The organism is Actinacidiphila polyblastidii (genome assembly GCF_036353415.1).
Taxonomy (GTDB): domain Bacteria; phylum Actinomycetota; class Actinomycetes; order Streptomycetales; family Streptomycetaceae; genus Actinacidiphila; species Actinacidiphila polyblastidii.
In genome coordinates this window covers 1-57,671 of sequence record NZ_JAZEWV010000035.1, presented here as the reverse complement: position 1 = coordinate 57,671, position 57,671 = coordinate 1, and the positions used below count along the sequence as shown (strand labels likewise).

Annotated in this window: 45 protein-coding genes (1 of these 45 running past the window's edge); 11 read left to right on the top strand and 34 right to left on the bottom strand. The window is 71.8% G+C overall.

Going from position 1 to position 57,671, the window contains the following annotated elements:
• Together V2S66_RS28365 and V2S66_RS28360 are read right to left on the bottom strand one after the other, a co-directional pair.
• A protein-coding gene (locus V2S66_RS28365; RefSeq protein ID WP_330799574.1) for a glycoside hydrolase family 27 protein crosses the window boundary here: on the bottom strand, positions 1 to 350 show its beginning. The gene continues 1,402 nt to the left of window position 1, outside the view; 350 of the gene's 1,752 nt are visible here — the first part of the coding sequence; it begins with the start codon at positions 348 to 350; its stop codon lies off the left edge, out of view.
• A 55-nt stretch (positions 351 to 405) separates the two neighbouring features.
• The gene (locus tag V2S66_RS28360) at positions 406 to 2,178 is read right to left on the bottom strand and encodes a glycoside hydrolase family 27 protein (protein WP_330799573.1); all 1,773 of its coding nucleotides are present in this window, start codon (positions 2,176 to 2,178) and stop codon (positions 406 to 408) included.
• A 738-nt stretch (positions 2,179 to 2,916) separates the two neighbouring features.
• Here V2S66_RS28360 and V2S66_RS28355 point away from each other — a divergent pair.
• The 4 genes from V2S66_RS28355 to V2S66_RS28340 all read left to right on the top strand — a co-directional run bounded on the left by V2S66_RS28355 (position 2,917) and on the right by V2S66_RS28340 (position 10,229).
• Entirely contained in the window at positions 2,917 to 5,040 is a 2,124-nt protein-coding gene (locus V2S66_RS28355) for a glycoside hydrolase family 2 protein (protein ID WP_330799572.1), read from the top strand.
• Positions 5,041 to 5,086: 46 nt separating this feature from the next.
• Complete coding sequence (locus tag V2S66_RS28350) at positions 5,087 to 6,553, top strand: glycoside hydrolase family 76 protein (protein ID WP_330799571.1); 1,467 nt, start codon at positions 5,087 to 5,089, stop codon at positions 6,551 to 6,553.
• Between the two features lie 153 nt (positions 6,554 to 6,706).
• Positions 6,707 to 7,087: a hypothetical protein gene (locus tag V2S66_RS28345; RefSeq protein WP_330799570.1), complete on the top strand. Its 381-nt coding sequence runs from the start codon at positions 6,707 to 6,709 to the stop codon at positions 7,085 to 7,087.
• A 109-nt stretch (positions 7,088 to 7,196) separates the two neighbouring features.
• Positions 7,197 to 10,229, top strand: coding sequence for a TIM-barrel domain-containing protein (locus V2S66_RS28340; protein ID WP_330799569.1), 3,033 nt, complete (start codon positions 7,197 to 7,199; stop codon positions 10,227 to 10,229).
• Between the two features lie 92 nt (positions 10,230 to 10,321).
• On the opposite strand, the gene V2S66_RS28335 is transcribed toward V2S66_RS28340, so the two are convergent.
• From V2S66_RS28335 to V2S66_RS28210, 26 genes are all read right to left on the bottom strand, one after another.
• The gene (locus tag V2S66_RS28335) at positions 10,322 to 11,086 is read right to left on the bottom strand and encodes a dienelactone hydrolase family protein (protein WP_330799568.1); all 765 of its coding nucleotides are present in this window, start codon (positions 11,084 to 11,086) and stop codon (positions 10,322 to 10,324) included.
• Between the two features lie 171 nt (positions 11,087 to 11,257).
• Entirely contained in the window at positions 11,258 to 12,604 is a 1,347-nt protein-coding gene (locus V2S66_RS28330) for a sulfate adenylyltransferase subunit 1 (RefSeq protein ID WP_330799567.1), read from the bottom strand.
• Position 12,605: 1 nt separating this feature from the next.
• On the bottom strand, positions 12,606 to 13,586 hold the full coding sequence (gene cysD, locus V2S66_RS28325; RefSeq protein WP_330799566.1) for a sulfate adenylyltransferase subunit CysD: 981 nt from the start codon (positions 13,584 to 13,586) through the stop codon (positions 12,606 to 12,608).
• A complete protein-coding gene (cysC, locus tag V2S66_RS28320) occupies positions 13,583 to 14,134 on the bottom strand; it encodes an adenylyl-sulfate kinase (protein ID WP_330799586.1) in 552 nt (183 codons plus the stop codon). Before cysC ends, cysD begins: the two co-directional genes overlap by 4 nt.
• A 122-nt stretch (positions 14,135 to 14,256) precedes the next feature.
• The gene (locus V2S66_RS28315; protein ID WP_330799565.1) at positions 14,257 to 15,567 is read right to left on the bottom strand and encodes a condensation domain-containing protein; all 1,311 of its coding nucleotides are present in this window, start codon (positions 15,565 to 15,567) and stop codon (positions 14,257 to 14,259) included.
• Positions 15,567 to 17,093, bottom strand: a complete 1,527-nt coding sequence (locus V2S66_RS28310) for an amino acid adenylation domain-containing protein (protein ID WP_330799564.1) — start codon at positions 17,091 to 17,093, stop codon at positions 15,567 to 15,569. The genes V2S66_RS28315 and V2S66_RS28310 overlap by 1 nt, the downstream gene beginning before the upstream one ends.
• Positions 17,090 to 17,365 carry a phosphopantetheine-binding protein gene (locus V2S66_RS28305; RefSeq protein WP_330799563.1) on the bottom strand — a complete coding sequence of 92 codons (276 nt, stop codon included), beginning with the start codon at positions 17,363 to 17,365 and terminating at the stop codon, positions 17,090 to 17,092. Before V2S66_RS28305 ends, V2S66_RS28310 begins: the two co-directional genes overlap by 4 nt.
• 14 nt (positions 17,366 to 17,379) lie before the next feature.
• Positions 17,380 to 17,778: a VOC family protein gene (locus V2S66_RS28300; RefSeq protein WP_330799562.1), complete on the bottom strand. Its 399-nt coding sequence runs from the start codon at positions 17,776 to 17,778 to the stop codon at positions 17,380 to 17,382.
• An 82-nt stretch (positions 17,779 to 17,860) separates the two neighbouring features.
• Entirely contained in the window at positions 17,861 to 19,120 is a 1,260-nt protein-coding gene (locus V2S66_RS28295) for an MFS transporter (protein WP_330799561.1), read from the bottom strand.
• A complete protein-coding gene (locus V2S66_RS28290; protein WP_330799560.1) occupies positions 19,117 to 19,851 on the bottom strand; it encodes a sulfotransferase-like domain-containing protein in 735 nt (244 codons plus the stop codon). The genes V2S66_RS28295 and V2S66_RS28290 overlap by 4 nt, the downstream gene beginning before the upstream one ends.
• Positions 19,848 to 20,900: a M20/M25/M40 family metallo-hydrolase gene (locus V2S66_RS28285; RefSeq protein ID WP_330799559.1), complete on the bottom strand. Its 1,053-nt coding sequence runs from the start codon at positions 20,898 to 20,900 to the stop codon at positions 19,848 to 19,850. Before V2S66_RS28285 ends, V2S66_RS28290 begins: the two co-directional genes overlap by 4 nt.
• Positions 20,901 to 20,932: 32 nt before the next feature.
• Entirely contained in the window at positions 20,933 to 21,757 is an 825-nt protein-coding gene (locus V2S66_RS28280) for a [LysW]-aminoadipate kinase (RefSeq protein WP_330799558.1), read from the bottom strand.
• Between the two features lie 2 nt (positions 21,758 to 21,759).
• Positions 21,760 to 22,770: an N-acetyl-gamma-glutamyl-phosphate reductase gene (gene argC / locus V2S66_RS28275; RefSeq protein WP_330799557.1), complete on the bottom strand. Its 1,011-nt coding sequence runs from the start codon at positions 22,768 to 22,770 to the stop codon at positions 21,760 to 21,762.
• A complete protein-coding gene (locus V2S66_RS28270; protein ID WP_330799556.1) occupies positions 22,767 to 23,651 on the bottom strand; it encodes an ATP-grasp domain-containing protein in 885 nt (294 codons plus the stop codon). Before V2S66_RS28270 ends, argC begins: the two co-directional genes overlap by 4 nt.
• Positions 23,644 to 23,811 carry a lysine biosynthesis protein LysW gene (locus tag V2S66_RS28265; RefSeq protein WP_330799555.1) on the bottom strand — a complete coding sequence of 56 codons (168 nt, stop codon included), beginning with the start codon at positions 23,809 to 23,811 and terminating at the stop codon, positions 23,644 to 23,646. The genes V2S66_RS28270 and V2S66_RS28265 overlap by 8 nt, the downstream gene beginning before the upstream one ends.
• Before the next feature lie 19 nt (positions 23,812 to 23,830).
• Complete coding sequence (locus V2S66_RS28260; protein ID WP_330799554.1) at positions 23,831 to 24,760, bottom strand: transketolase family protein; 930 nt, start codon at positions 24,758 to 24,760, stop codon at positions 23,831 to 23,833.
• The gene (locus V2S66_RS28255) at positions 24,753 to 25,592 is read right to left on the bottom strand and encodes a transketolase (protein ID WP_330799585.1); all 840 of its coding nucleotides are present in this window, start codon (positions 25,590 to 25,592) and stop codon (positions 24,753 to 24,755) included. The genes V2S66_RS28260 and V2S66_RS28255 overlap by 8 nt, the downstream gene beginning before the upstream one ends.
• A gap of 32 nt (positions 25,593 to 25,624) precedes the next feature.
• Entirely contained in the window at positions 25,625 to 26,890 is a 1,266-nt protein-coding gene (locus V2S66_RS28250; RefSeq protein WP_330799553.1) for a DegT/DnrJ/EryC1/StrS family aminotransferase, read from the bottom strand.
• Positions 26,890 to 27,963, bottom strand: coding sequence for a BtrH N-terminal domain-containing protein (locus V2S66_RS28245; protein ID WP_330799552.1), 1,074 nt, complete (start codon positions 27,961 to 27,963; stop codon positions 26,890 to 26,892). Before V2S66_RS28245 ends, V2S66_RS28250 begins: the two co-directional genes overlap by 1 nt.
• Positions 27,950 to 28,555 carry a hypothetical protein gene (locus V2S66_RS28240; RefSeq protein ID WP_330799551.1) on the bottom strand — a complete coding sequence of 202 codons (606 nt, stop codon included), beginning with the start codon at positions 28,553 to 28,555 and terminating at the stop codon, positions 27,950 to 27,952. The genes V2S66_RS28245 and V2S66_RS28240 overlap by 14 nt, the downstream gene beginning before the upstream one ends.
• Positions 28,552 to 29,022 (bottom strand): GNAT family N-acetyltransferase, encoded by a 471-nt coding sequence (locus tag V2S66_RS28235; RefSeq protein WP_330799550.1) that lies wholly within the window; start codon positions 29,020 to 29,022, stop codon positions 28,552 to 28,554. The genes V2S66_RS28240 and V2S66_RS28235 overlap by 4 nt, the downstream gene beginning before the upstream one ends.
• 158 nt (positions 29,023 to 29,180) lie before the next feature.
• Positions 29,181 to 30,407 (bottom strand): cytochrome P450, encoded by a 1,227-nt coding sequence (locus V2S66_RS28230; RefSeq protein ID WP_330799549.1) that lies wholly within the window; start codon positions 30,405 to 30,407, stop codon positions 29,181 to 29,183.
• Between the two features lie 107 nt (positions 30,408 to 30,514).
• Complete coding sequence (locus V2S66_RS28225) at positions 30,515 to 33,070, bottom strand: acyl-CoA dehydrogenase family protein (RefSeq protein WP_330799548.1); 2,556 nt, start codon at positions 33,068 to 33,070, stop codon at positions 30,515 to 30,517.
• 145 nt (positions 33,071 to 33,215) lie between these two features.
• Positions 33,216 to 36,419 (bottom strand): non-ribosomal peptide synthetase, encoded by a 3,204-nt coding sequence (locus V2S66_RS28220; RefSeq protein WP_330799547.1) that lies wholly within the window; start codon positions 36,417 to 36,419, stop codon positions 33,216 to 33,218.
• 732 nt (positions 36,420 to 37,151) lie between these two features.
• Positions 37,152 to 37,643: an SRPBCC family protein gene (locus tag V2S66_RS28215; RefSeq protein ID WP_330799546.1), complete on the bottom strand. Its 492-nt coding sequence runs from the start codon at positions 37,641 to 37,643 to the stop codon at positions 37,152 to 37,154.
• Positions 37,644 to 37,788: 145 nt separating this feature from the next.
• Positions 37,789 to 40,578, bottom strand: a complete 2,790-nt coding sequence (locus tag V2S66_RS28210) for a helix-turn-helix transcriptional regulator (protein ID WP_330799545.1) — start codon at positions 40,576 to 40,578, stop codon at positions 37,789 to 37,791.
• Between the two features lie 298 nt (positions 40,579 to 40,876).
• Between V2S66_RS28210 and V2S66_RS28205 the strand changes: the two genes are divergently transcribed.
• The 4 genes from V2S66_RS28205 to V2S66_RS28190 all read left to right on the top strand — a co-directional run bounded on the left by V2S66_RS28205 (position 40,877) and on the right by V2S66_RS28190 (position 47,080).
• Positions 40,877 to 41,953 (top strand): alpha/beta fold hydrolase, encoded by a 1,077-nt coding sequence (locus tag V2S66_RS28205; RefSeq protein ID WP_330799544.1) that lies wholly within the window; start codon positions 40,877 to 40,879, stop codon positions 41,951 to 41,953.
• Between the two features lie 82 nt (positions 41,954 to 42,035).
• Positions 42,036 to 42,827 carry a creatininase family protein gene (locus V2S66_RS28200; protein WP_330799543.1) on the top strand — a complete coding sequence of 264 codons (792 nt, stop codon included), beginning with the start codon at positions 42,036 to 42,038 and terminating at the stop codon, positions 42,825 to 42,827.
• A gap of 237 nt (positions 42,828 to 43,064) precedes the next feature.
• On the top strand, positions 43,065 to 43,931 hold the full coding sequence (locus V2S66_RS28195) for an alpha/beta fold hydrolase (RefSeq protein WP_330799542.1): 867 nt from the start codon (positions 43,065 to 43,067) through the stop codon (positions 43,929 to 43,931).
• A 245-nt stretch (positions 43,932 to 44,176) separates the two neighbouring features.
• Positions 44,177 to 47,080, top strand: coding sequence for a helix-turn-helix transcriptional regulator (locus V2S66_RS28190; protein WP_330799541.1), 2,904 nt, complete (start codon positions 44,177 to 44,179; stop codon positions 47,078 to 47,080).
• Here V2S66_RS28190 and V2S66_RS28185 read toward each other — a convergent pair.
• Together V2S66_RS28185 and V2S66_RS28180 are read right to left on the bottom strand one after the other, a co-directional pair.
• A complete protein-coding gene (locus V2S66_RS28185) occupies positions 47,043 to 47,531 on the bottom strand; it encodes a nuclear transport factor 2 family protein (RefSeq protein WP_330799540.1) in 489 nt (162 codons plus the stop codon). The two genes, V2S66_RS28190 and V2S66_RS28185, sit on opposite strands and share 38 nt — an antisense overlap.
• 16 nt (positions 47,532 to 47,547) lie before the next feature.
• Entirely contained in the window at positions 47,548 to 48,474 is a 927-nt protein-coding gene (locus V2S66_RS28180; RefSeq protein ID WP_330799539.1) for an alpha/beta hydrolase, read from the bottom strand.
• A gap of 202 nt (positions 48,475 to 48,676) precedes the next feature.
• On the opposite strand from V2S66_RS28180, the gene V2S66_RS28175 reads away from it, so the two are divergent.
• Positions 48,677 to 49,087: a DUF2255 family protein gene (locus tag V2S66_RS28175; RefSeq protein ID WP_330799538.1), complete on the top strand. Its 411-nt coding sequence runs from the start codon at positions 48,677 to 48,679 to the stop codon at positions 49,085 to 49,087.
• Positions 49,088 to 49,220: 133 nt separating this feature from the next.
• Here the strand turns inward: V2S66_RS28175 and V2S66_RS28170 are convergent, their stop codons facing one another.
• The 3 genes from V2S66_RS28170 to V2S66_RS28160 form a co-directional block, all read right to left on the bottom strand.
• Positions 49,221 to 49,829, bottom strand: coding sequence for a DUF308 domain-containing protein (locus V2S66_RS28170; protein WP_330799537.1), 609 nt, complete (start codon positions 49,827 to 49,829; stop codon positions 49,221 to 49,223).
• 44 nt (positions 49,830 to 49,873) lie between these two features.
• A complete protein-coding gene (locus V2S66_RS28165) occupies positions 49,874 to 51,502 on the bottom strand; it encodes a tannase/feruloyl esterase family alpha/beta hydrolase (protein ID WP_330799536.1) in 1,629 nt (542 codons plus the stop codon).
• A 388-nt stretch (positions 51,503 to 51,890) separates the two neighbouring features.
• The gene (locus V2S66_RS28160) at positions 51,891 to 52,904 is read right to left on the bottom strand and encodes a class I SAM-dependent methyltransferase (protein WP_330799535.1); all 1,014 of its coding nucleotides are present in this window, start codon (positions 52,902 to 52,904) and stop codon (positions 51,891 to 51,893) included.
• 345 nt (positions 52,905 to 53,249) lie between these two features.
• Here V2S66_RS28160 and V2S66_RS28155 point away from each other — a divergent pair, with 345 nt between their 5' ends.
• Positions 53,250 to 55,991, top strand: a complete 2,742-nt coding sequence (locus V2S66_RS28155; RefSeq protein ID WP_413966506.1) for an AAA family ATPase — start codon at positions 53,250 to 53,252, stop codon at positions 55,989 to 55,991.
• A gap of 57 nt (positions 55,992 to 56,048) precedes the next feature.
• Here the strand turns inward: V2S66_RS28155 and V2S66_RS28150 are convergent, their stop codons facing one another.
• The gene (locus V2S66_RS28150) at positions 56,049 to 56,855 is read right to left on the bottom strand and encodes an alpha/beta hydrolase (protein WP_330799533.1); all 807 of its coding nucleotides are present in this window, start codon (positions 56,853 to 56,855) and stop codon (positions 56,049 to 56,051) included.
• Positions 56,856 to 57,135: 280 nt separating this feature from the next.
• Between V2S66_RS28150 and V2S66_RS28145 the strand changes: the two genes are divergently transcribed.
• Entirely contained in the window at positions 57,136 to 57,609 is a 474-nt protein-coding gene (locus tag V2S66_RS28145; protein ID WP_330799532.1) for a Dps family protein, read from the top strand.
• Positions 57,610 to 57,671: the final 62 nt, after the last annotated feature.

Sequence of the window (57,671 nt, the reverse complement as noted above, 5' to 3'; positions counted from 1 at the left end):
CCGTCGGTGGAGCCGCTGTTCGGGAAGAGCGAGGTGTCGGTCACCCAGCGGCCGTACGCGTCCACGTCGGGGCCCTGGCTGCCGGGGCACTTGTACCAGAAGTCGTCCATGTTGGCGTAGACGTAGCCGAGTCCGCTCAGGCCGCTCGACACGAGCGCGTCGACCTGCGCCTTGAACTTGGCCGCCGAGGGGTCACGCTGCAGGAAACCCCAGCCGCTCCAGCCCATCAGCGGGGCGTTGACGGCGATGCCGTTGTCCGACGCCTGGGCCTTCGGCGCCAGCGCCTGCGGCGCCGCCAGTCCGAGGCTGACGGCGGCCGCCGCGGCCAGCACCATCCATCGCGATCTCATCTGTCCTCCAGTCGTGCGCACGCGCTCGTTCTCGTCGTGGGGGTCGGGGTCGGGGTCACTTGAGGGTCCACTGCTGGTTCTGGCCGCCGTTGCAGGTCCACAGCTCCAGGCCGGACCCGTTGGGGTTGGTGGTGCCGGTGACGTCGAGGCACAGGCCCGACTGGACGCCGGTGATCGTGCCGTCGCTGTTCTTGTTCCACTTCTGGTTGTCGCCGCCGTTGCAGTCGTAGATCTCCACGTGCGTGCCGGCGGTGGTCTGGTTGTCGTGGGCGTCGAAGCACTTGCCTTCGAGGCTCAGCGTCTTGGCGGAGGCGCTGTACGCGACGTTCTGGTTGGGGGCGCCGTTGCAGCCCCAGACCTGCAGCTGGACGGCGTTGTACGTGGTGGCCTGCGGCGAGTCGGCGCAGCGGCCGGACAGCTTGCTGACCAACGGCGTCCCGATCGTGCCGTGTCCGGCGGCCGGGGTGACGCGCAGCAGCCGCGAGCCGTGGGTGGAGAGCGAGGCGGTGAAGGCGCCGCTGGAGGTGCCGAGGTCGGTGTGGCTCCACACGTCGCGGACGGTGGCGCTGCCGGTGAAGCCGAGGTCGGACCAGTTCGCGGTGACGTTCGCGGTGGAGCCGGCGAGGTTGAACAGGGCGACGTTGTAGGAGCCGTCGCTGTTGTTGTACGACCACCAGGTCTGCTGCTGCGCGCCCTGCTTCACCGGGTGCGCGGGGTGTCCGCTGCGGTCGACGGCGAGCACCTCGTCGTTGGTGAGCAGCGCCAGATCGCCGGAGTCCATGTGCGTCATGTCGCTGCCCAGCACGAGCGGCGCCGATGCGATGGACCACAGTGTCATCTCGGTGCGGCGCTCGTCGACGGTCAGGCCGTTGGTGGCGCCGTTGCCGATGTCCACGGAGTCGGGGTCGCCCCAGCCGCCGGAGGCGTCGTACTGGACCCAGCCCGGCAGGTCGTTGAAGCGCTTGGAGACGTTGTTCCAGTTGGTCAGCGTGCTGCAGTAGCACTCCACGTCGCCGTCGATGCGCCAGCCGTTGGCGTACTGCTTCCAGAACGCGCCCTGGTTGATGTCGAGGGAGTTCGAGAGCTGGAAGTGGATCGTGCGGCCGGACTGGTTGAGCGCCTGCGACCAGTGCTGGACGTCGGCCTTGTCCGAGGTGCCGACACCGTCCATCTTCAGGTAGTCGGCGCCGTAGGAGGCCAGCAGGTCCGCCCAGGAGTTGACGAACGCCTGCGCCGCGGCCGGGTTCTTGTTCCAGTCGATGAAGTACATCGCCCCGTTGGCGAAGTTGTAGTTCTTCTCGTAGTGCGTGGTGTCCGAGACGATGTCACGGGCGTGGTACGACGTCCCCTCGATCGGCGTGTTCTTGTCGTACGCGCCCACCGGGATGCCCGGCGTGAGGTACATGCCGAACTTCTCGCCCTTGCCGTGGATGTAGTCGCCGACGGCCTTCATGCCGTGCGGGAACTTCGCCGTGTCGATCACCCAACGCCCGTACGTGTCCACGTTCGAGTGCGGGCTCAGATAGTAGAAGTCGTCGATGTTGACGTAGCTGAACCCGTGCTTGACCAGCCCGGTGGAGGCCATCGCGTCGGCCTGCGCCTCGATGTTCGCCTCCGTCGGGTTCTTGCGCACGAAGCTCCAACTGCTCCACCCGGACTGCGGTGTGACGGCTACTCCGTTGGACTCGGCGTGGGCGGCCGGAGCGGCGGAGAACGCGGTCCCGTACAGGACCGAGGCCACCAGTGCGGCCACGGCCGGCAGGGCCCACCAGCCGCGGCGCCGGGGGCTGTGGAGGGGGCGCGGCGGGTGCGGTGTCGATGACGTCATGGACGTTCCTTCACTTCTCCGGGATGCGGGGGGTTGGTTGGTGTCGCGGCCGGCGACACCGGCGCCACCGACGTGCCCCCACCACCGGGACCACTGGGCGCCGAACACGCCGACAACGACGGCGCCGCGACCCCGGCCACGGCAAGCGTCGACAACACCCGACGACGCGAAGGAACAGGAATGCTCGATCTGGTTCCGGGAGAAACGGGCATGACGCGTCGTGTCCTTCGGTGGGTGAGGGTGTTCCGTCGGAGCGGATGGGCCGAGAGGAGCGACGCGCCGCGGTTCGTGGGCCGCGGCACGGGCGCCGTCGCCGCCAGGGTCCTGGCGGTGCTGGTTCGTTGCGGGGAGGTGTCTTCGCCCAGCGAGGGGATGGCGCACAGTGTGCTGTCATGTTTCTTCTTGGGTCAAGACTCAAGACAAAGAAACATTTCTCAACACAGTGGGCGCGAAGAGAAGGTGCAGGCCGGAGCGCCGGACGCCGTCGAACGAAAAAGGTCCGCTCGCATCCGTTCGCGTACATGAACGCCTGTGGCTTCACATCGTCCGTTCGCAGACAACGACGGCCCCGTGCAGAAGGGTTGACCCTTGAGGTCAGCCCGACCTAGCCTCGCCTCTAACCAGGGTTCATATTGCAGATCACTGTTCATACATGTAAACCGCAGCGGCTTCCCCACGGCGCGCAGCCACCGTGCCGTCCGGGGCCGCATCCCTCCCCCGCACGGGAAGGCACCCCCCATGAACGAACTCCCCAGCCGTCGCCTGCTTCTCGGCGCCATGGCCGGTGGCGCCCTCGCCACCTTCGCCGCAGGCGGCGCGGCAGCCGCCGCCGCACCGAACGCCGCCGGCGCCGCGCAGACGTACGCGCCGCCCGCACTGCGCACCTGGCTCAGCCTCAACTCCGGTTGGCGTTTCCACAAGGGCGACGTCTCCGGCGCGCAGGCGCCCGGCTTCGACGACGGGGGGTGGACCTCCCTCAGCGTGCCGCACACCTGGAACGCCCAGGACGGAGCGGACGGCGGCAACAACTACTACCGGGGCATCGGGTGGTACCGCAGGCGGATCACCGTCCCGGCGGAGTTGGCCGGGAAGATGTTCTTCCTGCAGTTCGCCGGCGCCAACCAGGTCGCCGACGTCTGGATCGACGGCGCGCACCTCGGCCAGCACCAGGGCGGCTACTCCCGCTTCCGGTTCGGCGCCACCGCCAACCTCACGCCTGGCAGGGAGAGCGTGCTCGCGGTCAAGGTGACCAACGCGAACAACTCCGACATCGCACCGCTGAGCGCCGACTACACCTTCCAGGGCGGCATCTACCGCAACGTCAGCCTGTACGCCGTCGACAAGCTCGCCGTGCGGATGCTCGACTACGCGGGGCCCGGCGTCTACCTGCGCCAGCGCAGCGTCACCGCCACCTCCGCCACCGTCGACGTGCGGGCGACGGTCTTCAACAACAACACGGCCAGCCGCTCCCTGGTGGTGCGCGCCGTCGTCACCGACGCCGGCGGGACGATCGTCGCCGACAGGAGCAGCGCCGCGCAGACCATCGGCGCGAACTCCGGGCTGGACGTCGTCCAGACGGTCACCATCGCCAACCCGCGCCGGTGGAACGGCCTGGCCGACCCGTACCAGTACAGCGCCACCGTCGAGATCCGGGACGCGGCCGCCGGGACGGTCACGGACGTCGTCACCGAGCCGCTCGGGCTGCGCAGCTTCAGCCTCGACCCCGCCACCGGGTTCTCCCTCAACGGCAGGTCGCTCGGCCTGCACGGGGTCAACCTGCACCAGGACCGCGCGGGCGTCGGCTGGGCCGAGAGCGACGCCGACCACACGCAGGACTTCTCGCTCATCCAGGAGATCGGCGCCACCGCGGTGCGGATGGCGCACTACCAGCACGACCAGAAGGACTACAACCTCGCGGACGCCACCGGCGTGGTGGTGTGGGCGGAGGTCCCGCTGGTGAACGGCACCACGAACTCGGCCGCCTTCCGCGCGAGCACGCAGAACCAGCTGCGCGAGCTGATCCGGCAGAACTACAACCACCCCTCGATCGCCTTCTGGAGCATCGGCAACGAGCAGCGCTCCGACGACACCGCCACCAACGACCTGCTGGCGAGCCTGGCCGCGCTGGTGAGGAGCGAGGACCCGGACCGGATCAGCACCTACGCCAACAACCTCGGCAACGACGCCCAGGTGGCGAGTCACGCGGACACCACCGCGTACAACAAGTACTACGGCTGGTACGGCGGTTCGTACAACGACCTGGGCGGCTGGGCGGACGGCCTGCACAAGGCCGAGCCGAACCGCACCTTCGCGCTGTCCGAGTACGGCGCCGGCGCGAACACCGCCCAGCACGCCCTCAACCCCTCGGGTTACAGCAGCGGTTTCCACCCGGAGGAGTACCAGTCGCTGCTGCACGAGGCGTCCTGGAAGCAGCTCGCCGCCCGGCCCTTCGTCTGGGGCACCTTCGTCTGGAACATGTTCGACTTCGCCTCCGACGGGCGCGACGAGGGCGGCCAGCCCGGCCTCAACGACAAGGGCCTGGTCACCCGCGACCGGGCGACCCGCAAGGACGCCTTCTACTGGTACAAGGCCAACTGGTCGCCCGTGCCCACCCTTTACCTCACCAGCCGCCGCTGGACGCAGCGCACCGACGCCGCAACCGAGGTAAAGGTCTACTCCAACGCCGCGACCGTCACCGCGTCCCTGAACGGCGCCTCGCTGGGCAGCCGGAGCAGCTCCGACCACATCTTCACCTGGACCGGCGTGACTCTTCGCCAGGGGACCAACACCCTCACCGTCACGGCCTCCATCGCCGGCGCCACCCACACCGACACCGTCACCTGGAACCTCGCCGCGTCCTGACGCGGCGCTTCGGCTCCGCACCCCCCACGACATGTTGAGGAAGCCCATGAGGCATCACACGACGAAACGAAGGCGCATCGCGAAGATCATCGGTGCGGCCGTGACGGGCGCCGCCCTCGGCGTGTCGGCGCTGGTCGCCCTGCCCGCCACCTCGTCCGCGGCCTCACCGGTCGCCACCGGCGCCGCGGCGCTGATGAAGTCCTACGATTCCGGCACCGGCCAGATCGGGACCGGCTGGTGGAACTCCGCGGTGGCCCTGAGCACGATCGAGACCTACCAGCAGACCACCGGCGACTCCCAGTACGCGTACGCGGTGTCCGGGGCCTTCGACAAGCACAAGGCGTCGAACTTCGAGAACGACTACATGGACGACACCGGCTGGTGGGGCCTGGCCTGGGTCCAGGCGTACGACATCACCGGGAACCCCGCCTATCTGCAGATGGCCCGCACCGACGCGAACTACGTGCACGGCTACTGGGACGACACCTGCGGCGGCGGCGTCTGGTGGAGCAAGGCCAAGGGGTACAAGAACGCCATCCCCAACGAGCTGTTCCTCCAGCTGACGGCCGCCCTGCACAACCGCGTCGCGGGTGACACCACCTACCTGAACTGGGCCCGGCAGGAGTGGAGCTGGTTCAAGGGCAGCGGGATGATCAACAGCTCACACCTGGTCAACGACGGCCTCACCAGCTCCTGCAAGAACAACGGGCAGCAGACCTGGTCGTACAACCAGGGCGTGGTGCTCGCCGGGCTGTCGGAGCTGTCCCAGGCCACCGGGGACACCGGGCTGATCACCACCGCCCGGCAGATCGCCGACGCGGCGACCTCCAAGCTGTCCAGGAACGGCGTCCTCACCGAGTCGTGCGAGTCCTCCGGGTGCGGCGCGGACGCGGCGTCGTTCAAGGGCATATTCGTCCGCGGCCTGCGGCAGCTGGCCACCGCGGCCAGGACCACCGCCTACGACACGTGGCTCAACGCCCAGGCGGCGTCGGTCACCGCCCACGACACCAACAGCGGCGGCTTCGGCGTGTCCTGGGCCGGACCGATGAGGGAGGAGTCGTCCAGCAGCACGGCGAGCGCCGAGGACGCGCTCGTCGCGGCCGTCCGGGGATCGGCCACCCCGCCCGGCTCCACCGGCGCGGTGGCGTCAGGGATCTCCGGCAAGTGCCTCGACGACTACAAGGCGTCGTCCACGCCGGGAGCCAAGGCCCAGATCTGGGACTGCAACGGCGGCCCGTCCCAGCAGTGGACGGCCGACGGGCAGACGCTGCGGGCGAACGGCCTCTGCCTCGACGTCACCGGCGCCGGCACCGCCAACGGCACCCTGGTGGAGCTGTGGACCTGCAACGGCGGCGCCAACCAGCAGTGGAGGGCCGCCGGCGGCGCGCTGACCAACCCCGCGTCCGGCAGGTGCCTGGACGATCCGCACTCGGGCACGACGAACGGCACCCAGCTCCAGATCTGGGACTGCAACGGCGGCGCCAACCAGAAGTGGACGGTACCCGGCTCATGACTCCGAGCGCGCGCGGCATGCTCCGGCGGACCGTGGCAGGGCTGCCGTTCCCGGCCGCGGCCGTCCTGGGACCGCTGCCCGCCGCCCACGCGGCGACGTTGAGCACGTTCACCCCGGTGCGGCCTGGAAGGACCAGAACGGCGCCCGCTGCAGATGCACGGGCTGGGCATCGTGAAGTCGGGCGGCACCTGGTACGCCTTCGGCGAGGACAAGACCGGCGAGAACTCCCCGGACACCTCCTTCCGCTCGATCCCCTGCTGCTCCTCGACCGACCTGCACACCTGGACGTACCGGAGCAGCGCGCTGTCCCGGCAGGCGAGCGGCGACCTGGGCCCGAAGCGCGTCGTCGCCACGATCGTCCAGTGGCCCGCGACCGGCGGCGCCAACCAGACCTGGAGCCTGCGCCGGGCCTACGGCAACGTCTACAGCCTGGTCATGGTCCTCGACGTGCCGAAGAAGTCGACCACCGCGGGCACGGCGCTGGACCAGTGGACGAGCAACGGGGGCTCGAACCAGGTCTGGCGCGTCTCCTGAGCAACGCGGCGGCCGGAGCCCTGTGCGGCGCCGCCGCGGACCCACGAACATCACCGCCCCGCAACCCTCACACCCTCACCCCCCTCGCGGCCGGACGTATGGAGTCACCATGGAACCCGAACAGATCAAGCGCAGGACCCTGCTCACCACGGCGGTCGGCGTCCTGGCGGCGGGCGCCGTCACCTCGATGCCCGGCCGTGCGGCCGCCGCGGCGGCGCAGGAGACCCTCGCCGACTACTCCAAGCACACCTCCGACGCCCGCAGTGTCACCGTCACCAGCACGACCGGCCAGCAGCTGCGGCTGACCGCGTACGGGGACCAGATCGTCAGGGTGCACGCGACCCGCGCCGGGGAGACCTTCTTCGCCGACACCCGCTACGAGATGGTGGTCCCGGGCAACCACACCTCCATGGGCGGCACCCTGAGCGTCACGGCCACCTCGGACACCCTCGAACTGCACACCGCGGCGGCCGACGGCCTGCGCGTCGTCCTGCACAAGAAGCCGCTGCGGCTGGAGTTCTACGCCCGCGACACCGGCGCCCTGCTGGCCAAGGAGGACTCCGCCCACGGCGTCTCGTGGAGCGGCACGAACTCCACCATCGCCGCGCAGGCGTTCGCCGCCCCGCCCTCCGACGAGCGCTTCCTCAAGGCCGGCCACGGCATCCTCGGCCGCACGCCCAAGATCGACCGCACTGGCGACACGGTCTCCCACAACTACGCGGACGCGGCGCAGGCCGCCGACAACCCCAACGACCAGGCGCCGGCGATCGTGCCGTTCTACCTTTCCAGCAAGGGGTACGGGGTGTTCTTCAACACCACGTTCGACACGACCTTCACCTTCGGCGGCACCAACGGCTACGGGTTCTCCGCCGACGGGCACAACGCTGGTGGCGCGCAACCCCAGTTGGACTACTTCCTGATCAACGGCCCCCGGTTCGCGCAGCTCCTGGACCGCTACACGCAGCTCACCGGCCGCCCCCGGCTGCCCCAGCAGTCCATCTTCGGGCTCCACATGAGCGACCACAGCTTCCCCGACGTGAGCGACCAGAACTGGTGGCAGTCGAAGATCACCCAGCACCGCTCGGCCGGCTTCCCCTTCGACCACCAGGTCAACGACAACCGCTGGCGCAACGGCACCGGCGGCTGGTCCGGTTCGTGGTTCGAGTTCAGCCCCGACCGCTGGCCGGATCCGGCCGGCTACGAGAAGTGGGCCGTCGCCAACGGCGTCACCGTGACGCTGGACTACAACCGCAACAACACCAACCTGATGGAGAACTGGAAGGGCGGTCCGCCGCCCGGCGGTTACAGCCTCGCGGCGTCCGACCTCACGAACGTCGCGAACAACAAGTCCGTCCCCGACTGGACCAACCCCGCGACCCGCGCCTGGGTGTGGAAGGTCTTCTGGGACAAGGCGCTCAACCCGAGCCTCGCGTACCCGTGCGACGGGCTGTGGATCGACGAGACCGACGACGTCGGCGCGATCCCGTACACGGCGAAGATGGCCGACGGCCGCACCTGGGCCGAGAACCGCAACGCCTACATCCTGAACCTGCACAAGGGCGTCGGGCAGGAGGGCTGGGACCCGTCCGGGAGCGGGCACATCGGGGCGGCGAAGCGCCCCTGGACCTGGAGCCGGGGCGCCACCGCGGGCCAGCAGCGCTACGGCCACTACTGGACCGGTGACATCAGCTCGACCTACGACGAGATGAAGAACCAGATCCGCGGCATGCAGACGGCGGGCCTCGGCGGCTTCCCCTTCGCCAACATCGACGGCGGCGGCTACGGCAACGGCAACGCGGACTCCGACGCCTTCTACCGCAACTGGCCGGTCGCTTGGTCCAGCCTCGCGCCGATCTGGCGCCCGCACACCTCCGCCACCGTCCCGTCCAAGGGCAAGAAGGCGTCGCGCTGGCCGCTGGACCAGAGCGCGCAGGCACAGGCCGACTTCGCGAAGTACGGGCAGCTGCGGTACAGCCTGATGCCGTACGTCTACACGCTCGCCCACCAGGCCGGCGCCAGCGGCCTGCCGATGGCCAGGGCGATGGTGATCGACTACCAGAACCGGCCGCAGGCGTACACCCACGACCTGCAGTACATGTGGGGGCCTTCGCTCCTCGTCGCGCCTCTCCTCTCCGACGGCGGCGCCGTCCAGCAGGTCTGGCTGCCGGCCGGAACCACCTGGTACAACTTCTGGGCGGACATCAAGCACGCCGGCACCGACTCCGGCGACTTCGCCTACACCACGCGGACCGGCGAGACCCCGCTGTTCGTCAAGGCGGGGGCTATCCTGCCCAAGTACCCGTACGCCCAGAGCACCGCCTACTTCAACAAGCGGCAGCTCGAACTGGAGGTGTACGCGGGGGCCGACGGCGCCTTCGACCTCGTCGAGGACGACTCGGTGACCGAGGCGTACCGGAGCGGCAGGACCAGCGTCACCCACCTCGCCTACACCGACGCCGCCACCCGCGTCGTCGTCTCCCACCCGCAGGGGACCTACGACGGCGCGCCCGACAGACGCCGTTACGTCGTCCGCTTCCACGGCCTGGCCGCGGCCGTCGGGATGCGCGTCAACGGCGGCGCCACCCTCCCGGCCTTCACCAGCGAGGCCGCGGTCATCGCCAACGGGAGCGGAGCCGGCTGCGTCTGGGACGCGCAGGCCAAGGTGCTCAGCGTCGTCACCGCGGAGATCGCTGTGGGCTCCAACGGGACCGCCGCGACGATCGAGCCCAGCGGCGCGGCCTTCCCGGCCGTCAGCGCCGGCACCGTCTACCAGGCCGAGACCGCCCGCCTCGACGACACCTTCGTCATCGACACCCTGCACCCCGGCTACACCGGCACCGGCTACGCCGACTTCAACGGAACGTCCGCCGGCGCCACCCTCGCCTGGACGGTCACCACCGCCACGGCCGGCCAGAAGCAGCTGCGCATCCGCTACGCCAACGGCAGCGGCGACGACCGCCCCGTGACCATCGACGTCAACGGCACGAAGGGCGCCACCCTCGCCCTGTCCCCCACCGGCAGCTGGGACACCTGGGCGACGGCCACCTGCACCGCGACCCTCCCCCAGGGCGCGAACATCACCGTCCGCGCCACCCTCACCAAGTCCACCGGCGCGAACATCGACAGCCTGAGCGTGCTCTAGCCCGCGCGGGCCGGGCCGCGGCGGGGACGACGTGGTGAACGTCGTCCCCGCCGCGGCGCCGGCCTGCCCGGCCGGGTTCCGCGACCGCCGCGTCAGGCCGGCCGGTCGGCCGCCGCGGTCAGGTGCCGGGTGAAGAACCGGGCCGCGCTGTCCGCCTCGAACCTGGGCAGCTCCTTGTGCCGGCCCGCGTTCACGTGCAACGACTTCTCCTGCGAGGCGAAGGCGTCGAAGAGCGCGAGTCCCTCCTCGCGCGAGATGTGCTCGTCGTCCCACTGCAGGTCGAACTCGATCGGGACGGTGATCCGCTGCGCCTGCGCGGCGAGCACGTCGGGCCAGTGCTGGCCGAAGACCGCGGCGGTGATCCTGGGCTCGTCCGCGACGAACGGCACGCCGATCGCGGTGCCCATGTTGAGGCCCCAGAAGCCGACAGGGCCGGCGGCGCCGATCTCCGGCAGGTCCTGGAGGGCGTCCAGGGTCGCCCGGTACTCGGGCACCGCGAGCTCCGCCAGGTGGGCGTTGTAGCGCACGACGACCGGGCCTTCCGGCTCGCCCGCCGCCCGCGCCCGGAACAGCTCGGCGATCTCCGCCTCGTCGTGCGCCGAACGCGGCCGGTCGCCGTGACCGGGCGCGTCGATGACGGCGGCGTGGAAGCCGCAGCCGGTCACCAGGAGACGGGCCCGGCCCGTCATCGCCGGGTGCTTCTTGTGGTTGCCGCCACCGTGGGCCAGCAGGACCAGCGGCGCACGATCGGCGCCCGAGGCGGGCGACCAGAGAACGCCGGGGACCCCGCCCACGGTGAAGTCGCGTGCGAGCACGCCGTTCGCCGACGACTCGGCGGTGAACTGAAGAGAGTGCAAAGTGGTGCCTTTCGGGAGTGCCTGCGGATCGGGCGCTCCCGGCGACACCTACGTCATGCGCCGGCCGTGATGCGGAAGGGGGAGCACCCACGTCGATACAGCGTTCATGGGTCTCACCTCCTCGGGCGGTGTCACGGTCGACCGGACACTACCAGCCCGACGATCACTCCTTCACTCCCTTTTCCTCTCCGCTTCCGGCGCCGCCGCGGGGATCGCGGGCGCGAAGGCGTCGCCCGCCATCGCGGCGGCCAGGGTGGCGCCGTCCGCCGGATCGATCAGGAGGAACGATCCGGTGCGCCGGGAGTCGGCGTAGGAGTCCAGGGCCAGCGGCTCGGCGGTGCGGACCCTGACCCGGCCGATGTCGTTCGCGACGAGCCGGCCCGGCTGCGGGTGCGGGGAGAGGTCGTCGAGGGTGAGCCGGGACGGGATGTCCTCGACGATCGCCTTCACCGTGCGGGTGGTGTGCTTGAGCAGCACCCGCTGGCCGACGGTGAGCGGCGCGTCGGCGACGTGGCACACGGTCGCCTCGATCTCCTGGACGATCCGAGGCGGCCGCGGCCCCGCGGTGAGCATGTCGCCGCGCCCGATGTCGATCTCGTCGGAGAGCCGGACGCTGAGGGAGGAGCCGGCCGGCACGACGTCCGCCGGCTGCCCGAGGACGTCGAGGGAGGTGATGGTGGTGGTCCGGCCGGACGGCTGCACCGTCACCGTCTCGCCGACCCGCAGCCGGCCGGTGAGCAACTGGCCGGCGTAGTAGCGCTCTCCGCCGTGCCGGATGACCATCTGGACGGGGAAGCGGGAGCCCTCGTCCGGCGTCCTGGCGGCCGGGTCCACCGTCTCCAGGTGGTCCAGGACGGTCGGGCCGCCGTACCAGTCCATCCGGGTGGACGGCTCCACCACGTTGTCCCCGGCGAGCGCCGAGATCGGGATGGCGGTGACATCGCGGACGCCGAGGGAGGCCGCGTAGGCGGTGAACTCCTCGGCTGTCGCCGCGAAGACCGGCTCGGCGTAGTCCACCAGGTCCATCTTGTTGACCGCGAGCACCACGTGCGGGATGCGCAGCAGCCCGGCGATGGCGGCGTGGCGGCGGGTCTGCTCGACCACGCCGTTGCGGGCGTCGACGAGCACCACGGCGAGGTCGGCGGTGGAGGCGCCGGTGACCATGTTGCGGGTGTACTGCACGTGCCCCGGGGTGTCGGCGAGGATGAACCGGCGCCGGGCGGTGGCGAAGTAGCGGTAGGCCACGTCGATGGTGATGCCCTGCTCGCGCTCGGCCCGCAGGCCGTCGGTGAGCAGCGCCAGGTCGGGTCCGTCGGCGCCGCGCGAGCGCGAGGCGTGCTCCACGGCCTCCAGCTGGTCGGTGAGCACCGACTTGGAGTCGTGCAGCAGGCGCCCGACGAGCGTGGACTTGCCGTCGTCCACGGAACCGGCGGTGGCGAAGCGCAGCAGGGTGGTCGCCGGCGGGGCGGCCGGTGCCTCGGCAAGGGCGCTGCGGTTGCCGCTCAGGTGGTTGCTCATCCTAGAAGTACCCTTCACGCTTGCGGTCTTCCATCGCCGCTTCGGAGAGTTTGTCGTCGGCGCGGGTGGCGCCCCGCTCGGTGAGGCGGGACGCGGCGATCTCGGCGATGACCATCTCGATGGTCGTCGCGTCGGAGTCGACCGCGCCGGTGCAGGACATGTCGCCCACGGTCCGGTACCGGATCATGCGCACTTCGACGGTCTCGTCGCCGCCCGGTCCGCCCCAGTCGCCGGCGGTCAGCCACATGCCGGCGCGCCGGAAGACGGGCCGCTCGTGTGCGTAGTAGATCCCGGGGAGTTCGATCTTCTCGCGGGCGATGTACTGCCACACGTCCAGCTCGGTCCAGTTGGACAGCGGGAAGACGCGCACGTGCTCGCCGGGGGCGTGCCGGCCGTTGTACAGCTGCCACAGCTCGGGGCGCTGGCGGCGCGGGTCCCACTGCGAGAACTCGTCGCGCAGCGAGAACACCCGCTCCTTGGCCCGCGCCTTCTCCTCGTCACGCCGACCGCCGCCGAACACCGCGTCGAAGCGCAGCTCGCGGATCGCGTCGGTGAGCGGCACCGTCTGCAACGGGTTGCGGGTGCCGTCCGGACGCTCACGCAGCCGCCCGTCGTCGATGTAGTCCTGCACCGACGCGATGTGCAGGCGCAGGCCCCCCTCGGCGACGGCGCGGTCGCGGAACTCGATGACTTCGGGGAAGTTGTGCCCGGTGTCGACGTGCAGCAGCGCGAACGGCACCGCGGCGGGCGCGAACGCCTTCATCGCCAGGTGCAGCATCACGATGGAGTCCTTGCCGCCGGAGAAGAGGATCACCGGCCGCTCGAACTCGCCCGCCACCTCCCGGAAGATGTGCACCGACTCGGACTCCAGGACGTCCAGGTGGCTGAGCGCGGAGACGGGGGCCGTGACCGCGCCGGTGTCCGTGCCCGCATGCGTGCCTGTATGCGCGTCCGTGACGGTGTCCGTGGGGCGAGGGCTCATACCAGCCGCCTTTCCACCAGCAGGTCCAGCAGGATCGACGCGGATTCCGCGACCGACTGCTCGTGCGCGGGGATGCTCAGGTCGGGCTGCCGGGGAGGCTCGTACGGATCGTCGACCCCGGTCAGTCCGGTGATCTCCCCCGCGGCCTGCCGTGCGTACAGGCCCTTCACGTCGCGCTGCGCGCAGACGCCCGAAGGGGTGGCGACGTGCACCTCCAGGTAGGCGGTGCGGGACGCCTCGTGGCGCTCCCGCACGGCCGTCCGGCTGTCCGCGTAGGGGGCGATGACCGGGACGATCACCAGCACGCCGTTGCGCGCCAGGACCTCCGCGACCAGCCCGATGCGCTGCACGTTCGCGTGCCGGTCCGCGCGGCTGAAGCCGAGGCCCAGGGAGAGGGTGCGGCGCAGCTCGTCGCCGTCGAGCACCTCCACCCTGCGCCCCTGGTCACGGAGGCGATCGGCCACCGCGTGGGCGATCGTCGTCTTTCCCGAGCTGGGCAGGCCGGTCAGCCATACCGTCGCACCACACTCGCACTCACGCGTTGTCAGACTGGTTCGCAGCTCCGTTTTCACCGGCGGTTCGCTCTCCTTCTCGAGATCCAGCGTCGTCCACCTGCTACTGCTGTGCTCGTCAGAACCGCGGCGGCCGGCCGCGGTGTGTGGCCCGCGCGTCATGCGACCGAGGCCAGCCGCCGCCACACCTCGCGCACCGGCACGTCGGGATCGTCCGCGGCCACCGTGAGCGCGGTCAGCCACTGCCGCAGCACCAGCCCCGCCTCGTCCTCGGTGAAGTAGTCGGTGGCGTAGTCGGCGCGCACGTCCCAGCCGCGGCCGTCCGCGACCACGTACTGGAGCCAGTCGAACTTCGCCGACGCGCCGCCCACGTGCACCCGTTCGCACCGCAGCCCCGGCAGGTCGAGCTGGCTCGGCGACTGGTCGAGGACGAGGCAGATGCGGCTCGTGCGCTCGCCGGACAGCACCCCGCGGGTGCGGGTGACGCCGCCGCCGAGCTGGGCGTAGGGCACGTTCCGGTGCCGCAGCACCTCCAGCGAGGTGCGTTTCGCGGCGGCGCACACCTCGCGGAAGGGGGCCCCGGAGGGGACCAGGTACCGGACCGGCAGGAGGTCGGTCAGGCAGCCGAAGACGCCGTCGAGGTCCGGCGCGCCGCGGCGGGAGACCGGACTGCCGATGACGACGTCCTCACCGTTCACCGCCGCCGCGGTGACCGCCATGCAGGTGCTCATCAGGACGTGCGGCGTGGTGCGCATCGCGCGCGCCGCGGTACGGACGGCGTCCCCCAACCCGGCGGGGACGGTGGCGCGTACGCAGTCGCAGGCGGGACCCCGCCGGGCGCCGAGGGTCCGCCTGCCGCTGGGCCTCGGCGGCAGGTGGGTGAGCGCGGGCGCCCCGGCCAGGAACCCGGCCCAGAAGGCGAGGTCCTCCGGCGCGATCCCGGCCGCCCGCGCCCGCACCGCGTGTTCGCCGAGCGACAGTCCCGGCGGGGCCAGCTCGGCCGGCTCGCCGCCGGCCTCCTCGGCGTACAGCGCGGACAGTTCGTGGTCGAGCAGCACCAGCGAGGCGTCGTCGACGGCGACGTGGTGGATCTGCAACAGCAGCACGTGCTCGCCGGGCGCGTAGTCGTACAGGGTGAGCCGGGCCGGTGCCGCGGTCAGGTCGAGGGGGCGCTGCCCGGCGCGCCGCAGCGTCTCGTGCAGGTCTCCGCCGGGCCACGGCAGGCGCTCCAGCGGCACCGTCCCGTCCGGGTCGACGCACTGCACCGCGCCGCTGTCGCCCAGTACGAACCTGGTGCGGAGCACGGCGTGCCGTGCGACCAGGGCGGCCAGGGCGCGTTCCAGTGCCGGGACGTCGAGCGGTCCGGTGATGTGCTGGGCCCACGTCTCAAGGAACGGCGAGGGGTCCGCGACGAACTGGTCGGCGATCCAGAGCGCCTCTTGCTCGTAGGTCTGCGGGAATTCGCGCATCAGCCGGCGCGCCTCTCCAGAGCCTGCAGGTCGACCTTGCCGTTGTCGCGCCGCGGCAGGTCGTCCAGCTGCTCGAACCTGCCGGGCACGGCGTACGCCGGGAGCCTCGTGGTGAGCCTCCTGCGCAGGTCCCGCGGGGCCAGCTCGGCCCCGTCGACCAGGGTGTAGACCAGCGCGACGTGTGCGACGGTCCCTCCCGCGTCGGTGCGTGCGACGGCGGCGCAGGTGCGGATCTCCGGGATCGCGGACGCGGCGGCCTCCACGTCACCGAGTTCGATCCGGTTCCCGCTGAGCTTGATCTGCCGGTCGCGGCGGCCGTAGTAGTGCAGGACCCCGTCGTCGTCGAGCATGCCCATGTCGCCGGTCCGCAGCACGCGGCGCTGCTCGCCGGCGATCTCCAGGGTCGGGAACCGCTCGCGGGTCTGCGTCTCGTTGTTGAGGTATCCCAGGGCCACGCCGGGGCCGGCCGCGACGATCTCGCCGCGTTCGCCGCGCGGCGCGGGCGTTCCGTCCTCGCGCAGCAGGACCACCGTCGTGCCGGGCACCGGCCGGCCGACCGGGATGCCGACGGGCGCGGCGCTGTCGGCCGGCGCCATCCGGTGAACCGCCGTCAGCATGCAGTTCTCGGCCGGGCCGAAGCCGTTCCAGATCGGCAGGTCGGGGAAGCGTTCGAGGAACCGCGCGACGTGCCGGGGGGACTGCTTCTCGCCGCCCACGTAGAGCGTCCCCAGGCCCTCGAACGCCTCCGGGTCCTCGTCGACGACCAGGTTGAAGAGCGAGGTGGTCAGCCAGATCGTGTCCACGCCCTCGTCCGCGACGAGGGTGCGCAGCCGGCTGGGCATCAGGTGGCTCTCCTCGACCACGACGCAGGCGCCGCCGGTGGTCAGCTGGCCCCACAGCTCGAACGCGTACATGTCCCAGGCCGCGGGCGCGACCTGCGGGGTGATGTGCCCCGGCCCGAACCCGTCGAGTCCGCCCGGCCCGAACATCCGGGTGACCGCGCGGTGCGGTATGAGCACCCCCTTGGGAACGCCCGTGCTGCCGGAGGTGAAGAAGACCATGGCCAGGTCGTCCAGTCCGGCCGGCACGGGGGCGAACAGGCCGGACCCCGCGTCGTCCGCGATCGCGGACAGCGGCGACGGGTCGAGGGTGCGGGTCACGCCCAGCGGCTCGCCGCCGGGCCGGCCGACGACGACCGGGTCGTCGAGCTGGGCCAGGATCGACGCGATGCGGCTCTGCGGCCAGCGCGGGTCGAGGGTGGCGTATCCCGCGCCGCTCATGAGCACGCCGAGCTGGAGCGCGATCAGGTGGGCGCCGCGCGGCACCAGCAGCGGGACGATGTCGCCCGGCCGCACGCCCCAGCCGGTGAGCCGGCCGGCCAGCACCCTCGCCGCCGTGGTGAGCGTGCGGTAGTCGATCCGCTCGTCGCCCTGGACCAGCGCGAGGTCGTGGGGCGCCCGGTCCGCGCACTCGAGCACCGCGGCGTGCACGCTCCGCAGCGGCGGCACGCCCGTCCTGCCGGTCACGCCGCACCGAGCCGGATCTGCTCCGCGAAGTCGGCCAGCTCGTCGTGTTCGAGCAGCCACGCGGGGTCGACGCGGGATCCGAGAAGGCGCTCGATGCGGGCGCAGATGCGGATGGCCGCGAGCGACGTGCCGCCGAAGTCGTAGAAGCTGTCGCGGCGGCCCACCAGGTCGACGTCCAGCACCTCCGCGATGACGGCGGCCACCTGCTCCTCCAGTTCGTCGGCCGGCCGCTCGTAGGCGGCCTTGCACACGACATCACGGTTCTCGGTCACGGGATCTCCTGTTCTCATCTGCTCGGCTTGTCTTGGCTCTGGGGCTCGCTGTCGGCCTTCCGGCCGGCCAGGACGCAGAACTCGTTGCCCTCCGGATCAGCCATGACCACCCAGCCGTTCGACCCGCGGAAGTCGGTGACGACGCGCGCGCCCAGCGCGAGGGCACGCTCGACCTCGGCGTCCTGCGAGCGGCCCGCGGGGCGCATGCAGAAGTGCATGCGGTTCTTCACGGTCTTGCCGTCGGGCACCAGGACGAAGAGCACCGTGTATCCGTGCCCGGTGACGACATAGCATTCGTCGGACCCCGGCCGCACCCCCTCCTTCGGGGTGAACTCGGCCATCTCGCACCACCATTGCGCCTGTGCGTACGGGTCGATCGCGTCGATGGTCGTATGGGACAGTCTCAGGCTCATCAGGGCGCGCTCTTTCTGGACGTTCCGGCTGCACGGCTGTACGGCTGCGCTGCTGCACGGGCATGGCGGTACGGCTGCACCGCTACAGCGCGGTGGGGATCTGCTCCGCGGGCGCGGGCCTGACGGGCATCTCCGCGTCCTTCAGGGCCCGCGTGCTCACCCGCGAGGCGAACACGAGCGCGGCGAGGGTCAGTCCGACGCCGCACACGATGAACGTGGTCCGCGGGCCCAGCCACCGCCCGAGCCCACCGCCGAGGAACGCGCCGACGGGCACGACGCCGAGCACGATCAGGCGGTAGGCCGCGGTGACCCGGCCGAGCAGTTCGTCGGGGACCGACGCCTGGCGCAGCGTGCTCACCACGATCTGGTTCAGGGCGGTGGACACGGCGGCGAGGAACATGGTGATCTCGCAGAGGACGACGCTGCCGCTGAGGCCGAGGACGATCCAGCTGGCGGAGGGCACCAGCGCGGCGAGCCAGGTGACCGGGCCGCCGCCGATGAGCGGGACCACCTTCGCCGCGATCAGCGAGCCGATGACGGCGCCCGCGGCGGGCACCGCGATGAAGACGCCGTACCAGGACTCCGAGACTCCCAGCGGCCCGGTCGCCAGGAGGACCAGGAGGCCGCCGGTGGCGGAGGAGAACATGTTGATCGAGCCGGAGATGAACGCCACCCGCCGCAGCAGCCGGTGGTCCCAGAAGTAGGACCAGCCGGCGCGGATGCTGCGGACGACGTCCCCCGCCGAGTGCGTGGAAGCGCTGGTGTCGCTCGGGGTGGGCAGCATCCGGGGCAGGGTGAGCAGGGCGAGCGAGGCGAGCGCGAAGAGCCCCGCGGTGGTGGAGAACACCAGGATCGCCGTCACCGAGAACAGGGCGGCGCCGACCGTCGGTCCGACGAAGTTGTTGATGGCCGACTGGGTCGCGAACAGGCGCCCGTTGGCGCGCTCCAGGTCGGCGCGTTGGACCAGCCGCGGCGGCACCGTCAGTGCCGCGTTGTCCACCAGCGTCTCGGCGGTGCCGGCGAAGAACACCGCGAGGTAGAGCAGCACGATGCTGTGCAGGTCGGCCACGAGCGTCAGGACGAGCAGGCCGAACCCCACGGCGCGGGTCGAGTTGCCCCACACCATGATCATGCGCCGGTCGATGCGGTCGGCGAGGGCCCCGGCCGGCAGGGTGAAGACGAGCCAGGGCAGGAACTGCGCCACCGTCATCCCCGAGATCAGCAGCGGGTCGCGGGTGATCGTCACGGCGAGGAGCGGTACGGCCGCGATGACCAGGCCGTCCGCGAGGTTCGACAACCCCTGTGACAGCCATAGTTTGGTGAAGCTCGGGCCCAGCGTCATGTCCGCTCCTTTGTCGTCCTCAGTGCTGCCGTGATCCGCTCGTAGTACGGCAGTTGGTCCCGCTCGAATTCCAGGGCGGTCTGCTCCAGGTCCGCCGGCAGCTGCTTCCTGCCGGCCGGGGAGGCGCCCAGGGCGTTCGACTCGCTCGCGCCGGCGTGCCAGCGTTCGGTGGCCTTCCAGCTGGCCGGGGGCTGCTGTGTGAAGGCGAGCGCCTCGGCGAGGAAGGAGATCCCCATGGCGGCGCAGTACCGGCGCATCTCCCCCTCGGCGTCGCCGGCCAGCTCGTCGCCGTCGACGAGGTGCATCGGCAGCCCCTCGGCCGTCACCGCCGACACGATGTCCCACAGGTGCCCGAAGCCCATCGCCGTGGACGTGGCGTCGGCCTGCATCACCAGGTGCGAGCGCACGGTGTCGCGCGGGTTGCGGACCATCGCGGCGTGGCGGCAGCGCCGCAGGAAGGCGGCGTTCGCACCGAGCCGGTCGAGCGGGAAGTCGGTGGTGTCCTTGAAGAAGACCGGCCGGCCGGCCGCGGTGTCGACGAGGGCGGCCATCACCTCCTCCTGGCTCGCGCAGGTGCGGCCGGCGACCTCCGCCTCGCCGAAGTCGCACACCCGTGAGAACGGCTCGTGCACCACGAGGTAGTCGCCGCGTTCGTACATGGCGCGTTCGAAGGCGGTCGAGCGCGATCGGGGCACGCTCCACAGCGCCAGTAGGCTCGGTTGTCCGGTCATGACGCTGCCTCCGGGATGGTCCTGTCCAGTTCGCTCAGCGCGCGCCGCAGGATGCGGATGCCGTCGAGGTACTCCTGGTTCAGGATGTGCTCGTTGTCGGTGTGGTCCTGATGGCAGTCGCCGGGTCCGTAGGTGGCCATCGGCACCTTCCAGGTCCTGCCCAACGTGTTCATGTCGCTCGTGCCGGTCTTGAGCTTGTGGCTGGGCTCGAACCCCTGCGCGACGATGGCGCGGGACAGCGCGCGGACGCACGCGGAGCTGCGCGGCACGATGACGGCGGGTACGTCGTAGACCGCGGCGACCTCGACCGATCCGCCCAGGATCGTCGAGACCTCGTGCAGCAGCGCCGGGGCCGAGGTGTCGGGCGGGGTGCGGAACTCCAGCGCGCACGAGCTCGAGAACGCGTCGAACCGGCCGTCCTTGACGGTCATGCCCACGTCGCTGAAGTTGTCGTGCCCCCGCGTGCCGTAGGCGTCGAAGAGCCTGCCGAGCGCCCGGACCAGGATCTCGCTGGCTTTCGGTCCCGGCGTCGCGGTGTGGGTGCGCGGCACGTCGCAGCGCACCGCGAGCTGGACCATCCCCTTGTAGCCGATGGTCACCGACGAGGCGCCGCTCGGCTCCCCCACGATCACCGCGTCGGGGACCGGCACGGTGGTGCGGACGTGCTCCGCCCCCCGCGACCACAGCGTCTCCTCCTCGACCACCCCCACCCAGTGGATGCGCAGGCCGAGGTCGCGGCTGGTGAGCGCCGCGACGAGCATCGCGGTCAGCGGGCCCTTGGCGTCGACGGCGCCGCGGCCGCGGATGAAGGTGTCGTTGTGCTCGAAGGGGACCTCGCCGCGCACGGTGTCCATGTGGCTGAGCAGCATGACCGTGCGCGTCCCGCTGCCGACCAGGACGTGCACGTTCCCCATGTCGTCGAGGTGGCTGCGCGCGCCGAATCCGAGCGCGAGGTCCCGCAGCCGCTCCGCCAGCTTCTGCTCGCTGCCGGAGACGGACGGGATCGCCACTACCTCGGCGAGCAGCGCGAGCGCGTCAATGTCGGTCAACTCCGCTTCCGGTGAGGCGAGATGATGAGTCGTCACGATGTTTCGTGGCCCCTTCCGATGAGGGTTCCGCTGCCTCGTAGCGCTTCTGCGATGGGCGCGTCCACGCGCCCGTCGCAGACCTGTACGGCCTGTGCTCCGTTGCCGAGCGCCTCCACCGCGGCGGCGACCTTCATCCGCATGCCGCCGCTCAGCTCCGGCACCAGGCTCTTGGCGTCGTCCCGGCTCAGCGCGGCGATGGTGGAGGTGGGATCGTCGCGGTCGGCGAGCACTCCCGGCGTGTCCGTGAAGAGGAGCAGCCGGTCGGCACGCCATGCCGCGGCGATGGCGCAGGCCATCCGGTCCGCGTCGACGTTGGTCGCCTCGCCCTGCGCCGTCATGCCCGGGGGGCACACGACGGGGACCATGCCGCAGGCGTGCAGAGCGTCCAGGACGCTCGTGTCCACGCCGACGACGCGGCCGGCGAAGCTGTCGCGCACCACCCGGACGCTGTCGCCGACCACCGCACGGATGGCGGCCTTGCGTTCGGTGCGGACCAGTCCGCCGTCCATCCCCGACAGCCCCACGGCGGTGACGCCGCGAGCCGCCAGCTCCGAGACGATCCGCGCCTGGGTCCTTCCGCGCATCGCCATCATGAGCGCGCTGAGCGTCGCCGCGTCGGTGTAGCGCGTCACCATGCCGTCCGGCGACCGCAGGGTGCGGCGCGGCACCCCGAGTTCGCGCATCGTGTCGTCGATGTCCCGCGATCCGCCGTGCACCACGACGATGCGGTGGTCACGCCGGAGCGCGGCGATGTCGTCGGCGATCGCCCGGCTGTTCTCCTGGAGGCTGCCGCCCCACTTCACCACGATTCTCGTCATGGTCACACCGGGTGCAGTCCGGGAAAGGTCAGCCCGTACGTCTCCGGCAGACCGAGCATCAGGTTCATGCACTGCACCGCGCCGCCCGCGGCCCCCTTCATGAGGTTGTCCAGGCTCCCGATCACGAGCGCCCTGCCGCGGCCGTCGGCGACGACGCCGACGTCGCAGAAGTTCGAGCCGAGCAGCACCTTCGGGTCCGGATAGCGGTAGGTGCCGCGCGGGCTGTTCACCAGCCGGACGAACGGCTCCGCACCGTAGTCGTCGCGGTACATGGCGAGCAGCTCCCGCTCGCCGACGTCCCCGACCGCCACCTTCGTCAGCGTCTGCACGCCGCGCACCTGCGGCGTCGCGGTGACCGTCATCGACACGTCCACCCGCAGCGCCTCGGCCACCTCGGCCTCGTGACGGTGGTCGAAGGGCGCGAACACCCGCATCACTCCGCTGCGCAGCGCATGGGAGTTGGCGTCGCCCGCGCCGGCGCCGGCGCCGCTGCTGCCGGTCCGCGCGTCGACCTGGACGTCCTTGAGCAGGCCCCGGGACGCCAGCGGCGCGAGGCTCAGGATCGCGCTGGTGGCCATGCAGCCCGGCACCGCGACCCGGTCGGCGTCGGCGATCTGCTTGCGGTGCAGCTCGGGCAGGCCGCGGACGAACGCCTTCGCGTGCTCTCCCTCACGGCTCCAGCCGTAGTAGCGCTCCATGAGCGCGGCGTCGCCGATCCGGAAGTCGGCGGTCAGGTCGACGATCTTCGGCGCGAGCGCCGCCACCTCGTCGACGATCTTCGCCGAGGACCCGTGGACGCCGGCGAGGAACACCAGGTCGACGGGTTCCAGGTCGGCCCGCCGGCTGTACCGCAGACCGCTCCCGCGCAGCGGTGGGTGCGCGGTCTCCACGGCGCGGCCGGCCTGGGTGTCGGAGGTCACGGCAGCGACCTCGACCTCGGGGTGGTGGACGAGCAGGCGGAGCAGCTCACCTCCCACGAACCCCCGTCCGCCCACCACTGCGATGCGCTTCATACCGGTTCCCTCACCTCGATCGTCTCGGCCGTGCACGCGTCGGCTATTCGTGCGGCGACGTCGACACCCGTCGCACGCTCGAACCCCTGGAATTCGACCCGGGAGTTCACTTCGAGCACCGTCCAGCCCCCGTCCGCCCGCTCGACGAGGTCGACGCCGGCGATCGTCGCGCCCACGGCGGCCGCCGCCCGGACGCACAGCCGCCGGACCTCCTCGTTCGGCGGGTACGGCTCGACCGTCGCTCCCCTGGCCACGTTGTTCCGCCAGTCACTGCTCGACCGGACGATGACGCCCAGGCAGACCCCGTCGACCACGATGCCCCGCAGGTCGGGCGAGCCCGGCCGGACGGCCTCCTGGACGATCACCGTCCTGCTGGCCGCCGAGGGCAGTGCGGCGCAGTGCTCCAGGACGGCGTCCGCGGCGTACCTGTCGGTGATCAGGCTGACCCGGTTGCCCCAGGACGAGCTCAGGGGCTTGATGACGGCGGGGTAGCCGATCATGTCGATCGCCTCCAGGCCGGTCTCCGGGGTCGGCGCCAGCAGGGTCGCCGGCGTCGGAATGCCGTACTGCCTCAACCGCAGGTAGGTGGACCACTTGTTGCCGCACAGCCGGGTCGCCGAGGCGTCGTTCACCGGGCGGGCGCCGAACGCCTCCAGGGACTCCGCGGCGAGCGCCGCACGCTGACTGGAGATCTCGCGGTTGAGTACCGTCATCCCGCGCAGCGCCTCGGCGTCCTTCGGCGCGAACGACATGCTGCGCGGGTCCAGCCTGACGGCGGTGACGCCCCGGCGCTCCAGCTCGGACAGGAGGCGCCGTTCCTCGTAGCGGACCGTCGACAGGAGGATCCCGAGGGGTGTCGACGCTCTCGTCGGTTCACTCACCCCAGTCCTCGTCGGGCTCGGGCGCGATCGCCAGCTCCAGCGGGTGGGTCGAGTGGATCTCGAGCTCCGCCGAGCATCCGGGGCAGCTCACGATCTCCCCCTGATAGCTGTCCGCCGGTATCTGCAGTGTGTCGGAGCAGCTGACGCACTGTGTGTCCATCTCATCGGTCCTTTCTCGGTCACTTCGGGTCGCTGACGAACGTCAGCACCTGGCGAAGAACGGAATCAGGGGTGAGCCCACTGGCCTCCAGCAGGGAGGCGTGGCTGCCGGGTGGGAGGAAGCCGGTGACGCCGATCGGCAGCCACCGGATGCCGCGGGCGCCGGCCGCCGACGCGACCTGCGCGCCCATGCCGCCCGACGTCCACGCCTCCTCCAGCGTCACCAGCCAGCGGCACTGCGCGTCGACGGCCCGGCCGACGGCGCCGGCGGACTCCGGGTCGACGGTGTGCGCGTTGATCACCTGCGCGCTGTATCCGGCGCCGGCGAGGCCCTGGGCGACGTCGAGCGCCAGCGCGAGGATCTCCGGGCCGGTCGCGACCAGGGCGACGTCGCGCCCGGGGCGGACCTGCTGCGGGACGCCGAGTTCGGGTTCCGGCAGCCCCTCGAACACCGGCGAGGCCTTCCGTCCGAGCCGCAGGTAGGTCGGACCGTCGTACTGGAGGCACTGCTCCAGCAGGGACACGGCCTGGAGCGCGTCGGCCGGCACGACCACCCGCATGTTCGGCAGCGCGTTCATCAGCGCGAGGTCCTCGGTGGCGTGGTGGGTCGGCCCGAGCCAGCCGCCGCTGGCGCCCGCGTGGGTGCCGACGATGCACACCCGGCGGCGCGGGTAGGCGACGTCGAGCTTGATGAACTCGAACGCCCGGCTGACCGAGAAGGCGGCGAACGTGCAGACCAGCGCGCGCTGGCCGAAGTGCTCGGCGCCGGCGGCGAGTCCGACGGCCGCGTTCTCCGCGATGCCGACGTTGAGGTAGTCCATGCCGGGTGTCGGCTTGATGCTTCCCGTGTCGGTGTCGACCACCAGCACGTTGTGGCGTAAGGCGAGTTCGGGCAGGGCGTCGGCGAAGACCGCCCGGGTGCTCACGCGCTCCGGCTTGATCTCAAGCATCGCCGCCCTCCTCCTTCGTGGTCCCGGGAGGACCGGCAGGGCTCATGCTGGCCCTGACCCGGGCCCGCTTCCGGTCGGTGTCCAAGCGCACGAAGTGGGAGGAGGCGCGGCCCGCGAGGGCGCCCACGCCCCTGGCCTTCACCGTGCGGCAGACCACCGCCGTCGGCCCCGGTGTGCCGGCCGCCTCGTCGAGGACGGAGCACAGGGCCGCCAGGTCGTGCCCGTCCACCTCGACGGTGCGCCAGCCGAAGCCGGCCCAGCGGTCGGCGACCGGCGCGCCGTCGCTCACCTCCCGCACCGACCCCGTCTGCTGGAAGTTGTTGACGTCGACCACCGCCACCAGGTTGGTGGCGCGCAGGGCGCGGCTCACCTGGGCCGCCTCCCAGACCGTCCCCTCCTGCAACTCGCCGTCACCGAGGAGCACGTACGTGTGCGCGGGTGTCTCGCCGGCCTGGCGCTGCGCCCAGGACGTGCCGTTGGCCAGGGCGAGCCCGTGGCCGAGTGAGCCGGTGGCGAACTCGACGCCGGGGACGGCGACGTTGCCGTGCGTGGCGAGCCTGCTGCCTGGCCGGCAGAAGGTGGCGACCTCCTCGCGGCTGATGAACTTCCGTTCGGCGAGGGTGGCGTACAGGGCCATCGCCGCGTGGCCCTTGCTCAGCACGAAGACGTCCCGCTGCTTCCACCCGGGATCGGCGGAGTCGACGCGCATGGTGTGGAAGAAGAGCGCGACCAGGATCTCGACGGCGGACATCGAGCCACCCAGGTGGCCGCCTTCGGGTCCTGAGCACATGTCGACGATGTGCTCACGGATCGTGCGGGCGCAGGCTTGCAGCTGCGCGAGAGTCGGCTGGTGCTCGGTCCCGTTCAGCGGCCCGCACCGTCCGCGAGCTCCTCCAGGACCTTCAGGTGCGCCCAGACCTTCTCCATGACGTCGGCGAAGCTCTGGAGCAACGGCCCCGCGTCGGGGGCGAGATGGCGCTGCTGGAGGGTGAAGCTGCGGTCGATGACCTGCTGCGCGACCGGCCAGGACGCAGGCGTCTGGCGGCACAGGGAGCGCAGCGCGGGCTGCTCGGGCAGCGGCATCATCTGGTACCTGGTCGCCGGCAGTCCCTCGGCGCGCAGCGCCCGCATCAGCACGCCGCGTGCGGTTGCCGTGTCGACGCCGGGGAAGAGCCCGTCGAAGTCGACGACGAAGCGCAGGATGTGCCAGGCGTGCTCGTATCCGTCCGGCTCCGACGGGCAGGTCAGGCCCTCCAGGTGGCCCAGCCGGGACAGGAAGGCCGCGACGTTGGACCGCCGGGCCGCGTGGTAGGCGTCGAACCGCTCCAACTGGCTGGAGGTGTACGCCGCCTGGACGTTGTTGAGCTTCGCGTTGAAGCCGACGCGGTGGCTGACGTAGCGTCGCGGGCGGTCCGCACGGATCGTCTCCCCGAACTGGCGCAGCTGGACGATCCGGTCGGCGACGCGCTCGTCGTCGGTCACGACGAGGCCCCCTTCCCCGCAGGTGGGGAGGTTCTTCGTCATCTGCAGGCTGAAGGTGGCCGTGTTGCCGTACGCACCGGACGGCACCCCCAGGTAGCGCGCGCCCTGGGCCTGCGCGGCGTCCTCGATCACCACGCAGCCGTGGCGCCGTGCGACCTCCATGAGCGCGCCCATGTCGGCGCTGAGCCCGTGCAGGTGGACCGGGATGACGGCCTTGGTCCGCTCGGTGATCTCGGCGGCCAGGCTCTGCGCGGTCATCGTGAACGTGACCGGGTCGACGTCGGCGTACACCGGGGTCGCCCCGACGTGGACGACGGCCATCGCCGTCGCGACGAAGGTCAGCGCGGGAACCACGACCTCGTCGCCGGGGCCCACGCCGTGGGCGAGCAGCGCCAGCTCGATGGCCGTCGTCCCGTTGCTCACCCCGACGCAGCGCCGCACGCCCAGATACCGCGCCCAGGACCCCTCCAGCCGTTCGACCGCGGTCTGCTCGGCCGTCCGGTCGGAGACCAGGACGTTGGAGTCCAGCACGGACAGCACCGCCGCACGGTCCGCGTCGGTCGTCCTCGGCCAGTCCACCGGCGCGAGCGATCCCAGCACGGGCTCGCCCCCGGTGAGCGCCAGTTCGCCCACAGGCCCGCCATTCATCAGAGGTCCGTCCATTCCCTCGACAGGGCGAGCCGCCAGTCGACAGCCAGCTGCTCGTACGCGTGCACCAGGTCGGCGCCGCGACGCACCATGAGCTCCGTGATCCCGGCGGTCCGCGTCGCGTGCGCGCTGAGCAGCCGCACGTTCGACCAGGCCGACACCACCCGGTCCGCCGACGCGGCGACCTCCAGCAGCCAGGGCTGCTTCCAGCGCTGCGCGAACTCCTGGGCGAACCGGCCGTGCAGGAACGCCTGCGCCTGCATCGCCCAGCCGAAGGTGTACGCGCCGCGCAGTTCCTCCGGGTCTCCGCTGCTCGCCTGGAGGCGCTCGACGAAGCGGAGCAGTCCGGCCCGGCCGGTCCACACCCGGTCCGCGGGGCCGGCCGTGCCGGCCGCCCAGCGGTCGAGGTTGCCCTGGAGCGCGAGGGCGGCCAGGCCGGCCGTCAGCTCGTCCGGCTGCGGCAGCACCCGGGTCGTCAGCACCCGGCCGCCGATCTCCCGGCTGGAGAAGAAGACGTCCTGGGTGTCGGAGGGGTTGCCGGAGGTCCAGCTGTTCACCAGGTGCTCGGCGGCCAGCCACCCCTGGAATCCCGGTGGTTGCGCGTCGGAGACGTAGAACTCCAGCCCGCCGTCCGCGGTGCGGCGCCATCCCGGCACCACGACCAGGTGGGCGGCGTGCACGTCGTGGAAGGCCGGGCGGAACGGGAGGTGGTAGTTGTCCACCGCGACGATGACGCTGGAGTGCGTCTCGATCAGCTCGATCAGGTCGCCCGCGTCCGCTCCCGTCGTCCAGGAGGACTCCACGTCGTGGTACGGGCAGAGGTCGGCCGCCACGCCGCGGGTGCTCTGTGCGGGACGGTAGAACTCCTCGCACATGACGTCGTCGGGTGCGAAGGCGAACTCGCAGGCGAGGCCGAGCACGTCGACCGGCCGCAGGCCGTGCTCCATCAGGATGCTGCCCAGGGTGGTCTGAAGGCAGCTCAGCGGGTCCTCGTACCACTGGGGGTAGGTGCCGGTGGCACCGTCCCAGCGCGCGGTGCGCGCTGTCGCGTCGGTCGTACTACCTAAGGTCACGGCCGGCTCCCTGCATCTGCGGTTCGCCTGCGGAGCCGGCGCTGACCTGCTGGCCGACGAGCGTCATGGCGAAGAAGTGGACGGCTGGATTCCTGGGCAGGGTCAGGGCGCCGAGGGCTTTGCGCGTCGTGACCGGCACCCGCTGGCACCACAGGGTGATCCCGATGCGGGGCTGTACGTGGTGCGGGTAGTGGATGACCTCGGTGCGCAGCGCGAGCTCCTCACCGAAGTCCGACCGGCCCTCCCACAGGTCGGAGAGCGCGAAGTGGTCGCGGTCCACGGCTCCGTCGGCCAGGTGCCAGGTGACGACGTCCCTGACCCGCCGCTCACCGCATCCGATGACGTAGAGCCAGTCCCACCGCCGCTCCGGCACCTCGATCCGCTGGCCCGCGCAGAGAACGTTGTCGGGTCCGCGCCCGTCGAGCGGGGCGCTGCGCAGCGGGACGCCGTCCACTTCGAGTGCCAGCGGCGCGGCCTGCGCCGGCAGCGAGTTGCCCCAGACGTTGAGCCGGCCGTCGGTGAGGTTCTCCGGCGTGGTCGCCGCCTGGTTGTTCAGAAAGGGTTCGAGCGCGAGTACCTGGTGAACGGTCACCTGAGATCCTTCCGGACGAGTGCTCTGTGCTGCAACCGGGGCTCGACGACGGTGAATCCGCAGGACTCGAAGGTGCTCACCCTGCCGCGGAAGCTGCCGCGTTCGAAGGGGGTCTCGGGATTCCGGTCGTCCTCGGGGTAGGCCTCGATGAACTCCGCCTTCTCGTCCCGCGCCCACTCCACGGCGCGGTCGATGAGCACCCTCGCGAGGCCCTGGTGCCGGTGGTCGCGGGTCAGGTAGAGGCAGACGACGGACCAGATGCGCTCCGGGTCGTCGCCCTCGATCAGCTTCGCCGCGCGGGACCCGCGCAGCCTCGGGAAGCCCAGCCGGGGGCCGGCCCCGATCCAGCCGACGGGCTTGTCGTCGACGGTGCCGAGGACGCCGACCCGGCCGCCGGTCTCGACCAGCTCGCGGAGCTTCTCCCTGCGTCCCGCGGTGCCGCAGGTGGAGCGTTCCTTCGACGTCATGCGAAAGTAGGTGCACCAGCAGTTCTCCACAAGGCCTTTCGGCTCGAAGAATGCGCCGACCGCCGGCCAGTCATTCGGTCCGACGACAGTGGTCACGAATTCACTCATCTTTATTGCCTTCCGCGTGTGTGCATCGTCGAACTGGGCGCAGCCGTGGGCTACTTCCAGGTCACGGCCAGCGGCAGACACACTACGCCGTTGAGGAAGTTGGAGACGAGGTGCTTCGGATCACCGTCGAGGGACACGGAGCGCACGTTCTTTCGCCAGAGGTCGAAGAATATCCTCATGCCGAGTGCGGCGACGTGCTGACCGATACACCGGTGCACACCGAGCCCGAATGCCAGGTGCCGGTTCGGGGAGCGGTCGGGGATGAACCGGAACGGGTCCGCGAACACCTCCTCGTCGCGGTTGGCCGACGCGATCCAGGCGGAGACCAGGTCTCCCGCCCGTACCCGCGTGCCGGCGAGCACGGTGTCCACGGTGGCGCGGCGCAGCACGTGGTTGACCGGGCTCGCCCAGCGCAGCGCCTCGTCGACGAAGCTCTGGTCGGTCTGCTCCTGGCGGCTGAACCACGACCACAGGTCGTCGTCGCCGGCCAGCAGGATCAGCGTCTGGTTGATCGTCTGCGGCACGGTGGGGTTGGCGCCCATCAGGAACGCGTACGCGTTCAGCAGCGGCACGTCCCGGTCCGTGTCCCCCACCGCCCGGGCCGTGGCCGGGCAGCGGCCGGTCACGGAGTCGGCGGGCGGCGAGTCCTCCAGGACGCCCCCGAGGACGGACATGATGGTGGTGTGCGCCTCGAAGAGCTCGAAGCGGCGCTGGTAGTCGGACTGTTCGGTGTCCGCACCGCCCATCGCGCGCACCGTGGCCCGGCCAGTGACGGACCACTCCTGCTGCGGAATGCCCATCAGCTGTCCGGTGATCGTCATCGGCAGGGTGACCATGGCGTCGCAGAAGTCGAAGGACTCACGGCCGCGGATCGTCTCGAACAGCTCCGACATCCGCTCCGTGATGCCCTGTTGGAGGCGCTGTGCCGCCGGCACCGTCATCAGCGGGGTGAAGACGCGTTTGATGTCGGAGTGCAGCGGCGGGTCGGTGAGGTGGAGCGCCGCTCCCGCCGCCACGTCCCCCTCCCCGCGCACCGTGAGCATGGTGCTGTACGCCGAGGAGAACGTCCTGTGGTCGCTCAGGACGTCGCGGACGTCCGCGTAGCGCAGGGCCGCGAGGAAGTCCTGGCCGTCGGGGGCCGTCTGGAACTGGAGCCCGTCGGCCTTGCGCAGGCCCTGCCACACCGCGTGCATGTTCCGTTGCGCGTACTGCGACTCGTCGTAGATGTCGGACGACGTCAGGTCCGATATCTCAGGTCCCGTGAGGGAAACTCGCATGGAAAGACCGCCTTCGCAGGGGATTCACGACACTCGAACACCACTCGTACGATCCGGTGGGCCATGGATCGCCTTCGGCCGCGCGGCCGAAGAGACCGCAGTCCGGGTTATCCGATCGCCACTGTGCCCTCACGGTCGAGCCAGCCGATGTTCTGCGCGCATTTCATGTAGAAGCGCGAGGCGACGGACCATTCCGTGATGCCCTGGGCGCCGAGCACCTGCATCGCGGCACGGATGACGCGCACCAGGGCGTCCTGTTCCACGAGTTCGAACCGCCGGACGACTCCGTCGTCCATGTCCGCCAGGTTCTCCGCGATCTCGTGGAGCCGCACGCCCAGCGCGCTCAGCTCCGCGTAGCCGCGGATCAGCGGGAACATCAGGGCGTCGAAGGCGACGAGGTTCTGACCAAACTGCTCCCGCGTGGAGGCGTGCTCCCAGGCGCTGTGGAACAGCCCGATGCCGAGTCCCAGCACGTACGCCGCGTGCCGCAGCCTGCACGCGGGGGCGTCGCAGTCGTGGTGGAGGGCCTCCTCGTCATCCGCCTCGGCTCCCCCGCCCTGGAGCGCGCACGACCGGTAGGCGTTCTCGTACCCGAGGTACCCCGTGCTGAGGCTGATCGCACAGCCGACGGGGAGTCCGAGGCCGAGGCCGCCCTCGTCCTCGGGCCGCTCGATCCGGTCGAAGCCTAGGTCGGCCAGGGTCCGCGCCAGCGCCCCGCGCCGGGCCGGCGAGTGGGCGAACAGCGGCTCCACCTTGACGCCCGCGCCCACCGGTCCGAGGACGTCCAGGACGGTGTCGACCAGGTCGCCGCCGAAGTGGTGCAGGATGCCGAGGCAGCGCCGGGAGTGCTCCTCCTTGAGGTCCGCCGAGATGGTGGAGAGCATCATCTCCGAGGTGCCGGCGGACAGGGTGAGCCCCGGCGACTCGGTCAGCCCGGAGAAGAGCTCCTCGCCGACCAGGTCGTCGACGCCGGGCGCGGTGCCGAGCGTGCTCCACCGGCGGAGCACCTCGTGCCCGACCTGCTGGCACGTCTCACTCGTGTAGAGCTTGGCGACGGCCGTGTCGATCGCCTTCACGTCGGCCTGCAGGAAGACCTCGGTGGCCGTGCGGGCCAGGGTCGTGGCGCACTCGACCTGTCCTTCGAGGCGTTCCAGGCCGGGCACCCGGCCGGTCGTCCCCCGCAGCGCCCCGAGCCAGCGGGCCGCCCTGACGACGTGGTCGATGCCGGTGCGTTCGATGGCCAGGGCCCCGTCCAGCAGGGCCCATCCGCGGCCTTCGTCGCCCACCCGGCGCCAGCTCTCGACCTCGACGTCCTGCAGCCGTACCCGGCACATCCGTTCGCGCTGGAGCGTCTCGACCAGCTCGACGCTCACCCCGTCGGCCGCCAGGTCGATGACGAAGAGCGTGATGCCGTCGTACTTGTTCCCGCCCTGTCCGGTGCGCGCGGACACCAGCGCGGAACCGGAGATATCGCTGTAGATGCTGAACACCTTGACGCCGTTGAGCACATAGCGGTCGCCGCGTCGCTCCGCCTTGGTGCGCAGCGCGGCGAGGTCGCTGCCGGCGCGCGGTTCGCTGTAGAGGACGGTGGCGAACTCCTCGCCGCGGCTGATCCGCGGCAGCAGTTCCCGCTTCAGCCGGTCGGAGCCGGACTTCAGGACGAAGTTGCCGACGATCTGCACGGTGAGGGCGTAGACGAGGTCGGGCAGGCCGGTCGAGCAGAAGCCCTCGAACAGCTCGATGGCCAGCCGTGTCGGCAGTCCCGAGCCGCCGGCCTCGCGCGGCCAGTCGGGGGTGAGCAGTCCGCGCCGGCCGAGCTCCCGGTACGCCTCGGCGATGGCGTCCGGGTCCATCCGCCGGGCGCGGATCACGAGTTCGCGCCAGTGGGGTGTGTCCACCAGCTTCGCCAACGACGCGTGTAGATCTGCCGCGTCGCTCTCGCCGACCTGCTCGCCCGCGGCCCCCGGGCCACCGGTCGCGGCGGGGCGGTCGTCCCGGATGATCTGCTCGATCGCGGCGACCGTGCCCGCGTCCGCGAGCAGCGTGTAGTGGTCGCCGGGCAGGTCGTGGTCGTGCACGCCGCCCGTGGTCGCGGTGCGCCAGTCGGAGGTGTTCGACTCCGCGGCGCGCACCGAGACCACGTCGAGCGCGCCCGGTGTGGGCCGCCACTCGCACAGGATCCGCCGGTTGTGCGCGAAGATCTCCAGCCGTTCGCCGAAGGTTTTGAGGTCCATGTCCAGGGCCGCGGCGGCCTCCTCGTGGGTGTCCGCCACGACCTGGACGTCCCGGCCGCCGACGCTCAGCGCGTCCTGCAGGAAACCCTGCAGCGCCTCGGCGGGTGTCCACACAGGGACCTCCCCGCGTGCCCATGTCGAGTCCAGCAGCACGACCTTGGGCCGCTCCCCGCGCTCGCCGAGCAGGCAGGCGATCTCCCACGCGAGGGCGCCGCCGAAGGACCAGCCGCAGATCACGTCGATCGTGGGGTGGTCCGTGCCGAAGCCGCCGACGTAGCGCCGGGCGAGCTCCTGGATCGACCCGGCGGCGCCGCCGTCGAAGAACGTCCGCTGGGACGCCTCCAGTCCGAGGCACCTGAGGTCGGTAAGCCGGGCGACCAGCGGTTGGTAGGCCAGCAGACTGCCGCCCACCGGGTGGGCGAACAGCACGGTCCGGTCGGAGGTCGCCGAGCGACCCAGTTCGATGAGACTTGATGTGTCCGCCGTCGCCGATCTCCTTCGGAGGTAGGCGTTCAGGCGGTCCCCGTCACCTTGCATCACGCGTCCCCTGCCGTTGCGGTCGATGTCCCGGTGGTCATTCGGCGAGGAGTCGGGCGACGTCCTCTTCGGTCATCTGCTCGATGACCTGCTGGAGCTCCTCGGGAGACAGACCGGCCAGCCGGGTGCGCTCGACCTCCAGGGCCAGGCTCTGCACGCTGGAGTCGGCGAAGAAGGCGGCCAGCGAGATGTCCGTCGCGAAGATCTTCTTGATCTTGGACACCAGCTGGGCGGCCTGGAGGCTCGTCCCGCCGAGGTCGAAGAAGCTGACGTTCTTCGCGAAGTCGGTGCGGCCCAGGATCGCGCCGAAGGCCTGCGTCATCATCTTGCTCTCGACGTCGGTGAGCCGGTCCTCGGTCTCCGGCTCGACGGCGGCGCCGGCCGCCGGCAGGGCGCGCTCGTCGATCTTGCCGCTGGCGTTGATCGGGAGCTCGTCCAGCAGCACGAACCTGCTCGGGACCATCGTGGAGACGAGGTGCTTGCGGCAGTGGTCACGAAGGGCCGCCTCGGAGAGGTCGCGCGCTCCGCCGGTCGCGCAGTACGCGACCACCCTCTTGGTGTCCTGCTCCTGCTGGACCTGCACGAACACGTTGCGCACCCCGCGGGCGGCGCGGATGGCGCTCTCGATCTCGCCGATCTCGATCCGCACACCGTTGATCTTGACCTGCCGGTCGGCCCTGCCGACGTACACCAGGCGGCCGTCGCCGTTGTGCCGTGCCAGGTCACCGGTGAGGTAGAGGCGCACCGAGGGGTCGCCGCCGACCGGGTCCTGGATGAACCGCCGCCGGTTGTCCTCGTCCCGGTTCCAGTACCCGGACGCCAGTCCGACGCCGCCGATGGCCAGCTGGCCGATGACGCCCTGGGGTACGGGGACGTTCTGCGCGTCCAGCACGTACGCGAGGTGGTTGTCCATCGGGGCGCCCATCGGCAGGGCGGAGGGCGCGAGCGGCTCCTCCAGCTCCTCGACGATGCTGGTGACGGTGCACTCGGTGACGCCGTACCCGTTGAAGATCCGGCGGCCCTTGCCCCAGCTGCGCACCAGCTCGTGCGAGAAGGCCTCACCGCCGACGAACACGATGCGCAGGTCGTGCAGCGGAGCCGGTTCGAGCAGCTTCATGACCGACGGCGGCAGGTCGGTGACGGTGACCCGGTGCTCCTCCAGGAAGCGCTGGACGGCGGTCATGTCGAGCCGTGTCGCGGACGGCACGAAGTGGAGCGACGCGCCTGTCAGCAGCGCACCGAACATCTCGAAGACCGACACGTCGAACCCGCACGACGCGTAGCCGAGGAAACGATCCTGCTCGGTGAGGTCGAAGAGCGTCCGGACGTTGCGGATGAAGCCCAGGATGTTGTCGTGGCTGATCAGCACGCCCTTGGGCGTCCCCGAGCTGCCCGAGGTGTGCATCAGGTACGCCACGTCGTCCTTGCCGGGGGCCGGCTGGGCGGGCTGCGCCGGGTCCGCGAGGTCCGCCGGCAGCCGGAACTCCAGCGCGGGCGCGATTCCGGCGGTCGTCTCGTCGCAGACCACGCGTTCGAGTGCGGCGTTGCCGATGATCGACTCGATGCGGCTCTGCGGGTTCATCCGGTCGATCGGGACGTACACGGCACCCGACGCCATCAGCGCCAGGACCGTCGCGGCGAAGTCGGGGGACGGTTCGAGCGCCACGCCCACCCGGTCGCCGGGGCCGATCCCGAGGGCCGCGAAGTGGGCGCGGATGGCCTCGGTACGGCGCCTCAGCTCAGCGTAGGTCAGCTCCTGGCCGGGGGTGCTCACCGCCAGGCGCTGCGGGTGCTCGTCGGCGACCGCGCAGAAATGCGAGAAGGCGTTACCGGTGGGCGTCGGCGTCTCCGGGCCTTTGCCGAGAAGCACCTGGGCCCTGCGGGATTCCTCGTCATGGGCCCACGACTGCCTGATACTGACGTCCGGCAGGGAAATCGCCCTGCGCAGGATTCCGACGAACACCTGCTGCATGTTCCGGATCGTCGCCGCGTCGAAGACGTCGGTGTTGTAGCCGGTGTGGACCTCCAGGTCCGCACCGTTTTTCGTGACCGTCCACGACTGGAAGAACTTCGCGTGCGTCGTCTCGGGCTCGAGTTCGACCGATGTGATTCCGTCGAGCCGGAGCGGTTCCGCCCATTCGTTCATCGTCAGCGTGTACTGGAACAGCGTGGAACGCGCGGATTCGCGCTTGACGCCGGCCCCTGCGATGATCTCCTCGAGCGGAAGGTGTCCGTGGGCCTGGCCGTCACGGAATCGGCGCTGCACATCCGCGAGGCATTCCCGGAAGGTCGCATCGGGGTCTATTCGGCAGCGTAACGGCAGCATGTTGATGAAGAAGCCGATCGTTCTCTCGCATTCGACTTCGCCGCGGTTGGCCGTCGGCATTCCGAAGATGACGTCCTCGGAGCCGGAGTACCGGTTGAAGAGACAGGCCATCGCGGTGGCGTAGACGGTGATCGGCGTGGTCGACAGGGACGAGGCAAGATCGTTCACCTGCGCCGCCAGGCCCTGCCAGGAGCTCATCTCCGCGGAACCCGTGTACGTCGCCTCGGGCGGGAGGGGGCGGTCGCCGGGGATGTCCATGACATCGACGTCGCGGAGCGCCTCGGCCCAGTAGTCGACGCTCTCCTGCCAGCCCCCGGCGCTCATGCGCTTGCGCTGCCACAGGCTGAAGTCGGCGAACTGCACGGTCGGGGGCTCGACCTCGGGTAAGGCGCCGGCCCGCCGCGCGTTGTACTCCCGCTCCAGCTCCTCGAAGAAGATCGACGTCGAGACGCCGTCGAAAATGATGTGGTGGACGAGGAAGCCGAAGTAGTGGAGGCCGCTGTCGCCGACCGTCACCAGAGCGGCACGCCACAGCGGGAACTCCGTCAGTTCGAGCGCCGTCCCGGAGAGCCGGTCCATGACCCGGCGGGCTTCGCTCTCGGTTTCCACGGCCGTCCGCTCGATGACGACCTCTGCGGTGTCGACGATGCCCTGGAAGTACTCGTCGTTCTCCACGAGTACGTAGGACCGCAGCGCCTCGTGGCGCATGACGATACTCGTGAGGGATTCATTGAGAGCCGCGACGTCGACGTCGCCTTCGAGCCGGAACAGGAAAGCGACGTTGTAGGTCGGCATTCCGGGCCGCAACCGGTCGACGAACCACAGGGTGTTCTGAGAATGCGAGAGCGGAATGTTGTTCCGGTCCTGCCGGGGACGGGGTCCTTCAGTGATCTTGGCACGTGCGCGTGCAAGCATACTCGCAAGCGACTGCTTCTTATCCACTGCGGTTCCGTCGTGCACTGAAGTCACACAAAGCTCCCTTGACGTCAAGTGGCGTTCAAAAGCAGCAGTTCTGCGGGTTTTTCAGCAGTGCAAGTACGGGATCGTACAACTTCTCGCACGTTCCGACCCCCGGGATACCCTGCACCAAGGAATCGAAGAGGTCAAGGTCGCACCGGCCCAAGATTTACCCGACGGCACTCATGCCCCTTCCACGGACGCCGGGAAGGCCGGCCGCGACGGTCGGCGGCGTTAAGGGATTGCGCGCTCACTTTCATGATCGAGAGCCGGATGCGATCATTCCGCTTTCATCGCGCGATCATCACGTCCCTCCTGGTGGGGCGACGATCGATCGGCGTGACGGGCGGAGTGTGATCGTCCGCTTTCGTGGCGTGAGCGGTGCGGCGAGGCCGGCTCGCGCGCTCGCCGGCGGCCGCCCGCTCCGGCACCCCGCCGGGCTCGCGAAGAACCCGATTTCATCCCTCGTGCACACGGCCTTCGTAAAGTATCGGTGAAACGAGTGGTGCGACTGGGGTGAGTGAATACTGACGGGCTGAAACGGGTTATTGAGAATGGGATGTTCGAAAGTGACGCCCGCTCTGGCGTGTGATCACGTGATCCGCCGGCGGGCGGCCTCGACCGGCCGGAGCCCCCACCGGGCAGGCGCCGACCGGGTGCCGACCGAGCGGCGACCGGGCCCCGGCGCCGTCAGGACTCCGGCTGCGCGCCCGGGGCGGGCTGCGAGAGCTTCTCCAGCTGGGAGAGCCACAGCTCGTTCAGACGCTCGGCCCACGCGCGCGACAGGGTGTCGAGGGAGCTGGGGCCGTCGGCGCGCACCGCGTTCTCCACCACGATCTCCGTGCCGTCCTCGGTGGGTGTGAGCAGCCATGCCTGGTAGAGCATGACGCCCGCGCCGATGCCCAGCCAGCCGATCCGGCGGGGGGGCACGTGCTCCCCCACGAAGACCTCGAAGCGGTGGCCCGCCCAGAACACCTCGAAGGTCCGGGTCAGGGTGACGGCGCTGACCTCCTCACACTCCGGCACCCAGTTCGGCCAGTTCGACACGTCGGTGAGGAGCGTGAAGGCCCGCTCCGGCGGACCGTGCACGAGGCCCTGCGCCCGATGGAAGCTGTGGGCGTCCGCGGGCGAGAACCCCGACGGCCAGTGGATGTCGGGATGGCTGTCCGAGGTGTCGTACATCCGAGTTCTCTTTCGTGCTGCTGATCGGCTTCCGGGCGGACCGGCGACGGGTCGGCGGCCGACAGCCTCGGGGCGTGCCCGCCCCACTGTGCCGTCGGTGGCGTACCCGGGCATACGTCATTTGACTGAGCTGTCGGAGACATCCTCACACGAGGTCACGCTCTTCCAGGGCGGCCAGCGCGTCCCGCAGGGCTGCCCGGGAGTTGATGCCGAGTTTCGGATAGACCTGGTACAGGTGCGTTCCGATGGTCCGGTGGGAGAGGAACAGCCGCTCGGCGATCTGCTTGTTGGTCAGCCCGGTCGCCGCGAGCGTCGCGATCTCCCGCTCCTGGGCGGTCAGCGCTCCCCCGCCCTGCCGCTCGGCGGCGGCCGCCGGGTGGCCGCTCGCCCTCAGCTCCGCCGCGGCGCGTGCCGCCCACGGCGCCGCGCCCAGCTCCTCGAACGCCTTCGCCGCGAGCACCAGCTGCTCGCGGGCCTCCTTCGTGGCGCGCCGGCGGCGCAGACGTTCGCCGTAGCAGAGCCGTATCCGCGCGGTGTTGAAGGGCCAGTCGGAGGGATCGACGTGCGCCAGCGCCCGCTCGAAGAGGTCCAGCGCCTCGGCGTCCGGAGTCGTCAGGGCCGCACAGGCCAGCACGATCATGTCGAGGTGGGGGGAGAGCCCGACCATGGAGGACTCGCGCAGAGCTGCCGCGAGCGCGGCGGCCTCGGCCGGCCGGCCCGCTCTGACGGCCGCCTCCACCAGGTCGAGCGCGCACATCGTGACATGCGGCTGGTACGGGGCGAGGGGGTCCGCCGAGGTGATCGCCGCCGTGTGCCGGTAGGCGGCCTCGAAGTCGCCGCGGCCCAGCGCGGCCACCGCCCTGGTGTGCAGCGCGAGGGCCCGGACTCCGTGGGCGCCGCGGGGGACGGCCCAGCGGTCGATCTCCTCGGACAGGGCGTCGCTCGCCTCCGCGTCGCCGCGTGCCCCGGCCACCAGCGCCTGGACGAACTGGAACTTGCAGACGAAGAAGCGGTAGCCGTACTCCTTGCACAGGCCGAGCCCCTCACCGGCCAGTCGCAGCGCCTCGTCCCAGCGGCCGGCCGCCTGGAAGTCCAGGCACAGGTGGATCAGGGCGGCCAGATGCCGGCGGACCGGCGCGGTGCCCGCCCGGCCCTGCGCGACCAGCCGCAGGGACGCCTCGCGTACCTCCGCCAGCCGGTCCAGGTAGACACAGCCGATGCCGATGCGGACGACCCGGGTCGGGTCCTCTCCGATGTCGGCGAGCAGCGGGCGCAGGAGTTCCAGCGCCTGGTGCCCGGTGCGGGCCGGGTCGCCGAAGGTCTGGGCGCACACGCGCAGCAGGTCGGGGGCCGCCGGGGTGAGCCGGTCCAGGGCCCGGAACAGCGGCTGCCACTTGTCGGGATCGCCGCTGTACCAGCACAGGGTGATCAGCGTGAAGAGGGCCTCGATCAGGGCGTCGTCCGCCGCGTCGTAGCCGTGTCCGCCCGCTTCGATCGCCCCCACCAGCAGCCGGTGGGCGGTGCTGATGTCGCCCTCCTGGTTGATGTGGAGCAGGGCGGACACCGCCGCGCCGTGCAGCGAATGCGGCACGGCGGGGTCGACGCGGCGGGCGCCGCGCAGCAGGCGCGTCGCCTCCGCCACGTCGCCGCCGGCGTCGGCGCCGATGTAGGCGGCCTCCACCAGCCGCCGGCTCTCGTCGGCCGGCGACGGGCTGAGTCCGGCGGCGCGGGTGAGGGCCGCCACCGCGCCCACCGCGTCACCGCGCCCGAGCCGCAGGTGGGCGACCTGTTCCAGGTGCCCGGCGACCGTCTCGTCCGGGCCGGTGGCCGCTTCGCCGAGATGGCACGCGCGGCGCTCGGGCTGATCGGTGAGCACGGCGGCGAGCGCCCGGTGCGCCCTGCGGCGGTCGGCGGGCGTCGCCTGGGCGACCACGGCGGAACCGATCAGGGGATGCCGGAAGGCCAGCCGGCGTGAGGCGGCCGAGATGGCCACCATCCGATCGCGCTCCGCGGCTTCCAGCAGGTCGACGGCGACACCGATGCCCGCCGCGGCTTCGATCACCGAGAGGTCCCCGGTGCCTTCCAGCGCCGCGATCAGCAGCAGTTCGCGGCACGGCTCGGGCAGGTCGGCCACCCGTGCGGCGAACAGCGTCCGCAGCCGCTCCCCCAGCGGCAGCACCGAGGGCACGGCCTCCGGCGCGGTGCGCCGCTCGCGGTCCAGTGCGGCGGGCAGCTCCGCCAGCGCGAGCGGGTTGCCGTGGGCCTCCGCCGCGATACGGCGCCGTACGGCGAGGGGCATCCCGGGATGCTCCTGCGCGAGCAGCTCGGCCGAGGACTGCTCGTCGAGCGGGTCCAGCCGGTGCTCGGTGAGACCGCTCGACTCGAAGAAGCTGTCGGAGGTGGTGCGCGAGGCGCCGAGGAAGCCGATGCGGCTGCCGACGAGCCGCCTGGCCACGAAGCCCAGGACCGAGGCGGTGGCCCGGTCCAGCCACGGCAGGTCGTCGACGACGACCAGGAGGGGGATGTCCTGGGCGATCCGGCGCAGCAGCATCAGGGCCGCGGTGGAGGTCAGCAGACGGCTGGGCGGCGGGCCGCCGCCGATGCCGACCGCGGCCCGCAGCGCGTCGCGGTGGCCGGGGTCCAGCAGGTCGAAGGAGTCGAAGAGCGGGACGAGCAGCTGGTTGAGGCCGGCGTAGCTGACGTCCGCCTCGAACTCCACGCCGTTCGCCCGCAGCACGCGGGCACCCCGCGACCCGGCCTCGGCCGCGAAGGCGTCGAGCAGGGCGCTCTTGCCGATGCCGGCCTCCCCCGACAGCAGCAGGGCCGCTCCGTGGATCGAGGAGCCGGTGAGGTGGGACCGTACGAACGCCAGGTCCCTGTCCCGCCCGATCAGCCGTGCTGACGTGGGGCGGAACGGATGGTCCAGGTCGTTCATGGGGCTGGTGTCTCCAAGGCTGCGCTGACGAGGGTCTCCACGGTCCCGGCGCTGGACGACAACCGTCGTGCCCACGCTCGGCTCCTTAACGCATGGAATCATCGGGGCGCAAGCGATGTCCATATTCGCGCCGCGCATCTCGGGATACGGATGACGTGACCGACGGGAATCCCCCACCGTCACCGGGCGCCCGCGCCGACCGTCACATGACTGATGCGCCGGGTTTCTCCGCGGACGAGAGTGTGAGCTGCCGGTCCTGGGGGCCGGTCATCGCACACGTATGACGGAGGATCTCGACATGATCAACAGGCGCACCTTCGGCAAGGCGGCCGGCATCACCACGGGAGCGGCCGCGTTCTCGCTGTCCGGTCTGCGGACCGGTGCCTCGGCGGCGACCGCCGGAGCGGGCTCGCACGCCCCGGCCGGCACACCTGCTCCCACCGTGCCCACCATCGCCCCCGGCACCCACACCGGGTTCGCCACGCTCAAGCAGGTCAAGGCGGGCGTCCTCGACATCGGCTACGCGGAGCTGGGGCCGGCGCACGGCCCGGTCGTCCTGTGCCTGCACGGCTGGCCCTACGACATCCACAGCTTCGTGGACGTCGCACCGCTCCTGGCCGACCAGGGCTACCGCGTCATCGTGCCCTACCTGCGCGGCCACGGCAGCACGACCTTCCTGTCCCGGCACACCCCCCGCAACGCCGAGCAGTCCGCCATCGCGCTGGACATCATCGCCCTGATGGACGCCCTGAAGATCCCCCAGGCCGTCTTCGCCGGCTTCGACTGGGGCTCGCGCACCGCCGACATCATCGCGGCGCTGTGGCCCGAGCGCGTCAAGGCCCTGGTGTCCACCAGCGGTTACGTCATCACCAACCTCGCGTCGCAGCTGGCGCCCGCCGCGCCCGCGGTGGAGCACAACTGGTGGTACCAGTGGTACTTCGCCAGCGAGCGAGGCAAGAAGGCCATGGAGAACGAGACCGAGCGCATCGCGCTGTGCCGCTACGTGTGGACCCTCGTCTCCCCGAACTGGAACTTCGACGACGCCACCTACGGGCGCACCGCCGAGGCGTTCAAGAACCCCGACTACGCGGCGATCGTCCTCTACAACTACCGCTGGCGCATCGGCCTCATCGACGGCGAGCGCCACTACGAGCGCTACGAGAAGCAGCTCGCGGCGGTCCCCACGATCGGGGTCCCCACCATCACCCTCGACCCGGCCCTCGACCCCTTCACCCCGGCCGGCGACGGCGCGTCCTACCGCGACCACTTCACCGGTCCTTACCAGCACCGCACGATCGCGAACATCGGCCACAACCTGCCGCAGGAGGCGCCGACCGTCTTCGCGCAGGCCGTCGTCGACGCCGACCACCTCTGAGCGTCGCACCCACCACCGGCGTCCCCGACCCGGCGGCTCGCACGCCGGGTCGGGCCCGTAACCCCTCCCGTAGGAGCCCCTGATGAGCGAAGTCCAGTGGAACCGTCTGACCGCCGCCGAGCTGCGCGCGCTCGCCGCCGGGGACGCGGTGGTGCTGCTGCCGGTGGGGGCCACCGAGCAGCACGGCCCCCATCTGCCCACCGGCGTGGACGACTTCCTGGCCGCGGAGGTCTGCCGGCGGGCGGCGCGGCTGGCCGGCGGGCACACCGGGGTGGTGGTGACACCCTCGGTCCCGACCGGCCTCTCCGAGCACCACATGGCCTTCGGCGGGACGCTCACGCTCAGCCTGGCCACGCTGCACGCCCTGCTGCGGGACATCTGCCGCTCCGTGATCCGGGCCGGCTTCTCGCGCATCCTGATCGTCAACGGCCACGGCGGGAACATGACCGCCCTGAACGCCCTGACGACCGAGCTGACCGTCGAGCTGGCGACGCCGATCGCGTTCGCCAGCTACTTCGGCGCGGGACGCGAGGTGGTGCGGGCGACCCTCCAGACCCAGGACGGCCTCATGCACGCCTGTGAGGGAGAGACGTCCATGATGATGGCCGCCCACCCCGACCTGGTCAGGGCCGAGCACCTGGCCGAGGCGCACGGACCGCGGATCACGCTTCCCGCGGAGTCCACGGAACCGGTGTACATGGCCGTGCCCTTCGAGCGGATCACCGAGTCCGGTGTCGCGGGCGACGGGCGGGTGGCGAGCCCGGAGAAGGGCGAGACGATGCTCGCCGGCTGCGCGCAGGCGCTGGCCGACATCATCGTGCGCGATCCGTGGGCGAAGCCGGCGCTCCCGCCCTCGCCCGGTTCCGTCGGCTGACCGGACGGTCACGGGCACCGTGCGGCCCCTCACCTGTGCGGCCGGGACGGGCGAGGACGCCCTCCCGGCCGCATCGGCGTTCCCGTGCGCGCGGCGCCGTCCGCACCGCACACCCCAAGAGTCGTCACCGTCTTGACAGGTGACGAATCGCATGGCAGATTCATCACCATCCAGAACGGTGACGCACGGCGCGACACCGTCCGGTCCATTGTCGAAATGTCTGAAGGGGTTGTCGTGATGAGTATCAAGGGTGGACGCAAGCGGCTCGCGATCGGTCTGGGCTCGACGCTGACGGCGGGTCTGGCGCTCGGCGCGTTCGCCCTCAGCGGCACTGCCAGCGGCGCGACCAAGCCGGCGGATGCCGCGGACTCCGCGAAGGCCGCCGGTCACGCGAAGCCGACCGTCGTCCTGGAGCACGGGGCCTTCGCGGACGGCTCCAGCTGGAACGGCGTCATCGACGACCTGCGCGCCGACGGATACCCGGTCGTCGCCGCCGCGAACCCGCTGCGCGGTCCGGCCTCCGACGCCGCTGCCCTGCGCACGGTCCTCGACCACATCAAGGGCCCGAAGATCCTGGTCGGCCACTCCTACGGCGGCAACGTCATCAGCGAGGCCGCCGCCGGCGACCATGACGTCAAGGCCCTGGTCTACGTGGCCGCCTTCCTGCCCGCACCCGGCGAGAGCGCCCTGGAGCTGACCAACAAGTACCCGGGCTCCACCCTGCCGGACGCCCTCGACCCGGTCACCTACCAGCAGGCCGACGGCTCCACCGCCACCGACCTCTACATCCGGCAGGACAGGTTCCACCACCAGTTCGCCGCCGACGTCCCCGCGGGGCAGGCGGCCCTGATGGCCGCGGAGCAGCGCCCCATCGCGCAGTCCGCGCTGGAAGAGAAGGCCACCACCGCCGCCTGGAAGACCATCCCGAGCTGGGACATCATCACCACCCAGGACCTCAACATCCCGCCGGCCGTCCAGCGCTTCATGGCCGAGCGCGCCCACGCCCACACCACTCAGGTCGCCGCTTCCCACTCGGTCGCCGTCTCCCACCCCCACCTGGTCGCCGACGTGATCGAGCGGGCCGCCCGCGCCGTAGTCCGCTGACCCGCCGGGGAGGCCCGCCCCTCTCGGCACCCTCCCCGCACGCCACGTCCTCCCCGGCCGCACACCTCACGGGTGTGCGGCCGCGGCGCACTCGGGCCGGCCACCGACCGCCACAGGGGCGATTTTCGGACATCCTTTAGACTCCGATGACCGCATGGGCCGAAGGGAACCCGGTGCCGGAGCCGGTGCAGTCGGCCCGGCGCGCGGCATCGGGCACCCGCACGTCGGCCGTTGGAGGCAGCACGATGAACGACCTGGAAGAGAACGGCGGACCGGCCTCCCCACCGCTGGTGGGACGCGACGAGGACCTCGCGTTCCTCCGCTCGTTCTTCGGCAACTCCGCGGTCCAGGGAGCGGCCCTGCTGGTCACGGGCGAGGCGGGGGTGGGGAAGTCCGCCCTGCTCGACGCCGTGGCCAGCCGCGCGGCTCGGGACGGCGCCCGGGTACTGCGCGCGGCCGGCGCGCAGTTCGAGGCGGACATCGGCTACGCCGGGCTCAACCAGCTGCTCCTGCCGCTCTTCGACGACTTCGACATCCTCGACGACGTCCACCGCGACGCCCTGCGGGTCACCGTCGGCATCGGCAGCGGATCGCCGCCCGACCGCCTGGTGACCTCGACCGCGGCGCTGCTGCTGCTCCGGCTGCTGTCCGTCCGGACACCGCTGCTGATCGTCGTCGACGACCTGCCGTGGCTGGATCGCGCCACCAACGCCGTGCTCGGTTTCGTGGCCCGGCGGCTCATCGGCAGCCGCATCGGCTTCCTCGCGGCCTCCCGGGACGGCACCGACAGCTTCTTCGAGTCCAGCGGCCTGTCCCAGCGGACGCTGGAGCCGCTGGACGACGCCTCGTCCGCGGAACTGCTCCGCCTCGCCCACCCCGACGTCTCCCCGGCCGTACGGCGCCGTGTCGCGGCAGAGGCCCACGGCAACCCGCTCGCGCTGGTCGAGCTGCCGAGGGCGCTCTCCGCCGAGCAGCGCGCGACCGGCGCGACGCTGCCCGCCGTGCTGCCGCTCGGCGAACGGCTCCAGGCCATGTTCGCCTCGCGGGTGGCCGGCCTGCCCGAGCGCGGCCGGGCGCTGCTGCTCATCGCGGCCCTCGACGGCACGGGTGACCTCGCCGCGATCGAGGCCGCCGCGGCCGGCCGGGCCACCGTCGACGACCTGACCCCGGTGGAGCGCCAGCAGCTGGTGACGGTCTCGGCCGACAACCGGCGACTGTTCTTCAGGCATCCGCTGATCGGCGCCGCGGTGGTGGACATCGCGACCGCCGCGGAGCGCAGACGGGCCCACCGGGCACTCGCCGACGCGCTCGGCGATCAGCTGGAGCGGCGCGCCTGGCACCTCGGGGAGGCCGCGGCGGGTCCTGACGAGGAGGTCGCCGCCCTGCTGGAGGAGGCCGCGCGCAGCCGGCTGCGGCGCGGCGACGCGCTGGGCGCGGTGGCCGCGCTGGCCCGCGCCGCGGGGCTGAGTCCGGCGGCGCCCGACGAGAGCCGCCGGCTGGCCGAGGCCGCCTATGTCGGCGTGGACTCCGGCGGAGAGCTGGAGGACGCCTCCCGGCTGCTCGCCGGGGCCAGGCTCGTCCATCCGGGCACCGGGCAGCAGTCGCTGCACGCGGCGGCGGCGTCCGCGTTCCTGCTGATCAACAGGGACGGCGACATGGACACCGCCCACCGGCTGCTGGTGGGCGCGATCGAGTCGGGGGACCACGGCTACGACGCCCACGACGCCGCCCTGATCGAGGCGCTGCACCTGCTGGTGCTGCTGTGCTGGTACGGCGGCGACCCGGAGCTGTGGCGTCCGCTGCTCACCTTCGTGGACCGGCTCACCCCCGAGCCGCCCGAGCTGCTCCGGGTGATCGTCCAGACCTTCGGCGATCCGGCGCGTACCGGAGCGGAGGCGCTGCCGGGGCTGACCCAGCTGATCGCCACCGTGGGCGACGACCCCGCGCGGGTGGTCCGCGTCGGCACCGCCGCGGTCTTCGCCGACCGGCTCGGCGAGTTCCGGTGGGCGACGCGCCGGCTGGTGGAGCAGGGCCGTGCCGGCACCGCGCCCGTCCGCAGGCATCTCGGCGCGCTGATGCACCTCGGCCTTGACTACTTCCACCTCGGCCGGTGGGACGACGCGGCGCAGCTGGCCGGCGAGGGACTCGCCCTGTGCGCGGACCACGACTACCGGTTCTTCGCCTGGTACTTCCAGTACATCGACGCGCTGGTCGCCGCCGCTCGGGGCGACGGGCAGACCAGTGCCGCCCTCGCCGAGGAGATCGTCCGCTGGGCGGCGCCCCGCGGCGTCCACGGCGCGCGGTTCTTCGCCTGCCACGCCCGCGCCCTGGCCGCCCTCGGCGACGGCGACTTCGAGACCGCCTACCGGCACGGCCGCGAGCTGAGCGCGCCCGGCAGCGTGCGACCGTACCTCCCGATCGCCATGTGGGGGACGATGGACCTGGTCGAGGCGGCCCTGCGGACCGGCCGGGACCAGGAGGCCGCCGCCCACGCGGCGGCGATGCGGGAATCCGCGATGGCAGCGCTCTCACCCCGGCTGGAACTGCTGGTCCTGGCCTGCGAGGCGCTGACCGCTCCCGGCGAGGAGGAGTCCGCCGCCCTCTTCGAGCGGGCACTCGCGCTGCCCGGTCCTGAGCGCTGGCCCTTCGACACCGCACGGGTGCGGCTCTTCCACGGGGAGCGGCTGCGCCGTTCGCGTGCCATCCCGCAGGCGCGGGAGCAGCTGAACCTGGCGCTGGCCGCCTTCCAGCGGCTGGGCGCCGCGCCGTGGGTGGCGCGTGCCGCGGCCGAGCTGCGGGCGAGCGGCCGGTCCGCGCCGGCCGAGGCCAGGCCGGGGCGGGTGGAGCTGACGGCGCAGGAGCTGCAGATCGCCACGCTTGCCGCGACCGGGCTGACCAACAAGCAGATCGCCGAGCGGCTGTTCCTCTCGCACCGCACCATCGGCACGCATCTCTACCAGATCTATCCCAAGCTGGGGATCACCTCGCGCGCGGCGCTCCGGGACGCGCTCTCGGCTCTGGACGCCGGCCAGGAGGGCGGTCGGGTGCCGCCCGGCGCGGCGGACCCGGTACGCGATCCCGGCCGGCCTCGCCCCACCGCCGGGTCGCGGCCTACCGCCCGGCGGCGGCCTGACGCAGATGACGGCTGACGTCGCCGACCAGGAGGATGCGGACCCGCCGCTCCACGAAGCGCCACCGACCGTCCCGGCGTGCGAAGCGGTCGTGGTAGCGGCCGCCCGCGACGGGCTGCAGCGGCAGGTCCGGCAGCGCCTGCAGCACGGTGACGTACGAGCGCGCGACCGCCGTGCCCGCCCGTTCGTCGACCTCGACGGCGACGTTGGTGGTGACGTGCTGGGTCCGCGGCGTGCCGTCGCCGTGGACGATCACCGTGTCGTGGAACATCCGCTCGATCGCGTCGCGCCCGCGCACCGGCTCTCCGCCGCCCGTGAAGACGGCGTCGGCGAGCAGCGCGCCGAGGCCGGCGAAGTCCCCGTCGTCCACCAGTTCGGCGTACCGCGCGATCAGGTTCTCGATCGCGCGGTGGCTCGGCATCGGATCACCGGGCGGCCCCGAAGGCCCCGCCGTGGGTGTTGTGGACATGTCTGCTCCCCGCGGCTCAGTTCGCCGCGCCCAGGTGGGCCGCGTAGAACTCGGTGAGCTTGGCGACGGCGGGGTCGACGTACTCCGTCCTGTCGTAGAGGTCGACGTGGCCGGCGCCCTCGATCCAGTGCAGCTCCTTGGGGCCGACGGCGCGCTGGTGGACGTCGACGGCCATCCACGCGGTCACGGCGCGGCGGCCGACGATCTGCAGGAGGGGGCGGTCACCGATCAGCGGGACGGCGAAGAAGGCGTCGAAGAAGGCCAGCTTGTCGATGCTCTCCCAGACGAAGAACTTCGCGGAGCGCTCGTGCGCGCCGCGCGGGGTGCAGTAGTAGTCGAACCCGTCCACGCCGTGCTCGCCGCCGAGCGCGCCCGCCTGCTCGGCCGTCTCGGGGAAGATCGGCATCACACCGGGGTCCTCGCCGCGGGCGGCGGCGCTGCGGGCCAGGGCGGCGGCGTCCAGCATCCCCTGGAAGACGGCCGGGTCCTGGTCGCCGTCGGCGCCGAAGCGGAACTGGCGGGCGATGTCGACACCGCTGACCGTCGCCACCGCCTTGACCCGGTGGTCGGCGGCCGTGGCCGTCAGCGTGTAGCCGCCGGAGGCGCAGATGCCCAGCAGGCCGATGCGGTCCGCGTCGACCTCGGCGAGAGCGGTGAGGTAGGAGACGGCGGCCTTGAGGTCCTCCACGCGGTGCCCCGGGTCCTCCAGGCCGCGCGGCAGGCCGCCGGACTCGCCCTGGTAGGCGGAGTCGAAGGCGAGGGCGACGAAGCCCTGCTCGGCCAGCCGCCGCGCGTACAGTCCGGCCGCCTGCTCCTTGACCCCGGTGCCGGGGTGACCGACCACGACCGCCGGCCGCGGGCCCGACGCCGGCGCGTCGGGGGTGTAGAGGTGACCGGCGATGTCGATGCCGGCGCTGTCGAAGGTGACACTGGTCCTGGCCATGAGGGCACTCTCCTGAAGATGACACGGGATTCCTGTTGCCGCCGCACCTGTCGGTGGGGGCGGTGCCCGCACGGTTCGTACCGGGCACATGTTCATCGTCCGCCTCCCCTTCCCAGGCCGGGAGAGGCAGGTTCCTGCCGGGGACCGAACGTACCCCCTCACACCTGTGCCGCGCGGGACCTGGCCGTACGACACTGGGAGCATGAGACAGACACCTGACACCGCACGCCCGGTCGCGGGGCCGAACCCCTGGTCGGCCGAGGACCGTGCGGTACTCCGCGAGGCCCACTCCCTCGTCCTGACCGCCGGAGACGGCGGCGCACCGGGCGTGGAGATCGGCATGGTGATGGTGGACGGCGCGCTGTACGTCCGCGCCTACCGGGGCGTTCGCTCCCGCTGGTACCAGGCGGCCCGTGAGCACGGGCACGGCAGCATCCGGCTGGGCCCGGTGGCCCGCGACGTCGTCCTCACCACCGGCGACGTCGAACCGCCGGGCGGACTGGAGGCCGCCTTCGGTGCCAAGTACGGGCCGGCGGCCGCCGCCCTCGTCGCCGGCCCGGCCGCCCGCGCCGCCACCATCCGGATCGACCCGGCGCCCGGGCCGGCCCGCTGAGCGGCAGGCCCCGCGTCCGGCTCCGGCGGTGGCCGGCTAGTCCGCCCGCGGCGCACGTGTGCACACGGTCCCCGCGGGGTCCCGGCCCGCGCCGTGAGGGCGCGGGCCGGGGCATGTCGACCGCGTGGGTCCTTCAGGTCGTCCGGGTGCGCAGCTGGCGGGCCTTCCAGCCCAGCAGCAGGGCCTGGAGGACGAACCACACGCCGCCGCCGGTGGCGTACACCGACAGCACGTCGAGCGAGGGATTGTCGCCCGCCGCCTGGATGTTGTAGGTGATGCCGACGAGGAAGGACAGTCCGCCCGAGATCAGGGTGGGCCACTGCTTGCCCAGTTCGGGACCGCGCCGCCGCCACCCGACGATCAGCTGGGCGGCGCCGGAGACGATGGCCCAGGCACCGAACACATGGAGCACGGGCACCACGCCGCCGGCGCCCGCGATGCCGATCCCGACGGCGGCCAGCGTGCTGAGCGCCCCGTTGAACGCGATGACCTTGCGCTCCGAGCCCTCAGGCGTGGCCCGGTGGTCGATCAGCGAGGACACCGCGTCGATCAGCGGGTAGACGACCAGCAGCGTGATCGCCAGGGCGTCGACGTCGTCGTGGGCTCCGGCGAACACCGCGGCCCACACCAGGGCCAGGACACCGCGTACCAGGTACAGCCTCAGCAGGGAGGAGCGCTCGCCCTCGCCCGCCCGGATCGACGGCGCCGACGCCGGCGCCGGTGCCGATGTGTGCGTGCTCATGATGGTTCGGCCTCTCTCAGGTCAGAGTTGCGTCGCCGACCGGGTCAGTGCCGGTGGGGCAGGACGCAGCGGAAGCTGGAGGCCGCGGCGGTGTCGCCGTGGCCCTTGTACACGGACACCTCGGGGTAGGCGCACAGGTCGCGGGAGACGGCCTGGCCGGAGGCGTTGATGAGGGTGGCGGGCAGCGTCCGCGGAGCCTTGCCGTGCTCGACCCAGGAGGTCAGCGCGGCGAGGCCGTCGGTGGAGCCGTCAAGGCCGTTGAGACCGCAGTGGGCGGTGTTCGGGGCGAGGAAGACACGGTAGAAGTCGTCGACCTTCTGTGCGCCGCCGCGCGTCTGCCGCACGACCTGGTCGCGGTACTGCACGGTGCCGTCGGCGGGGATGTACTGGTCGGCCTGGCCCTGCCAGGTCAACAGCTTGCCGCCGGAGGCGCGGAAGGAGGACAGGTCCGGGTCGTCCGTGCCGATGACCTTGTCGTACTCGGCCTCGGACTGCTTGAACAGCTGCGTGAACTGGCTGTAGGTGATCGTCGAGACGTCGAAGGACGGGTCCTGCTTCAGCCAGAGCTGCACCCAGGCCTGCGGCACCGGGAACGGTGCGCCGGTCACGTTGCCGTCCGCGTCGGGCGGGTTGAGGCCCGCCAGAGCCGGCAGGCTGGCGCCGATCGGCACACCCGCCCACAGCTTCTCGCCCGAGGTGGTGCGCGGGCCGTCCCAGATCTTGCGGACCACGTTCGCGTCGGCCGCCGTGATGGTCAGCGTCTCACCCTTGCACACGACCTTGGTGCCGATCAGCTTGCGCGGGTCGAAGTCGCACCGGGACGCGTCGTTGACCAGCCCGTCCTTGGCTCCGTCCAGCGGGTCGCAGGCCTTGACCGCGGCGTCGGTGAAGGCGTTGAACTCGCAGTCGGTCGGGTAGGTCTTCTCGTTGTTCATGACCACCTGCGGCCACAGGGTGGCGACCTCGAACTCGTCCCAGTTCACGGCGGGCGCGTCGGCGAGGATGCCGTCGAAGTCGCCGGGGTAGCGCTGGGCCTCCATGTAGCCCTGGCGGCCGCCGGTGGAGCAGCCGGTGAAGTAGGAGTAGGAGGCCTGCTTGCCGAAGACGCCGTCCACGACCTGCTTGCCCACCACCGCCGCCTCGTGCTGGGAGCGGGACGCGAAGTTCTTCAGCAGGGCGGTGTCGACCTGGCCCTTGGCGTTCAGCGCCCAGCTGGTGTCGAGGGCGTCACCGACGCCGGCGTCCGTGGTGGTCGCCGCGTAGCCGCCCTTGACGGCGGTCCCCAGGCCCACACCGTTGTCGCCGGCCAGGTAGGCGCTGCCGCCGAGCCCCTGGAAGCGGCCGTTCCAGCCGGTCAGGGGCAACCACGTCTGCACCTTCGCGTGATCGCCGTCGCCGGGGTGGGTGAGGACGACCGTCACCTGGCAGAACGCCGGGACGCCGGTGACCGAGCCGCCCAGCACCCCGGTGCCCTGGATGGTGCCGCCCGCCTGGCGGGCCGCCGTCACCGACTCCACCGCCGTGCCGGCCGGCGCCTTCACCGACGGCGCCACACACCCCGCAGGCGACGGCGTGGCGCTCGCACGGGGTTCCGCCGAGGCGGTCGGCAGGTAGACCACCGCGGCGGCCAGCGGCACGGCGGCTGCGAGCACGGTCAGAACTTTCTTCTTCATCGCTTTCCCATCCAGGAAGTAGGTGTGCGCCTGGCTGCTGCGACGTATGTGCACGTCACACGAGCAGGACGGTCGGGCGACCGGAGAACGTACGGAGCACCGAGGACCGAGCCAGACTGTATCACTGGTTAGAGCGGTGACGGAAGGACATCTGTCCTCCCCACCGAGTGGGCTGGAACGCTGTGGCCCGCTACCACTGTGGCCGCGCGCCGCACACCTCGCATCAGTCAGTTGACGGTCCTGTCCTCACCGCGTCCCAGCGAGCGGTGTGCGGTGTGCGGTGTGCGGCGTGCGGTGTGCGGCGTGCGGTGTGCGGTGTGCGGTGTGCGGTGTGCGGTGTGCGGCAGGATGGGCGGTGGGCGGTGGGCCATCGGCACCGGGGCGGCGCTCAGCGCGCGGGGCGCCGGGCCGCGACGAGGACGGGACCGCCAGGAACCGTGGGGAAGGTGTTCGTCTCCGTCAGTCCGAGCGCTTCCAGCTCCACGGTCATACGCGCGGTGTCGAACGAGTTGCCGCCGCCGCGCACCGCGGTCCAGCGGCCGACGGACCGGCGCAACGCGTCGTCCGCGAGGGAGTTGGTCCCCGCGACCAGCCAGCCACCCGGCACAAGGGCCTCGGCGAGGCGCGGCAAGGCCGCGCGCAGCGCCTCCTCGGAGAGGAAGGGAGCCGGCAACCAGACCAGCTGGTACGCCTCCTTCTCCGACACCTCCACCGCGTCCCGGTGGTGCAGGGACACCCTGGCCGCCACCGCGGGGTCCGCGGCGGCCAACTCGGCCCGCCCCAGGCCCACCGCGCGCTCCAGTACGTCGATGCCCTCCACCCGCGCGCGAGGGAAGCCCTCGGCCAGCGCCAGGGCGAGCGCGCCGACGCCGGCGCCCACGTCGAGGATGCGGCCGCCATCGGCCGCCAGCCGCTCGGCGCACCCGGCGAGCCGCGGAACGATCTTCGCGGCGAGCGCCCGGCCGGTCGCGGCGGAGGCGCGCCCCTGGTGGAGCAGCACCTCGTCGGCCTGCGCGCCCCAGCCGGCCGCGGGGGCGCCCGCTCCGTCGGCGGCGGCGGCCGCCACGGCCTGCCGCAGCGAGCTGAGTTTCGCCTCCACCGCGCTGCTCGCGGTCGCCGCGTCCGCCTGGTGGAGCGCAGGGTGCACGGCGAATCCGTCGGCGCCCCGGCGGACCAGGCCCACGCTCTCCAGGACCGCGGTGCGCTGCGGATCGGCGCGGAGCACGTCGGCGAGGGGCTCCGACAGGGCCTGCCGCTGGGTGCCCACGATCGCCGCCATGGCCCACACGGCGGCTTCCAGCACGGCGACGGGGTTCTCACCGAGCGGCAGAACGGGGTTCGCCGCGGGCTCGGCGGAGTCGGCGGAATGGGCGGAGTGGGCGGGGTCGGGTGTGGCGGGCATGATGCCTCCGGAGGAGCGCCGCTGGGACGCATGGGTGTCACGGTGTACGTGTGCATGCTGACACAGGCAGGTATGCGTTCCGCGCAGGCGTTCACATGTCGGGGTGTTCACACACGGCGGGCTCCCGTGACCGGCGTCCTCGCCGGTCACGGACGGGGCGCGGGGAGGTCGCCATGGCGGCCGGGCGGGAAACCGGACACACGTGTCACCCGCTCGGGCGCGGAGCAACGTAATATCGCCAGGGCATGGCGCGATTCATCCGCTCGCTCGCTCGCGAGAGCGTTCGGGCGGGCGAGGCTTCTTGGGTGAAGGGAGTGGGGGACGGTGGAGTCGATCGTCGAGACCATGGTCGGCCGCGGGCGGGAGCAGGAGGTGCTGTCAGGCTTCGTGACGGCCCCGGGTGGCAGGTCTCTCGTGCTGCAGGGCGACGCCGGCGTGGGCAAGAGCACACTGCTGGAGCACGTCGTCCGGCTCGCGGCGGACGACGGGCAGCAGGTGATCAGGGCGGCCGGGGTCGAGGCCGAGTCGGGCCTGCCGTTCGCCGGCCTGCACCAGCTGCTGTACCCGCTCCTCTCCTGCATCGACGAGCTCGACAGCGGCCAGCGGGAGGTCTTCGACGTCGTCTTCGGCCGGGGCGGGGGCATCCCTCCGTCGGCGATGACCCTCGGCATCGCCGTGCTGGACCTGCTCGCGCTCGCGGCGTCGGAGCGGCCCCTGCTGCTGGTGGTCGACGACGGCCAGTGGCTGGACACCGCCAGCACCGACGTGTGCGGCTTCGTGGGGCGCCGGCTCACCGGCAGCTCGGTGCGGCTCGTGGTCAGCCTCCGGTCCGACGTGTCCTCCGGGTTCGACACCGCCGCCCTGCCCACACTCGCGGTGGCCACCCTGTCGGAGAGCGCCTCGGAGGAGCTGCTGGACCGGCACCATCCCGGCCTGGACGCGCAGATCCGCCGCCTGGTCCTCGACGAGGCGCAAGGAAATCCGCTGGCCCTGCTGGAGCTGCCGCCCTACGTGCGCGGCAACCGCGCCGGGCGCGACCCGGTGGAGCTGTCCGGGTACACCGGCGTCCCGCTGCCGCAGCGGCTGCAGCAGATGTACGCCTCGCGCATCAAGGCCCTCGACAGCGCGGTACGCGCGCAGCTGCTGCGCGGCGCCCTGGACGGTGTCCGCGCCGGCACGGCGGCTGGCCGGGCGGGCGGCTCCCGCTTCCGCATGGCGGACGCCGGCGAGGCCGTGGAGTGCGGCCTGCTGGACGTCGACCCGCTCACCGGCGACTTCGTCTTCCGGCACCCGCTGGTGCGTTCCGCCGTCGTGCAGATGGCGACGCCCAACGAGCGGCGCGCGGCGCACGCCGCGCTGGCGCGGGTGCACCGGGACGACCTGGAGCGGCGGGCGACCCACCTGGCGGCCTGCGCGGTCGACCCGGACGAGGAGGTCGCGGCCGCGCTGGAGGCCGCCGCCGACTCCGCCACCCGCAGGGGCGGCGCGCTGACCGCGGTGGCCTGGCTGACGCGGGCCGCGGAGCTGAGCGAGAGCCACGAGGAGCGGTCCAGGCGGCTGGGCAGCGCGGCCTACATCGCCGGCCACTCCGGCCGGCTGCACCACGCCCAGCAGCTGGTCCGCTCGGACTCCGGCCTGGACGACCACGACTCCCCCAGCTCGGTGGTCACCTCGGCCTATGCCGCGCTCTTCGAGGAAGGGGACCTGCGGTCCTCGCAGCGCCAGGTCTTCGCGGCGATCAGCACCCTGCGCGACAGCGGGGTCCAGGAGCGGGACGAGGCGCTCACGCGCCTCGTCGTGCTGCTGCTGGCCATCAACCAGTACGTGGGCGACGCGGACATGTGGGAACGCTCTCACCAACTCCTGGACTCGCTGGGCGACTTGGTGTCGCCGCATGCGCGTGTCTACCAGGATGCCTGGGGCGACGTGGTACGCCGCGGCGCGGGTGTGCACGAGCGGGTGGAGAGCGCCCTCGCCCACCTGCGTGACCTGGAGCCGTGGGACATCACCCGGCTGGGGGTGGCCGCGTACCACGTGGACGTCCTGAGCCGGTACCGGCCGCTCCTGCAGCGCACCGTGGAGCGCGAGGTGGAGGCCGGGGCGGTGGCCGACGCCATGACCATGCTGAACCTGATCATGCTGGACCAGATCGCGGTCGGCGAGTGGGACGAGGCCGAGCGCACCGGACAGCGCACCCTGGACCTGACGACGCGGCTGAACCACCCGCTGTTCAGCTTCCACACGCGCGGGTACCTCGGCCTGGTGGCGGCACTGCGCGGCGAGGTGGAGCAGGCGCGGGAGCTGCAGGCGATGGTCGACACCTGGGCACGCCCGCGCGGAGTGGGCTTCCTGACCCAGATCGCCGACGCCGTCGGCACCATGGCCGCTCTCAGCGAGGGCGACTACGAGGCCGCCTATCTGAACGCGATCGGCATCACGCCCCCCGGCTCCTTCACCCCCTACGCCCACCAGGCCTCCCGCACCCTCCTCGACCTGGTCGAGGCCGCACTGGCCACCGGGCGCTCCGAACAGGCCCGCACGCACGCCCTCGCGGCCCGCGACGCCGGGCTGCCCGACATCTCCCCGCGCCTCGCGCTGCTCACCTACGGCTCGCTCGCCATGACCACCAGCGATCCGCAGGAGGCCGACGACCTCTTCCACCGTGCGCAGACCCACCCGGGCGCCGCAGCCTTCCCCTTCGAGCTGGCCCGTATCAGGCTGGCCCAGGGCACCCGGCTGCGGCACACCCAGGGGCGCAAGGCCGCACGACCGTCGCTGACCCTGGCGGCGGAGACCTTCGAGCGGCTCGGCGCAGCCGCCTGGACCGAGCGCGCCCGCGCCGAACTCAGCGCCACCAGCGCCTCCGCCCCCGCCTCGACGGCGCACCTCGCGGCGCTGACCTGGCAGGAGCGCCGGATAGCCGATCTCGCCGCCGGCGGCCTGACCAACAAGGAGATCGGCGAGCGGATGCACCTGTCGCCGCGCACCGTCAGCTCGCACCTCTACCACGCCTTCCCCAAGCTGGGTGTCACCACGCGCGCCGCGCTGCGCGACGCGCTGGGCGGGACGCCCGATCAGACCGCGTGACCAGGGGCGGCCCCGGGTGCCCACGTGTGGCTGCCTCGCGGACCGGCCGCCGGCTGTTCAGACCGTCGGGTGGCGGGCGTGGACGGCGTGTTCCTCGAGCCAGCCGAGTACGTGGTCGGCGACCGTGCGCCATCCGTTGTCGATGACCAGCGAGTGGGCGCGGTCCGCGAACTGCTTCAGGTCGGTCGCGGCGGTGGAGTCGCCGTACTGCTTGTAGACGGTGCGGGTGACCGCGTCGGGCACCAGCCGGTCCTCCTGCCCGGAGATGAGCAGGAGCGGACCGCGGCCGGTGTTGGCGACGTCCGCGGCGGCGCGCGGGCTGCGGACCCCGCCGCCGCATCCGAGGTCGGCGAGCAGGCGGCGCGGGGCGGGCACCGCATAGCGCTGGAAGAGCAGGTCGGACTCCTGAGCCGTGACGGTGTTGGCGAACATCTGGTGGAACTGCTCGCCGGACAGGGACACCAGCGGATCGGCCGCGCCGGAGCCGCCGGGGGTCCACAGCCCGGCGGGGGCGGCGGGCAGGGGGACGTCGTTGATCGGGGCGGAGGCGATGGCCACCGCCGCCCGGCCGGCGTCGGCGCCGACGAGGTGCTGCGCGATCAGTCCCCCGACGCTGTGCCCGACGATCACCGGTCGGGCGTCGAACGACCGGATGATCCGCCCGTAGTGGTCCGTCAGCGCGTCCAGGGTGACCTCCCCGAGCGCCTCGGGCGACGTGCGCGCGTCCTGTACGGCGGCGGCCTCCCCCGGCCACCCCGGCGCGAGGGCGAGGAAGCCCCGGTTGGCGAAGCGTTCCACCCACGACTCCCAGGACAGGGCGTGCAGCCACGCGCCGTGGATGAAGACGACGGGAGTACGGTTCACAGCGGGTTCCTCCGGGTAGGGGGCCGCCCGGCAGCGGGCGGGCCGGCGACTGTTCAAGGATCGTTCAGCGCCGGGCCCGGGGCGACAGTCGAATGACTGAATGTCGCCGGCCCGCGGTGTGCGCCCGCTCACCACCTCGGCGGCGGCCCCTGCGCGTCCGAGCGCGGGACACACGGCCGCCGGGCTCGTCGATCCGCCGTCAAACGACCGATTCCGCGAGGGTCACACGGCTTCGACAATGGGTGTGCCGGTGACAGACCGCGAAAGGAACCGCACACCCATGACGTTCATCAAGAGCCCACTGCGGGACAGGGACCGCGAGATCGCGGGGACCGCCCTCCAGGCGACCCTGGTCGACCTCCTCGACCTGTCCCTGGTGGCCAAGCAGGCGCACTGGAACCTGTACGGGCCGCGCTTCCGCTCCGTCCACCTCCAGCTCGACGAGGTGGTCACCGCGGCGCGCGACTACGCCGACCTGGTCGCCGAGCGCGCCGCCGCGCTGGGGGTCAGCCCGGACGGCCGGGCGGCCACCGTCGCCGCCACCAGCGGCCTGCCCGGGTTCCCGGCGGGCTGGACGCGGGACGTCGACGCCGTCGACGCCCTGGTCAGGACGTTCTCCGCCGTCGTCGAGAGGGTGCGGGAGCGCATCGAGGAGACCGGTCCCGCGGACGCCGTGACGCAGGACCTGCTGATCGGCCTGACCGCCGACCTGGAGAAGCAGAGCTGGATGTTCCAGGCCGAGAACCGGGACTGAGGAGTTCCGGCCCGGAAGGGGGGGGGGGGGGGGGGGGGGGGGGGGGGGGGGGGGGGGGGGGG

Bases quoted from the DNA above. Each gene is read 5' to 3' on its own strand.
- V2S66_RS28280 (WP_330799558.1), bottom strand. From the start codon at position 21,757: ATGACGAGAATCGTGGTGAAGTGGGGCGGCAGCCTCCAGGAGAACAGC.
- V2S66_RS28235 (WP_330799550.1), bottom strand. From the start codon at position 29,022: ATGACGTCGAAGGAACGCTCCACCTGCGGCACCGCGGGACGCAGGGAG.
- V2S66_RS28340 (WP_330799569.1), top strand. From the start codon at position 7,197: ATGGAACCCGAACAGATCAAGCGCAGGACCCTGCTCACCACGGCGGTC.
- cysD (WP_330799566.1), bottom strand. From the start codon at position 13,586: ATGAGCCCTCGCCCCACGGACACCGTCACGGACGCGCATACAGGCACG.
- V2S66_RS28230 (WP_330799549.1), bottom strand. From the start codon at position 30,407: ATGCGAGTTTCCCTCACGGGACCTGAGATATCGGACCTGACGTCGTCC.
- V2S66_RS28330 (WP_330799567.1), bottom strand. From the start codon at position 12,604: ATGAGCAACCACCTGAGCGGCAACCGCAGCGCCCTTGCCGAGGCACCG.
- V2S66_RS28355 (WP_330799572.1), top strand. From the start codon at position 2,917: ATGAACGAACTCCCCAGCCGTCGCCTGCTTCTCGGCGCCATGGCCGGT.
- V2S66_RS28295 (WP_330799561.1), bottom strand. From the start codon at position 19,120: ATGACGCTGGGCCCGAGCTTCACCAAACTATGGCTGTCACAGGGGTTG.
- V2S66_RS28220 (WP_330799547.1), bottom strand. From the start codon at position 36,419: ATGCTTGCACGCGCACGTGCCAAGATCACTGAAGGACCCCGTCCCCGG.
- V2S66_RS28205 (WP_330799544.1), top strand. From the start codon at position 40,877: ATGATCAACAGGCGCACCTTCGGCAAGGCGGCCGGCATCACCACGGGA.
- V2S66_RS28300 (WP_330799562.1), bottom strand. From the start codon at position 17,778: ATGAGCCTGAGACTGTCCCATACGACCATCGACGCGATCGACCCGTAC.
- V2S66_RS28165 (WP_330799536.1), bottom strand. From the start codon at position 51,502: ATGAAGAAGAAAGTTCTGACCGTGCTCGCAGCCGCCGTGCCGCTGGCC.
- V2S66_RS28155 (WP_413966506.1), top strand. From the start codon at position 53,250: ATGGTCGGCCGCGGGCGGGAGCAGGAGGTGCTGTCAGGCTTCGTGACG.
- V2S66_RS28175 (WP_330799538.1), top strand. From the start codon at position 48,677: ATGAGACAGACACCTGACACCGCACGCCCGGTCGCGGGGCCGAACCCC.
- V2S66_RS28190 (WP_330799541.1), top strand. From the start codon at position 44,177: ATGAACGACCTGGAAGAGAACGGCGGACCGGCCTCCCCACCGCTGGTG.
- V2S66_RS28210 (WP_330799545.1), bottom strand. From the start codon at position 40,578: ATGAACGACCTGGACCATCCGTTCCGCCCCACGTCAGCACGGCTGATC.
- V2S66_RS28160 (WP_330799535.1), bottom strand. From the start codon at position 52,904: ATGCCCGCCACACCCGACCCCGCCCACTCCGCCCATTCCGCCGACTCC.
- V2S66_RS28195 (WP_330799542.1), top strand. From the start codon at position 43,065: ATGAGTATCAAGGGTGGACGCAAGCGGCTCGCGATCGGTCTGGGCTCG.
- V2S66_RS28345 (WP_330799570.1), top strand. From the start codon at position 6,707: ATGCACGGGCTGGGCATCGTGAAGTCGGGCGGCACCTGGTACGCCTTC.
- V2S66_RS28260 (WP_330799554.1), bottom strand. From the start codon at position 24,760: ATGCTTGAGATCAAGCCGGAGCGCGTGAGCACCCGGGCGGTCTTCGCC.
- V2S66_RS28185 (WP_330799540.1), bottom strand. From the start codon at position 47,531: ATGTCCACAACACCCACGGCGGGGCCTTCGGGGCCGCCCGGTGATCCG.
- V2S66_RS28145 (WP_330799532.1), top strand. From the start codon at position 57,136: ATGACGTTCATCAAGAGCCCACTGCGGGACAGGGACCGCGAGATCGCG.
- V2S66_RS28215 (WP_330799546.1), bottom strand. From the start codon at position 37,643: ATGTACGACACCTCGGACAGCCATCCCGACATCCACTGGCCGTCGGGG.
- argC (WP_330799557.1), bottom strand. From the start codon at position 22,770: ATGAAGCGCATCGCAGTGGTGGGCGGACGGGGGTTCGTGGGAGGTGAG.
- V2S66_RS28350 (WP_330799571.1), top strand. From the start codon at position 5,087: ATGAGGCATCACACGACGAAACGAAGGCGCATCGCGAAGATCATCGGT.
- V2S66_RS28360 (WP_330799573.1), bottom strand. From the start codon at position 2,178: ATGACGTCATCGACACCGCACCCGCCGCGCCCCCTCCACAGCCCCCGG.
- V2S66_RS28265 (WP_330799555.1), bottom strand. From the start codon at position 23,811: ATGGACACACAGTGCGTCAGCTGCTCCGACACACTGCAGATACCGGCG.
- V2S66_RS28290 (WP_330799560.1), bottom strand. From the start codon at position 19,851: ATGACCGGACAACCGAGCCTACTGGCGCTGTGGAGCGTGCCCCGATCG.
- V2S66_RS28315 (WP_330799565.1), bottom strand. From the start codon at position 15,567: ATGCGCGAATTCCCGCAGACCTACGAGCAAGAGGCGCTCTGGATCGCC.
- V2S66_RS28180 (WP_330799539.1), bottom strand. From the start codon at position 48,474: ATGGCCAGGACCAGTGTCACCTTCGACAGCGCCGGCATCGACATCGCC.
- V2S66_RS28200 (WP_330799543.1), top strand. From the start codon at position 42,036: ATGAGCGAAGTCCAGTGGAACCGTCTGACCGCCGCCGAGCTGCGCGCG.
- V2S66_RS28170 (WP_330799537.1), bottom strand. From the start codon at position 49,829: ATGAGCACGCACACATCGGCACCGGCGCCGGCGTCGGCGCCGTCGATC.
- V2S66_RS28250 (WP_330799553.1), bottom strand. From the start codon at position 26,890: ATGAATGGCGGGCCTGTGGGCGAACTGGCGCTCACCGGGGGCGAGCCC.